52 protein-coding genes and 1 pseudogene (1 of these 53 running past the window's edge) are annotated in these 57,671 nt (G+C 55.3%); 36 read left to right on the top strand and 17 right to left on the bottom strand.

Translation table 11 applies throughout. The features are described from left to right. Together ACA373_RS16630 and mdtD are read left to right on the top strand one after the other, a co-directional pair. On the top strand, positions 1–208 hold a 208-nt coding region (locus ACA373_RS16630), incomplete at its 5' end, for a hypothetical protein (RefSeq protein WP_370734838.1). Between the two features lie 215 nt (positions 209–423). Beyond that, positions 424–1,827, top strand: a complete 1,404-nt coding sequence (gene mdtD / locus ACA373_RS16635; protein WP_370734839.1) for a multidrug transporter subunit MdtD — start codon at positions 424–426, stop codon at positions 1,825–1,827. On the opposite strand, the gene rbsR is transcribed toward mdtD, so the two are convergent. The 9 genes from rbsR to budA all read right to left on the bottom strand — a co-directional run bounded on the left by rbsR (position 1,824) and on the right by budA (position 11,080). Beyond that, positions 1,824–2,825: a ribose operon transcriptional repressor RbsR gene (gene rbsR / locus ACA373_RS16640; RefSeq protein WP_369895303.1), complete on the bottom strand. Its 1,002-nt coding sequence runs from the start codon at positions 2,823–2,825 to the stop codon at positions 1,824–1,826. The two genes, mdtD and rbsR, sit on opposite strands and share 4 nt — an antisense overlap. Before the next feature lie 3 nt (positions 2,826–2,828). After that, the gene (gene rbsK, locus ACA373_RS16645) at positions 2,829–3,758 is read right to left on the bottom strand and encodes a ribokinase (protein ID WP_253456907.1); all 930 of its coding nucleotides are present in this window, start codon (positions 3,756–3,758) and stop codon (positions 2,829–2,831) included. Positions 3,759–3,819: 61 nt separating this feature from the next. Next, the gene (gene rbsB / locus ACA373_RS16650) at positions 3,820–4,701 is read right to left on the bottom strand and encodes a ribose ABC transporter substrate-binding protein RbsB (protein ID WP_369895305.1); all 882 of its coding nucleotides are present in this window, start codon (positions 4,699–4,701) and stop codon (positions 3,820–3,822) included. 17 nt (positions 4,702–4,718) lie between these two features. After that, entirely contained in the window at positions 4,719–5,675 is a 957-nt protein-coding gene (gene rbsC / locus ACA373_RS16655) for a ribose ABC transporter permease (RefSeq protein WP_370734840.1), read from the bottom strand. Then, the gene (rbsA, locus tag ACA373_RS16660; RefSeq protein ID WP_370734841.1) at positions 5,672–7,183 is read right to left on the bottom strand and encodes a ribose ABC transporter ATP-binding protein RbsA; all 1,512 of its coding nucleotides are present in this window, start codon (positions 7,181–7,183) and stop codon (positions 5,672–5,674) included. The genes rbsC and rbsA overlap by 4 nt, the downstream gene beginning before the upstream one ends. Before the next feature lie 7 nt (positions 7,184–7,190). Then, positions 7,191–7,610 (bottom strand): D-ribose pyranase, encoded by a 420-nt coding sequence (gene rbsD / locus ACA373_RS16665; protein ID WP_125289156.1) that lies wholly within the window; start codon positions 7,608–7,610, stop codon positions 7,191–7,193. A gap of 202 nt (positions 7,611–7,812) precedes the next feature. Then, positions 7,813–8,586 carry a (S)-acetoin forming diacetyl reductase gene (locus ACA373_RS16670; RefSeq protein WP_370734842.1) on the bottom strand — a complete coding sequence of 258 codons (774 nt, stop codon included), beginning with the start codon at positions 8,584–8,586 and terminating at the stop codon, positions 7,813–7,815. Between the two features lie 16 nt (positions 8,587–8,602). Beyond that, positions 8,603–10,282, bottom strand: coding sequence for an acetolactate synthase AlsS (gene alsS / locus ACA373_RS16675; protein ID WP_253456890.1), 1,680 nt, complete (start codon positions 10,280–10,282; stop codon positions 8,603–8,605). A 15-nt stretch (positions 10,283–10,297) separates the two neighbouring features. After that, complete coding sequence (gene budA, locus ACA373_RS16680) at positions 10,298–11,080, bottom strand: acetolactate decarboxylase (RefSeq protein ID WP_301251604.1); 783 nt, start codon at positions 11,078–11,080, stop codon at positions 10,298–10,300. Positions 11,081–11,185: 105 nt separating this feature from the next. Between budA and ACA373_RS16685 the strand changes: the two genes are divergently transcribed. Continuing rightward, on the top strand, positions 11,186–12,061 hold the full coding sequence (locus tag ACA373_RS16685; protein ID WP_301730559.1) for a LysR family transcriptional regulator: 876 nt from the start codon (positions 11,186–11,188) through the stop codon (positions 12,059–12,061). A gap of 225 nt (positions 12,062–12,286) precedes the next feature. On the opposite strand, the gene ACA373_RS16690 is transcribed toward ACA373_RS16685, so the two are convergent. Continuing rightward, the gene (locus tag ACA373_RS16690) at positions 12,287–12,688 is read right to left on the bottom strand and encodes a YgiW/YdeI family stress tolerance OB fold protein (RefSeq protein WP_253456880.1); all 402 of its coding nucleotides are present in this window, start codon (positions 12,686–12,688) and stop codon (positions 12,287–12,289) included. A gap of 217 nt (positions 12,689–12,905) precedes the next feature. Here ACA373_RS16690 and qseB point away from each other — a divergent pair, with 217 nt between their 5' ends. Next, entirely contained in the window at positions 12,906–13,565 is a 660-nt protein-coding gene (gene qseB / locus ACA373_RS16695; protein ID WP_253456877.1) for a quorum sensing response regulator transcription factor QseB, read from the top strand. Beyond that, entirely contained in the window at positions 13,565–14,911 is a 1,347-nt protein-coding gene (gene qseC, locus ACA373_RS16700) for a quorum sensing histidine kinase QseC (protein ID WP_253456873.1), read from the top strand. Before qseB ends, qseC begins: the two co-directional genes overlap by 1 nt. Positions 14,912–15,191: 280 nt before the next feature. Here the strand turns inward: qseC and kup are convergent, their stop codons facing one another. Then, on the bottom strand, positions 15,192–17,060 hold the full coding sequence (gene kup, locus ACA373_RS16705) for a low affinity potassium transporter Kup (protein WP_253456870.1): 1,869 nt from the start codon (positions 17,058–17,060) through the stop codon (positions 15,192–15,194). Positions 17,061–17,313: 253 nt separating this feature from the next. On the opposite strand from kup, the gene ravA reads away from it, so the two are divergent. From ravA to ACA373_RS16785, 16 genes are all read left to right on the top strand, one after another. Continuing rightward, positions 17,314–18,810, top strand: a complete 1,497-nt coding sequence (ravA, locus tag ACA373_RS16710) for an ATPase RavA (protein WP_370734920.1) — start codon at positions 17,314–17,316, stop codon at positions 18,808–18,810. Next, positions 18,807–20,270: an ATPase RavA stimulator ViaA gene (viaA, locus tag ACA373_RS16715; RefSeq protein WP_369895313.1), complete on the top strand. Its 1,464-nt coding sequence runs from the start codon at positions 18,807–18,809 to the stop codon at positions 20,268–20,270. The genes ravA and viaA overlap by 4 nt, the downstream gene beginning before the upstream one ends. A gap of 85 nt (positions 20,271–20,355) precedes the next feature. Then, complete coding sequence (ovoA, locus tag ACA373_RS16720; RefSeq protein WP_370734843.1) at positions 20,356–22,494, top strand: 5-histidylcysteine sulfoxide synthase; 2,139 nt, start codon at positions 20,356–20,358, stop codon at positions 22,492–22,494. Between the two features lie 147 nt (positions 22,495–22,641). Beyond that, complete coding sequence (gene asnC / locus ACA373_RS16725) at positions 22,642–23,103, top strand: transcriptional regulator AsnC (protein ID WP_125289166.1); 462 nt, start codon at positions 22,642–22,644, stop codon at positions 23,101–23,103. 244 nt (positions 23,104–23,347) lie between these two features. After that, a complete protein-coding gene (gene mioC, locus ACA373_RS16730; protein ID WP_253456861.1) occupies positions 23,348–23,791 on the top strand; it encodes an FMN-binding protein MioC in 444 nt (147 codons plus the stop codon). 461 nt (positions 23,792–24,252) lie between these two features. Further along, positions 24,253–26,142, top strand: a complete 1,890-nt coding sequence (gene mnmG, locus ACA373_RS16735; RefSeq protein WP_253456858.1) for a tRNA uridine-5-carboxymethylaminomethyl(34) synthesis enzyme MnmG — start codon at positions 24,253–24,255, stop codon at positions 26,140–26,142. 50 nt (positions 26,143–26,192) lie between these two features. Then, a complete protein-coding gene (gene rsmG, locus ACA373_RS16740) occupies positions 26,193–26,834 on the top strand; it encodes a 16S rRNA (guanine(527)-N(7))-methyltransferase RsmG (RefSeq protein ID WP_301251599.1) in 642 nt (213 codons plus the stop codon). Positions 26,835–27,662: 828 nt separating this feature from the next. Continuing rightward, positions 27,663–28,043 (top strand): F0F1 ATP synthase subunit I, encoded by a 381-nt coding sequence (gene atpI / locus ACA373_RS16745; protein ID WP_125289170.1) that lies wholly within the window; start codon positions 27,663–27,665, stop codon positions 28,041–28,043. 8 nt (positions 28,044–28,051) lie between these two features. Continuing rightward, positions 28,052–28,867 carry a F0F1 ATP synthase subunit A gene (gene atpB, locus ACA373_RS16750; protein WP_125289171.1) on the top strand — a complete coding sequence of 272 codons (816 nt, stop codon included), beginning with the start codon at positions 28,052–28,054 and terminating at the stop codon, positions 28,865–28,867. A 50-nt stretch (positions 28,868–28,917) separates the two neighbouring features. Next, on the top strand, positions 28,918–29,157 hold the full coding sequence (atpE, locus tag ACA373_RS16755; RefSeq protein WP_003849523.1) for a F0F1 ATP synthase subunit C: 240 nt from the start codon (positions 28,918–28,920) through the stop codon (positions 29,155–29,157). Positions 29,158–29,254: 97 nt separating this feature from the next. Beyond that, positions 29,255–29,725, top strand: coding sequence for a F0F1 ATP synthase subunit B (gene atpF / locus ACA373_RS16760; protein ID WP_253456852.1), 471 nt, complete (start codon positions 29,255–29,257; stop codon positions 29,723–29,725). A gap of 14 nt (positions 29,726–29,739) precedes the next feature. After that, positions 29,740–30,273: a F0F1 ATP synthase subunit delta gene (gene atpH / locus ACA373_RS16765; protein ID WP_125289173.1), complete on the top strand. Its 534-nt coding sequence runs from the start codon at positions 29,740–29,742 to the stop codon at positions 30,271–30,273. Positions 30,274–30,287: 14 nt separating this feature from the next. Next, a complete protein-coding gene (atpA, locus tag ACA373_RS16770) occupies positions 30,288–31,829 on the top strand; it encodes a F0F1 ATP synthase subunit alpha (RefSeq protein WP_125289174.1) in 1,542 nt (513 codons plus the stop codon). A 54-nt stretch (positions 31,830–31,883) separates the two neighbouring features. Next, complete coding sequence (gene atpG, locus ACA373_RS16775; protein ID WP_253456849.1) at positions 31,884–32,753, top strand: F0F1 ATP synthase subunit gamma; 870 nt, start codon at positions 31,884–31,886, stop codon at positions 32,751–32,753. Between the two features lie 32 nt (positions 32,754–32,785). Then, on the top strand, positions 32,786–34,168 hold the full coding sequence (atpD, locus tag ACA373_RS16780; RefSeq protein ID WP_253456846.1) for a F0F1 ATP synthase subunit beta: 1,383 nt from the start codon (positions 32,786–32,788) through the stop codon (positions 34,166–34,168). Between the two features lie 24 nt (positions 34,169–34,192). Then, complete coding sequence (locus ACA373_RS16785) at positions 34,193–34,612, top strand: F0F1 ATP synthase subunit epsilon (protein ID WP_125289177.1); 420 nt, start codon at positions 34,193–34,195, stop codon at positions 34,610–34,612. A 142-nt stretch (positions 34,613–34,754) separates the two neighbouring features. On the opposite strand, the gene ACA373_RS16790 is transcribed toward ACA373_RS16785, so the two are convergent. Next, positions 34,755–35,201 carry a winged helix-turn-helix domain-containing protein gene (locus tag ACA373_RS16790; RefSeq protein ID WP_253456843.1) on the bottom strand — a complete coding sequence of 149 codons (447 nt, stop codon included), beginning with the start codon at positions 35,199–35,201 and terminating at the stop codon, positions 34,755–34,757. 580 nt (positions 35,202–35,781) lie between these two features. Between ACA373_RS16790 and ACA373_RS16795 the strand changes: the two genes are divergently transcribed. The 5 genes from ACA373_RS16795 (at position 35,782) to glmS (ending at position 42,345) form a co-directional block, all read left to right on the top strand. Further along, positions 35,782–37,875: a glycosyl hydrolase family 18 protein gene (locus ACA373_RS16795; protein ID WP_370734844.1), complete on the top strand. Its 2,094-nt coding sequence runs from the start codon at positions 35,782–35,784 to the stop codon at positions 37,873–37,875. 57 nt (positions 37,876–37,932) lie between these two features. After that, entirely contained in the window at positions 37,933–38,400 is a 468-nt protein-coding gene (locus ACA373_RS16800) for a lysozyme (protein WP_253456837.1), read from the top strand. A 65-nt stretch (positions 38,401–38,465) separates the two neighbouring features. After that, positions 38,466–38,777, top strand: coding sequence for a phage holin family protein (locus tag ACA373_RS16805; RefSeq protein ID WP_253456834.1), 312 nt, complete (start codon positions 38,466–38,468; stop codon positions 38,775–38,777). A 203-nt stretch (positions 38,778–38,980) separates the two neighbouring features. Beyond that, complete coding sequence (gene glmU, locus ACA373_RS16810; protein WP_370734845.1) at positions 38,981–40,351, top strand: bifunctional UDP-N-acetylglucosamine diphosphorylase/glucosamine-1-phosphate N-acetyltransferase GlmU; 1,371 nt, start codon at positions 38,981–38,983, stop codon at positions 40,349–40,351. A gap of 161 nt (positions 40,352–40,512) precedes the next feature. Further along, entirely contained in the window at positions 40,513–42,345 is a 1,833-nt protein-coding gene (gene glmS, locus ACA373_RS16815; protein WP_253456829.1) for a glutamine--fructose-6-phosphate transaminase (isomerizing), read from the top strand. Between the two features lie 129 nt (positions 42,346–42,474). On the opposite strand, the gene ACA373_RS16820 is transcribed toward glmS, so the two are convergent. Both ACA373_RS16820 and ACA373_RS16825 read right to left on the bottom strand, forming a co-directional pair. After that, entirely contained in the window at positions 42,475–42,942 is a 468-nt protein-coding gene (locus tag ACA373_RS16820; RefSeq protein WP_370734846.1) for a DUF943 family protein, read from the bottom strand. Then, positions 42,939–43,775 carry a YPO3983 family protein gene (locus tag ACA373_RS16825; RefSeq protein WP_370734847.1) on the bottom strand — a complete coding sequence of 279 codons (837 nt, stop codon included), beginning with the start codon at positions 43,773–43,775 and terminating at the stop codon, positions 42,939–42,941. The genes ACA373_RS16820 and ACA373_RS16825 overlap by 4 nt, the downstream gene beginning before the upstream one ends. A 186-nt stretch (positions 43,776–43,961) precedes the next feature. On the opposite strand from ACA373_RS16825, the pseudogene ACA373_RS16830 reads away from it, so the two are divergent. Further along, positions 43,962–44,205 (top strand): annotated as a pseudogene (locus ACA373_RS16830) (glutamine--fructose-6-phosphate aminotransferase); the annotation flags it as partial. Between the two features lie 45 nt (positions 44,206–44,250). Here the strand turns inward: ACA373_RS16830 and ACA373_RS16835 are convergent. After that, positions 44,251–44,676 (bottom strand): hypothetical protein, encoded by a 426-nt coding sequence (locus ACA373_RS16835; RefSeq protein ID WP_253456821.1) that lies wholly within the window; start codon positions 44,674–44,676, stop codon positions 44,251–44,253. Positions 44,677–45,096: 420 nt separating this feature from the next. Between ACA373_RS16835 and pstS the strand changes: the two genes are divergently transcribed. The 6 genes from pstS to ACA373_RS16865 all read left to right on the top strand — a co-directional run bounded on the left by pstS (position 45,097) and on the right by ACA373_RS16865 (position 50,933). Next, positions 45,097–46,137 (top strand): phosphate ABC transporter substrate-binding protein PstS, encoded by a 1,041-nt coding sequence (pstS, locus tag ACA373_RS16840; RefSeq protein ID WP_301251589.1) that lies wholly within the window; start codon positions 45,097–45,099, stop codon positions 46,135–46,137. A 69-nt stretch (positions 46,138–46,206) separates the two neighbouring features. Next, the gene (gene pstC / locus ACA373_RS16845; protein ID WP_253456815.1) at positions 46,207–47,169 is read left to right on the top strand and encodes a phosphate ABC transporter permease PstC; all 963 of its coding nucleotides are present in this window, start codon (positions 46,207–46,209) and stop codon (positions 47,167–47,169) included. After that, entirely contained in the window at positions 47,166–48,053 is an 888-nt protein-coding gene (gene pstA / locus ACA373_RS16850; protein WP_253456812.1) for a phosphate ABC transporter permease PstA, read from the top strand. The genes pstC and pstA overlap by 4 nt, the downstream gene beginning before the upstream one ends. A gap of 42 nt (positions 48,054–48,095) precedes the next feature. Beyond that, complete coding sequence (gene pstB, locus ACA373_RS16855) at positions 48,096–48,866, top strand: phosphate ABC transporter ATP-binding protein PstB (RefSeq protein ID WP_125289188.1); 771 nt, start codon at positions 48,096–48,098, stop codon at positions 48,864–48,866. Between the two features lie 17 nt (positions 48,867–48,883). Further along, entirely contained in the window at positions 48,884–49,615 is a 732-nt protein-coding gene (gene phoU, locus ACA373_RS16860; RefSeq protein ID WP_253456809.1) for a phosphate signaling complex protein PhoU, read from the top strand. Between the two features lie 91 nt (positions 49,616–49,706). Further along, positions 49,707–50,933, top strand: coding sequence for an MFS transporter (locus tag ACA373_RS16865; protein ID WP_301251615.1), 1,227 nt, complete (start codon positions 49,707–49,709; stop codon positions 50,931–50,933). A 34-nt stretch (positions 50,934–50,967) separates the two neighbouring features. Here the strand turns inward: ACA373_RS16865 and yieH are convergent, their stop codons facing one another. Then, positions 50,968–51,630: a 6-phosphogluconate phosphatase gene (yieH, locus tag ACA373_RS16870; RefSeq protein ID WP_253456803.1), complete on the bottom strand. Its 663-nt coding sequence runs from the start codon at positions 51,628–51,630 to the stop codon at positions 50,968–50,970. 207 nt (positions 51,631–51,837) lie between these two features. Here yieH and ACA373_RS16875 point away from each other — a divergent pair, with 207 nt between their 5' ends. Then, the gene (locus ACA373_RS16875; RefSeq protein WP_125289191.1) at positions 51,838–53,151 is read left to right on the top strand and encodes an NCS2 family permease; all 1,314 of its coding nucleotides are present in this window, start codon (positions 51,838–51,840) and stop codon (positions 53,149–53,151) included. 36 nt (positions 53,152–53,187) lie between these two features. On the opposite strand, the gene ACA373_RS16880 is transcribed toward ACA373_RS16875, so the two are convergent. Further along, complete coding sequence (locus ACA373_RS16880) at positions 53,188–53,919, bottom strand: 4'-phosphopantetheinyl transferase superfamily protein (RefSeq protein WP_253456800.1); 732 nt, start codon at positions 53,917–53,919, stop codon at positions 53,188–53,190. 409 nt (positions 53,920–54,328) lie between these two features. On the opposite strand from ACA373_RS16880, the gene ACA373_RS16885 reads away from it, so the two are divergent. Both ACA373_RS16885 and ACA373_RS16890 read left to right on the top strand, forming a co-directional pair. After that, on the top strand, positions 54,329–55,627 hold the full coding sequence (locus ACA373_RS16885) for an HlyD family secretion protein (protein ID WP_370734848.1): 1,299 nt from the start codon (positions 54,329–54,331) through the stop codon (positions 55,625–55,627). Further along, positions 55,608–57,671, top strand: the 5' portion of a protein-coding gene (locus tag ACA373_RS16890) for a peptidase domain-containing ABC transporter (protein WP_301730564.1). 33 nt of this gene lie beyond the right edge of the window; the window shows 2,064 of its 2,097 coding nt (coding positions 1–2,064); the start codon lies at positions 55,608–55,610; the stop codon falls past the right edge of the window. The genes ACA373_RS16885 and ACA373_RS16890 overlap by 20 nt, the downstream gene beginning before the upstream one ends.

Genomic DNA, 57,671 nt, shown 5'->3' on the forward strand with positions numbered 1-57,671 from the left:
CGAGTGCCCACACAGATTGTCTGATAAATTGTTAAAGAGCGTTGCGGCCAGTGCTTTCGCTTCCTGCCGCGAGGTGGCGTATATTACGCTTTCCTCCTTCAGAGTCAACCTCTTTTTCAGAAGTTTTTCTCCGGCGATTCAGCTTCCTGAACCTTCTGACCCGGTGACCGTCAGGCCGTTGTTCCGTGTCAGTGGAGGCGCATTATAGGGAGTTTCTGACGGCTGACAAGCGTTTCTGTAAAAAAAACTTCCGACCGTTTCTTTTTTCAACAAAGGAACAATAAACGTACTTTTTAAGGTTATTTAACCCGCAAATTGCCCCGAATTCTCTTTTATATCCATCACAATCACCGGCCTGCCGATGCTATTCTTTTTACTTCGCAGGATTTTCCTGTCGGTAATAACGACTGAGAAGGATGCCCAATGATAAAATCCGCGCTCAGTATGGCCGGACTTCCGTGGATTGCCGCCATGGCTTTCTTTATGCAGGCGCTTGATGCCACGATATTGAATACTGCACTTCCCGCCATCGCCTTAAGCCTTAACCGTTCGCCCCTCGCCATGCAATCTGCTGTTATCAGCTATACCCTGACCGTCGCTATGCTGATCCCGGTCAGCGGCTGGCTGGCGGATCGCTTTGGCACCCGGAAAGTTTTTATCGCTGCCGTTTCTTTATTTACGTTGGGTTCGCTGGCCTGTGCGCTTTCCGGCTCTTTAACTATGCTGGTTCTGTTCAGGATAGTGCAGGGGATTGGCGGCGCGATGATGATGCCCGTGGCCAGGCTGGCGCTGTTAAGAGCCTATCCGCGTAGCGAGCTGTTGCCCGTACTGAACTTTGTGACGATGCCAGGCCTGGTCGGTCCGGTGCTGGGCCCGCTGCTTGGCGGCGTACTGGTCACCTGGGCGAGCTGGCACTGGATCTTTCTGATTAATATTCCGGTAGGCGTTCTCGGTATCTTCTATGCCCGCAAATATATGCCGGACTTCACCACGCCGAAACGCCGCTTTGATTTTACCGGCTTTGTGCTCTTTGGGATTGGCCTGGTGATGCTCTCCAGCGGCATCGAGCTGTTCGGCGAAAAAATAGTCGCCAGCAGCATAGCGCTGGCGGTAACCAGCGGCGGCATTCTTCTGCTTCTTCTTTATATAGCTCATGCACGCCGTCATCCGACGCCGCTGATCCCGCTCCCCATGTTTAAGACGCGCACCTTCTCGGTCGGCATCTTAGGCAATATCGCTTCGCGCCTCGGTACAGGCTGTATTCCCTTCCTGATGCCGCTGATGCTCCAGGTTGGCTTTGGTTATAGCGCCATTCTGGCTGGCTGCATGATGGCGCCTACCGCTCTGGGTTCAATCCTGGCGAAATCAACGGTAACGCAGGTGCTGCGCTGGTTCGGCTATCGCAAAACGCTGACGGGGATCAGCGTCATTATTGGCGTGCTGATCGCCAGCTTCGCGCTACAGTCGCCTGCGGCCAGTCTGGCGCTCCTGCTGCTGCCGTTATTTGTGCTGGGAATGGCAATGTCTACCCAGTTTACCGCGATGAATACCATTACGCTGGCAGACCTTAACGACAGCAACGCCAGCAGCGGCAACAGTATGCTGGCCGTCACCCAACAATTGGCTATCAGCTTTGGCGTGGCGGTCAGCGCGGCGGTACTGCGTTTTTATAGCAATTTTGACGGCACCACTGTCGATCACTTCCACGCCACTTTCCTGACGATGGGCGTGGTAACGGTGTTTTCCGGCCTGGTCTTTATGCTGCTGAAGCCAGGCGACGGCCGGCATCTGATTGCCGACCGGGAAAAGCGGAAAAAACGCGCCTAGCGTTCCGCCACCGAACCGCGTTCGATCAGTTCCGGCGTCAGCACCAGCAGCTGCTGGCTGGCGTCGGGATCGGCAAAACGGTGGATCAACGTATCAATAGCCAGTTCGCCCAGTTCGTCTTTGGGCTGGTGAATGGTGGTTAACGGCGGCGTCATATAACGGGCAAGCTCGATATCGTCATAGCCGATCACCGCCATATCTTCAGGCACCGACAGTCCCGCCTGATAAAGAGAATGGTAAACGCCAACGGCCATCGCATCGTTACTGGTGAATACCGCCTGCGGTCGAGGGCTCAATGCCAGCAGCTGATTCATAGCGTGATAGCCGCCCTGAAATTCAAAGTCGCCGCTGACCACATACTCCTCAGGCACGGCTAATTCCGCCTGCTGCATAGCCTGATAAAAGCCGTTAAGCCGCAAACGCGCCGGCGTCTTGTCCTGCGGCCCGGCGATACAGGCAATGCGGGTATAGCCGCGCGAAATCAGAAAACGGGTCGCCAGTTCGCCGCCCAGCAGCGAGTTGTCCTGAATAATGTCGCTGCCGCCTTCAAAGGGCGACCAGTCCATCATCACGATAGGGATAGAAGGATAGCGATTAAGGATCTCGGGAGAGGGAAGATGACTTTCGGTGCACATGATCAGTAAACCGTCGACGCGCTTTTGCAGCAGCGTTTCCAGACTGCGGTTCATTCTGTCCTCGTCGCCTTCGGTGTTGCACAGCACCAGGCTGTAGCCGCGTTCATAACAGCTTCTTTCCACGCCGCGCACCACTTCCGAATAGAAGGGGTTGCTGCTGGCGGTAAGCAGCATCCCTATCGTGTGCGTCTGATTGAGTTTAAGGCTGCGCGCCAGCGCAGAAGGGGCGTAGTTCAGCGCAGTAATCGCCGCAGTAACCTTTTCCTTCACCGCCTCGCTGACGAAGCGGTTTTTGTTGATGACATGGGAAACCGTAGACGTCGATACGCCCGCCAGACGAGCGACATCTTTCATTGTGGGCACGGGCTACTCCTGCTGCTGTAAAAAGCGATCGGTCTCTTCACGCCACGGCACCGAAGGCTGCGCGCCGGATCGCGTGACGGCAATTGCCGCCGCCGCATGGGCAAAACGCACGGCCTGCGGTAACGGCTTGCCTTCCAGCAGCGCGGTCATCAGCGCGCCGTTAAAGGTATCGCCTGCGGCGATAGTATCGACGGCCTGCACCTTGAATCCTGAGATGCGCTCGCCTTTACCCGCTTCGCTTAGCCATACGCCACGGCTGCCCAACGTAATCAACACGCTGTGGATACCTTTATCGTGCAGCACCGATGCCGCGCGCGCCGCGTCTTCATCGGAGGCAACGGCCACGCCGGTGAGGATTTCCGCTTCGGTTTCGTTCGGCGTAATCATATCCACCAGCGCCAGCAGCTCGTCCGGGAGCGGCATGGCCGGCGCAGGATTGAGGATGACTTTGGTCTGATGCTGACGGGCGATTTTTGCGGCGGCCAGCACGCTTTCAAGCGGAGATTCCAGCTGCATCAGCAGGGCATCCGCGTTTTCAACGATCTTCCGCTGTTTTTCGACCAGAGCGGGCGACAGCGCGGCGTTCGCGCCAGCATGGATAGCAATGCTGTTTTCGCCCTCATCATTAACGAAGATCAGCGCCACGCCGGTAGATTCGCCAGCGATGACCTCCACCGGCGCAATATCGATATGGTCTTCCGCCAGCTGCTGACGGATACGCTGGCCGATATCGTCGTCGCCCACGCAGGCGATAAAAGCGATATCCGCACCGCTGCGTCCGGCCGCGACGGCCTGATTGGCGCCCTTGCCGCCGAAAGCGATCTGGTATTGCTTACCGATCACCGTTTCACCGGGACGGGGGAAGGAGGTCAGATTAAGAATATGGTCTGCGTTGATGCTGCCGAGCACGGCCAGCCTGCCGGTTTTATTCATGGGAGCGTCCAGAAAAAGGCGCCACCTGCAAGAGGTGGCGCGTGCCATGCTTTTCTTTGATTTATTTAGTGACCAGCTTCAGGTCAACGGGATTGATAGCCTGAACCTGCTGGCCCTTCAGCACTTTATCAGCGGTTTGCACGCCGATAACGCCGATTTGCTCCGGCTGCTGCGCCACGGTGGCAGCGAGTTTGCCGCCCTGCACGGCTTTTACGCCGTCCGCAGTGCCGTCGAAGCCGACTACTACCACATCAGATTTGCCCGCCGTTTGCAATGCGCGCATCGCACCTAATGCCATTTCATCGTTCTGCGCAAACACCGCCTGCACATCCGGATGGGCCGTCAGCAGGTTCTGCATCACGTTCAGGCCCTTGGTGCGGTCAAAATCTGCGGGCTGGCTGGCAAGGATAACAAATTTATGCGCATCGGCTGCCGTTTTGAAGCCTTCGCCACGTTCGCGAGCGGCGGACGTCCCGGCAATCCCGGCCAGCTCAATGATTTTAGCCTGGTCGCCGACGCGTTTCGCAATATAGTCGCCCGCCATTTTGCCGCCCAGGCGGTTGTCGGACGCGACGTGGCTGACGACTTTGCCCTGAGCAGCCACGCGATCCAGCGTGATCACCGGGATATTGGCCTGATTCGCCATTTTTACCGCGTTGCCTACCGCATCGGAATCGGTCGGGTTAATCAGCAGCAATTTTGTGCCGCGCACCGCAAGATCCTGCACGTTGGCCAGCTCTTTTGCCGGATTGTTCTGCGAATCCAGCACCACCAGGTTGTAGCCCAGCTTGTCCGCTTCTTTCTGGGCACCCTCTTTTAACGAAACGAAAAACGGGTTGTTCAGCGTGGAAACTACCAGCGCGAGCGTCTCTTTCGCCATCGCGTTGGCGCTGAGCGTTGCGCCGAGCAGCACGGCCAGCGCCGTCATTTTAGTCATTTTCATTTTCGATTCCTGTAGGGTTATTTTTTGTTATCCACCAGCACCGCCAGCAGGATCACGACTGCTTTAACGATCATCTGGTAATAGGAAGAAACGCCAAGCAGATTCAGGCCGTTATTAAGGAAGCCCAGGATCAGCGCGCCGACCAGCGTGCCCATGATGCGTCCTTTGCCGCCTGCCAGACTGGTGCCGCCCAGCACCACCGCCGCGATGGCGTCCAGCTCGTAGCCGGTGCCCGCCGTAGGCTGAGCGGAAGAGAGTCGCGCCACCTCAATGGTGCCCGCCAGCGCCGCCAACATGCCGCTCAGCGCATAGACCGTGATTTTGACGCGGCTGACGCTGATGCCGGAAAGGCGAGTAGCCGCTTCATTGCCGCCAAGCGCATAGATATAACGGCCCAGGCGAGTATGGTGCAGCATGTACCACGCCAGCAGGAAGGTCAGCACCATCAGCCAGACCGGCGTGGGAATACCCAGCGGCCGTCCGATACCAAACCAGCCAAACAGATCGGCATTATCGCTGAAGCCGGTATTCACCGGGCTGCCGTTGGTATAAACCATGGTCGCGCCGCGCAGCAGCAGCATCATGACCAGCGTGGCGATAAACGCCTGCACTTTGCCCTTTGCCACTATGGTGCCGGTTATCGCGCCAATCAGCGCCCCCAGCGCCAGCGAGGCCGCCACCGCGACCAGCGCGTTAACCTCTATACCAACCAGCGAAGCACCCACTGCGCCGGTCAGCGCCAGCAGCGACCCTACGGACAGATCGATGCCTGAAGTCAGGATCACCAGCGTCATGCCGACGGCCATAATGGCGTTGACGGAAGTCTGCTGCAGAATGTTGAACATATTGTTCAGGGTAAAGAAATTGGGGCTCTGACTGGCGACGACGGCAATCAGCACCACCAGCGCAATCAGCGATTTTTGTTCCAGCAGCCAGGCTTTGCCGCGGCTGGCCTGTAGGGTTTGAGTACTCATGGTGTGACCAACTCCGCGCTATGTTGCTTGCCGACCGCCGCCGCCATCAGGCGTTCCTGCGTGGCCTGTTCAATGGGGAAATCGCCGCTCAGGCGGCCTTCGTGCATGACCAGCACGCGATCGCTCATGCCCAGCACTTCCGGCATTTCTGAGGAAACAAGAATGATGCTCAGCCCCTCTTGTTTAAACTGATTGATTAACTGGTAGATCTCTTTCTTGGCGCCCACGTCCACGCCGCGCGTCGGCTCATCCAGAATCAGCACCTTAGGCCGCGTCATCAGCCCGCGCGCAATAGCGACTTTCTGCTGGTTGCCGCCGGATAAAAGCCCGATCGGCTGTATCATCGAGGGCGTTTTTACGTTGAACAGCTTGATAAAATCGCTGACCGCCAGCTGCTCTTCGGCATGTTTTAACCGCCCGCCGCCGTGGCTGAAGTAGTCGAGCGCGGTTAAAGACATGTTTTCTTTTACCGACATGCCGAGCACCAGCCCGTCGCGTTTGCGATCTTCAGAGATATAAACGATGCCGTTACGCAAGCCCTCTTCCGGCGTGCGCGTCGTTACCGTTTTACCGTCGAGCGTGACGCTGCCGCCGCTGCGTGGAAAAGCGCCGTACAGCACCTTCATCAGTTCGGTACGGCCCGCGCCCATCAGTCCCGCTACGCCCAGGATCTCGCCCTGACGCAGTGAAAAGCTGACGTCGTTTACGCCCGGCCCGCTAAGGTTTTTCACGGTTAAGCGCACGTCGCCCGGGGCTTTGTTCAGGCGCGGATACTGCTCTTCCAGCCTGCGGCCCACCATCATTTCAATCAGCGCTTCTTCGTTCAGCGTATCGACCGCTCTTTCGGCGATAAACTGCCCGTCGCGAAACACGGTGACGTCATCGCAGATTTCAAAAATCTCTTTCATGCGGTGCGAGATATAAACGATGCCGCAGCCCTGCGCTTTCAGCTCCCGGATAACGCGAAACAGCGAGGCCGTTTCGGTATCGGTCAGCGCATCGGTGGGTTCATCCATCACGATGACTTTTGACTCAAAGCTCAGCACCTTGGCGATTTCGACCATTTGCTGGTCGCCGATCGACAGGTCGCCGACCAGTTTATGGCTGTTGAAACGCAGGTTCAGCCGCTGTAACAGCTTGTCCGCTTCCGCATAAAGCTTTTTCCAGCGGATGCCGCCGAAAGCGTTAACGAATTCGCGGCCTAAAAAGATGTTCTCCGCCACGCTAAGCTGCGGGATCAGATTCAGCTCCTGATGAATGATGCCAATACCCGCTTCCTGCGACGCTTTCGGCCCGCTGAAGTTAACCTCTTCGCCCAGCCATTTAATGGAGCCGGCGTCGCGGGCATAGATGCCGGTCATCACTTTCATCATGGTAGATTTTCCGGCGCCGTTTTCGCCCACCAGCGCCATCACGCGGCCGGGGTAAACCGCCAGCGAAGCGCCGGACAGCGCTTTGACGCCGGGAAAGGCTTTTTCAATGCCCTGTAGTTGCAGTAAAGGTTGCATGACGGCCTCAGAAGGTCACGCCAGCGCCAAGGATAATGTTCGCGTAGGGCGAACACTCCCCGCTGCGAATAACCGCATGGCTGCGCTGTGTTAACTGTTTGAACTGTTGATGAGAAACGTACTGAACGGCGATAGTGTTTCCCTGGCGTTGTTGCAGTAAATCGAGCAGTGCGGAAAGTTCGTCGTGGAGCCGTGGATTATGAGATTTGATCTCTTCCGCGATGATGGCGCTCTCGACCTGCATCTCTTTCGTTACGGTTTCGACTACCTGCATAAAGCCGGGAATGCCCTGGGTCAGCGCCAGGTCGATGCGCTCCGGCCCTGAAGGGATGGGCAGGCCCGCATCGCCGATAGTGACGCTGTCGGTGTGGCCCAGGCGGGAAACCAGGGAAGAGATTGCAGAATTCAGTAAGGCGCCTTTTTTCATCTTTCACTCCAGAGCGAAACGTTTCGCTGATCGGGAGTGTAAAAAAACGGCGGCGGAAAACAATCGTCATGATGCGGAACTGTGATCGCCATCGAAACGTTTCGTTAACAAGCTTTGCGCAGGATATGCAACAGGAAAGGAGGAGCGATCGGTCATCAGAACGGTATGAAAAAAGACCGCCTCGTAAGGCGGTCGGCAGGGATTAGTTAAATACCATTCCACCATCGATCAGCAGCGACTGACCGGTCATGTAGTCGGAATCAGGCCCGGCGAGGAAAGAAACGCAGGCGGAGACATCTTCTGGTTCAGACAGGCGGCCCAGCGTAATACGTTTGGCAAACTCTGCCGTACCGTAGCCCAGCGGTTTACCTGCCGCTTCTGACACCTGACGATCTATCTCGTCCCACATAGGCGTTTTAACAATGCCCGGGCAGTAAGCGTTGACGGTAATGCCCAACGGAGCCAGATCGCGGGCGGCGGTTTGCGTCAGGCCGCGTACGGCGAACTTGCTGGAACTGTAGATCGCCAGCTCCGGGTTGCCGACATGGCCCGCCTGCGAACAGGCATTAATGATTTTGCCGCCGTGGCCTTCAGCTTTAAACGCCTGAATTGCCGCCTGCATTCCCCAAATCACGCCTTTTAAGTTGATATCGTAAACTTTATCCACCATTTCCGCCGTGATCTCTTCAATTGGCGTAGTTGGCGCAATCCCGGCGTTGTTGACGATGACGTCAAACCCGCCCAGCTCTTTACGAGCCTGTTCCACCGCAGCGATGACCTGGTCACGCTTTGAGACATCTACCGTTACCGCAATCGCTTTACCGCCTGCGCTGGCGATTTCGTCGGCCACCTGACGCGCGGTCTGGCTGTTATAGTCCGCGACCGCCACGGCAAAACCGTCTTTTGCCAGACGCAGCGCTATGGCTTTGCCGATCCCCTGGCCGCTACCCGTGACTAAGGCTACTTTCGTTTTCATATTATCTCCTTGAATACTAAAGAATCTGGCTCAGATGCAGCTGACCCATCAGCATTGGGTTATCGGCGTAATCCACCGGTACGGCGACCACCGCAGGCCCGTTGACATCCATTGCTTTACGCAGCGTCGGCTCCAGCTCAGCCGCGCTTTCCACCGCAAAGCCCGCTGCGCCGAACGCCTGCGCATAGGCTTTAAAATCAACCGGCCCGAATTTCACGCCGGAAACGCGCTGATATTTCTTCTCTTCCTGCATCGCCACCATGTTGTAGGCCTCATCGACCCAGATGATGTGCAGGATATTGGCTTTCAGCCTGACCGCCGTTTCCAGCTCCATGCTGGACTGCAAGAAGCCGCCGTCGCCGGAAACCGAGATCACTTTACGACTCGGATCCACCAGCCAGGCACCGATAGCCCATGGCAGCGCCACGCCCATGGTCTGCTGCCCATTGGAGATCATGATCTGGCGGGCGCGGAAGCTATAGAGATAGCGAGCGATCCAGATATGGAAGCTGCCCATATCCACGGTCAGCGTGACGTCGTTGTTAATGATGTCCTGCATGGCGCGCACGATCCGCAGCGGATGCAGCGCGAACTGGTTGAGATTTTTGCCCTGCATTGATAACAGCTGACGCTGCTGTTGCCGATCGTCCAGAATGGCTGCCGCTTCTGCGCTGAGCTGTAAAGGCGTATCAATGCGCTCGGCCAGCTTGTCGACGGTGGCGGCAATATCGCCAATCAGTTCCGCATCAGGCAGATAGCAGTTATCGGCATCGGAGGGCAGCACGTCGATATGTACCAGCGTGGCGCCGCCGCTGTTCCACATGGCCGGTTCGTACTCAACCGGACTGTAGCCGATAGTGATAATCAGGTCGGCCTCGCGCAGCAGACGGTCGCCCGCCTGGTTGTTAAACAGCCCAACGCGGCCCGCAAAACGTGAGAAGTGTTCCTGTCTGACCGCGCCGGCGGCCTGATAAGTGCTGGTAACCGGAATGCGGCTGCGCTCCAGCAGGCGATGGATCGCATCGCTGTTTGCCGGCTGGCTGGCCATCAGGCCCAGCAGCAGTACCGGGTTTTTTGCTTTGGCAATTTGCGCGGCAACGGCGGCAATGGCCGCATCCGGCGCAGGCCCCAGCAGCAGCTGGCCTTTGCTGGTCAGCAGCTGGCCGCGAGCGGGCTGGTCAACGATATCCTGCGGCAGGCTGACAAAGGCGCCGCCGCCGCGACCGTGCTCGGCATGACGGAAGGCGTTGGAGACCACTTCCGCCAGCGCGTTGGAGTCGGTGACCTCGACGGCATATTTGGTGACCGGACGAAACATCGACACGGTATCCATACTCTGATGCACCTGTTTGGCGCTGTCAGCCCGCTTCACCTGTCCACCCAGCGCCACCACCGGATCGCCTTCGCTGGTAGCGGTCGCCATGCCCGTGATCAGATTCGAGCAGCCCGGTCCGGAAGTCACCAGCGCCACGCCCGCGTTGCCGGTCAGGCGGCCCACGGCGGCAGCCATAAAGGCAGCGTTGGCTTCATGACGCACCGGAATGGTCTGGATAGTCGAGTCCACCAGCGAATCAAACATTTTGTCGATCTTCGCGCCAGGAATGCCGAAGACCTGTTTTACGCCCTGCGCCTCCAGCTGTGCCACGACCAAATCGGCGCCGTGCTGCCAGAGAGCGGTTTCGGTTGGGTTTTTCATCTTAATTCCTCAGGATTAGCTTTCAACGGAGCGAATGGCGGAATCCAGATTTTCCGGATTCAGATTGGCCTGCAGAAAATCACTGTCGCCCGGCAGATCGATGACCAGCTTGCTGATCTCTCCAAAGGTCAGCTCGCCCTCTTCCAGCTGGTAATCCAGCAGATGGCCGCCGCCCTGGCGATCGTCGGTAATGAAATGTTCGTGATAGCCCGCTACGTTGATGCCCTGCATATACTGCGGGGTACGGAAACCAATCAGCACGCCGTCGCGCTGGCTGAACCGGAAGGTAGGCTGCTGGCCAAGTACTTCCGGCATAGAACGATAGGGTCGATGCTGGCAAGGTACGGTACGCGTAGAGGCCGCAGAAAAATGGCCGTTGATCCGCAGCGCACAAAACTGATTGTCCGAAGTCACCTGGCTGTCGATCAGATCGTGAATAGCCTGACGGCTGGCCGGTGCAGAGAAACGATGGCGGTACTGAGGCTGGAAAAAGGTCATCACGGCAAAAGGCGTTTTCTGCTGCGGATCGGCTTCCCGTGCGCTGCCGTCGGAACGCAGCTGATAAACCTCGCTGTCGAAAGCGATCAGCTCACCATCGAGCTGGTTAAAGGTGCCTAAACCAAAATCGCCCTTCTTCAGCAGGTCGGCTACGGTAACGTTGCCTTCGTACACGCCGCTGAGCAACGCACTCATCAGAGAGGTTTGATAGATGACGCTTTCTGGTCTTTGCTGACGGAGCCCGCTGACGGTTGAAACCAGCTGTTGCTCACATAAACAGTCGGTTACAGAATGTTTCATAACTTGCCTCTATGCTAAAACAGTTCAGGATTACTAATTGAATGTTGACTCGATTCAGTTATGAATTCCAATATAGAAAGCCCATCACTTTGAGACGAATTAGATATGGAACTCCGCCATCTGCGTTATTTTGTCGCGGTCGCGCAAACGCGCCACTTTACGCGTGCCGCAGAAATGCTGGGGATCTCGCAGCCGCCGCTCAGCCAGCAAATTCTGCGTCTGGAACGGGAAATAGGTACGCCGCTGCTGAGGAGGCTGTCGCGCGGCGTGGAGCTGACGGAAGCGGGGGAAGCTTTTTATCAGGATGCCTGCCAGATCCTGGAGCTGACCGGGCATGCGCTGGAGAAAGCCAAAGGGATAGCCCGCGGCGTGACCGGCAAGCTTTCGCTGGGTGTCGCCAGCTCGGTCGCCTTTCATTCGGCGATTTTTGCGTTAATGAAGGATTTTCAGGCTCGCTATCCGTCAATGACGATACTGACACGTGAGCAAAATATGGCGTCGCTAATGCACGACTTGCAGGAGGGCTTGCTGGATGCCGCTTTCGTTCGCCTGCCCTGTGAGAGCAGCAAAGCGTTTAACCTGAAGGTAATAGCCAGCGAAAAGATGCTGGTGGCGCTGCCTGCCAGCCATGCGCTGGGCGCGCAGTCGAAAATTTCCCTGTCGCAGCTGGCTGATGACACGCTGATTATGTTTCCGCGCGAGGTTGCGCCAAGCCTGTATGAACTGGTGATCAGCGCCTGCCTGCGCGCCGGCTTTCAGCCGCATACCGGGCAGCAGTCACCGCAGATTTCTTCGTCCATCGGCATGGTGGCCGCGGGTTTCGGCTTCGCTATCGTGCCGGAATCGCTATGCTGCATCGCGCATCCCGGCGTGGTGTTTCGCCCTGTTGACGATGCGGCGTTAAATACTGATATTGCGCTGGCCTGGCGCCGTTTCGACCGCTCGCCTGCCGTTATGCACCTGTCCATGATGTCGACCTAGGCCATAGCGAGACCTGCTCAGCCATTGTGGGGCCAGACTGGCCGCCTCAGGGCTAACTTAGCCATTACGGGGTCAGCGTAGCGGTTACGGAAGCCGTTAGCCGCAACCGGGGCAAGCTGCTAAGAACGCGGCCGCCCCGGATCCAGACGCCGCCGAAGGTCGCTTACCCGTCGGTAGCGCAGTCGGGCTGCTGGCCTCACCTTCGGCCAGCCGATCGAGGCTGAATCAGTTCAGCTTGCGGATTTTCTTCACGTCAAGCTCGACGGAATTAAAGTCCTTATCCAGTTCGCCCTGGATTTCGACTTTGTCTTTTGGCGTGATGTTCTGGCCTTCCCAACGCTTATGATCGATATCCACTTTCATCGTGCCGGTTGCGTCACGAAAGATATAGTCATCATCGCTGACGCGCTTTTCAATGTTGCCGCGCATCGTCACCCAGGCGTCGTCCTTCATATCCTGCGCCTGTTTGACCGTGACCACGGTTTCATCCCCGCTGAAACCGCCTTTCTGCACGTTGGCGGTCGGCGCGGTCGGCGCACTTGGGTCGCTGAAGCCGCCGTTCTGAGCAGCGAATACCGGGCCGGAAACCAGAGCGGCAAGGGCAAATAAAGCAGCAGTTTTTTTCATCATAGTCACCTTTATTCCATGGAGTGAGGCAGCTTTCGCTGCGCGATTCGTCGTGTTCAGGGCTCAGTTAAACAAACTTTTCTTAACAGGATCTTAAGAGACATCATCAAATACGCGGTTTGCGAGCCGTACCGAAAAATAGCCTTTTTTCCCGATTTTTGCCTGTACAGCGCCCGTTCCCTTTCGTATAAAGCCGTTAATCACAGAGGAAGTCGCCATGAAAATTTTGGTCATTGAAGACGATCGCCTGATTGGCGACGGGATTAAAGCAGGTCTGAGCAAGCTGGGTTTCAGCGTCGACTGGTTTACCGAGGGCAAAACGGGGCAGGCGGCGCTTTCCGCTACCTCTTACGATGCGGTAGTGCTGGATTTAAGCCTGCCCGGCATCGACGGCCTGGATATTCTGCGCGGCTGGCGGCAGCAGGGTCGGGACGAGCCGGTACTGATCCTGACCGCGCGGGATGCCCTGGAGCAGCGGCTTGCCGGGCTGCAGCAGGGCGCCGACGACTACCTTTGCAAACCTTTCGCCCTCAGCGAAGTCGCCGCCCGGCTACAGGCATTAATTCGACGACGTCACGGTCAGCTACAGCCCGTGCTCCGCCACGGCGCGGTTGCGATGGCCTCCGGTTCGCATACGGCCACCCTGAACGACGAGCCGCTCCCCCTGAAGCCGCGCGAACTGGCCCTGCTGGAGCTGTTCTTGCTTAACCCTGGTCGCGTATTGACCCGCGCGCAGCTGGAGGAAAAATTGTATGGCTGGGATGACGACGTCTCCAGCAATGCCGTTGAAGTTCATATCCACCACCTGCGCAAAAAGCTGGGCAGCACGTTTATCCGTACCGTTCATGGCGTCGGCTATACGCTGGGAGATGCGTAATGCATCGACTAAGCCTGCGCCTGCGCCTAATGCTGGGTTTTCTGCTGCTGACGCTTATCTGCTGGGGTGCTGCCAGCATCGGCTCGTGGTGGCAGACGCGGCACAACATCAATCAGCTGTTTGATACCCAGCAGATGCTGTTTGCCAAACTGCTGGCGACCATGAATCCCGAGCAGCTGAGTCACGAACCGTTAACGCTGCCAAAAACTAAAAAGCTGCTGAAGCATCATCGCGGCGAACAGGAGGATGAGGCGCTGGCATTTGCCGTTTTCACTGCGGATGGCCGCATGGTGATGAACGATGGCGACAACGGCAAGGATTTTCTCTTTAGTCACAGGCGCGACGGTTTTACCGATGGCAAGCTCCGGGGTGATGACGATTTATGGCGTATGGTCTGGCTACCCACGCCGGACAAACAATATGTGGTGGTGGTAGGTCAGGAGTGGGAATACCGCGACGACATGACCCGCGATATCGTCCAGACCAACCTGATCCCCTGGCTGATCGCGTTGCCGATTATGCTGCTGCTGCTGCTGTGGCTGGTTACGCACGAGCTGGCGCCGTTAAAAAGAATTGCCCGCCAGCTGCGTCTGCGCACGCCTGATGACGGCACGCCGCTGGTGGAAAAGCGGGTGCCGAACGAGGTGAAGCCCTTGCTGACGGAGCTGAACGCGCTGTTCTCACGCGTCAGCGAAATGCTGCTGCGCGAACGGCGTTTTACTTCCGATGCCGCGCATGAGTTAAGAAGCCCGCTGGCCGCGCTCAAGGTTCAGGCGGAGGTCGCGCAGCTGGCTCACGATGACGAAACGGTGCGCCGCCACGCGCTGCAAAACCTGGATCTTGGTATCGATCGCGCGACTCGTCTGGTGGATCAGCTGCTTACGCTCTCAAGGCTGGACAGCAAAGCCGATCTGGCAACGGAAAGCCTGGATCTGCGTCAGCTGCTCCAGCAGGCCGTGATCGACCATTACTCACAGGCGCAGGCCGCCGGAATGGAGATAGCGCTGGAAGCACCGCCTTCGCCCGTTATCCGTAACGGTAACGCTTTGCTGCTGTCGCTAATGATGCGTAACCTGGTAGAAAACGCCCTGCGTTACGGCCAGTCAGGAAACCTGGTGCAGCTGAGCATTAATGAAAACGGCCTGGCCGTCACGGATAACGGGCCAGGCGTCAGCAAAGAAGATTTGTGCCGCCTGGGACAGCGTTTTTATCGGCCGCCGGGGCAGGAAAAATCGGGCAGCGGCCTTGGGCTGTCTATCGTTAACCGTATTGCCCGCCTGCATGGGATGCAGATGCGTTGCGCCAATCGTGACGGCGGCGGCTTTGCAGTTATGCTGACATGGTGACGTAGTGGCAAAATGACATGCTGGTATGTGGTGACACCCTGGCCCGGTTAGATGCCGACAGAACCCGCTAAGCCGCGCCGGAACACGCAGCTCAGTAAGCCGCCGGTTTAGAAATCCGACGTTTCTTTCAGGAGTCGGGATGAGGATATGCCTGGCGGTAAGCAAAACAAAAGGCCGACGATTGTCGGCCTTGCAGGGTCAGGTTTCGGCTTGGGTACCCGGTGCAATAACCCGGCTTGTCAGATTTCGACCTGGGTGCCCAGTACAGTAGCCCGGCTTGTCAGATTTCGACCTGGGTGCCCAGTTCAATAACCCGGTTTGGCGGGATCTCAAACTGGTCAGGCGCGCGCAGGGCGTTGCGCTGTAGCGCCATAAACAGCTTGCCGCGCAGACGCAAATACCATGGCCGCTTGCCGATAATCAGCGATTCATGCGACATAAAGAACGAGGTTTCCATCATCCGGCAGTTCAGGCCTTCCAGCCCGCAGCGGTGGAAAATCTCTTCCATATTAGGCGTTTCCCGCCAGCCGTAGCTCGCCACCACGCGCCAGAAAGTGGGGGAAAGCTGTTCAATAGACACGCGACGCACGTTATGGACGTAAGGCGCATCTTCCGTCCGCAGCGTCAGCAGCACAACACGTTCATGTAACACTTTGTTGTGCTTGAGATTATGCAGCATGGCAAAAGGAATAACGTTCAGCGCGCGCGACATATAGACGGCGGTGCCCGGCACGCGTACCGGTGGCGACTTCTCCAGCGAAACAATCATCGCTTCCAGCGAGTTGCCGTGTTCATGCATCCGGCGCAGCAGACGGAAACGCTCGCTTTTCCAGGTGGTCATAATCACAAACATCACCAGCGCCAGGCTTAACGGCAGCCAGCCGCCGGAGAACACTTTCACCAGGTTGGCCGAAAAGAGCGAAACGTCGATGCACAACATGCAAAGCAGGATAAACAGCACCAGATAGCGGTTCCAGTGCCAGTTTTTTATCGCCACGGTGGTGCAAAGGATGGAGGTCAGCACCATCGTACCGGTTACGGCGATACCGTAGGCGGCTGCCAGGTTGCTGGAGTGTTTAAAGCCGACAATCACGATCACCACGGAGAAAAAGAGTATCCAGTTAATGACCGGAATGTAGATTTGACCGGATTCCTCTTCAGAAGTATGCACGATGCGCATAGGCGGTAAATAGCCCAGACGAACCGCCTGGCGAGTCAGTGAGAAAACGCCGGAAATCACCGCCTGAGAAGCGATAACCGTCGCCAGCGTCGCCAGGATCAGCATAGGGATCAGCGCCCAGTCCGGCGCCAGCAGAAAGAACGGGTTCTTGATCGCTTCGGGATTTTTCAGCAGCAGCGCGCCCTGGCCGAAGTAGTTCAGCACCAGCGACGGCAGCACCGCCAGGAACCAGGCCAGACGGATCGGCAGCTTGCCGAAATGGCCCATATCCGCATACAGCGCTTCCACGCCGGTAATAGCCAGCACCACGGCGCCCAGCGCAAAAAACGAGACGGTTTTATATTCAAAAAAGAAGTGCATTGCCCAATAGGGGTTCAGCGCGTGCAGCACGTCGGGATTAGCCATAATGCCCCGAGCGCCCAGTATGGCCAGAATGATGAACCATGCCAGCATGACCGGCGCGAACAGTTTACCGACAATACCCGTGCCGTGTTTCTGGATCATAAACAGCAGCGTCAGCACCGCTATCGCCAGCGGCACAATCCAGGCATCAAGGTTAGGCGCGGCGATTTCCAGCCCTTCAATAGCGGAAAGTACCGAAACGGCCGGCGTGATCACCACTTCGCCATAGAAGAAACTGCCGCCAATCAGCCCCATAATGACCAAAACCGCCGTGGCTCTGGCACCGGTATGACGGCCCGCCAGGGACATCAGGGTCAGAATCCCCCCTTCGCCGGCGTTGTCAGCGCGCATCACGTAGCTGATATATTTTAACGAGACCACCAGCACTAATAGCCAGAAAATCAGCGAGAGGAAGCCGAATACCGCATCGCGCTCAACGCCGAAACCGAACTGGCCGGAGAGACACTCCCGCAGCGTATAGAGAGGGCTGGTGCCGATATCGCCATAGACGACGCCTATTGCCGCTAAGGTCACGGCGCCAAGGGACTGCTTTTTATCAGAACTCATAGGAAGATCTTTTGTTGGAGCTGATTGCTGAAACGCGCCCAGCTTATCAAGCCATCAAAAAACGCACAGTATGCACGAATCATTCTGAATGCCTATCCTTAATTGGAGTATGGAAAGCGACTTCAATGGCCTGTGTCACCCTTTGACAAGAAAAAAGCTGACGTATATCAACTCTTTCAAGCATCATAGCCAGTAGTGTTTGCGCTCGCCAGTCGCCCGCTGGCAAGAACGTAGAAAAGGATACTGTTTGATGATGTCCCAGCCTCACCTCCTGGCGGAAAGAATCGCACGCCTCAGCAACGCGTTAGAAAAGGGACTTTACGAACGCCATCACGCTATTCGCCTTTGCCTGCTGGCGGCATTAAGCGGCGAAAGCGTTTTTTTGCTTGGCCCGCCAGGTATTGCCAAAAGCCTGATAGCCCGTCGGCTGAAGTATGCCTTTCAGCATGCCCGCGCCTTTGAATATCTGATGACCCGCTTCTCCACCCCGGAAGAAGTTTTCGGGCCGCTTTCCATTCAGGCGCTGAAAGATGAAGGCCGCTATCAGCGCCTGATCAAAGGCTACCTGCCCGATGCCGAAATCGTCTTTCTGGATGAAATCTGGAAAGCCGGGCCGGCTATCCTCAATACGCTGCTGACCGCCATCAACGAGCGCCGCTTTCGCAACGGCGATTGTGAAGAAGCCATCCCGATGCGGCTGCTGGTGACCGCCTCCAACGAACTGCCCGAAGCCGACAGCGGGCTGGAAGCGCTGTATGACCGGATGCTGATCCGGCTGTGGCTTGATAACGTGCATGAAAAGCAGAACTTTCGCAGCATGTTGACCCATCAGCAGGATGAGAACAGCAATCCCGTCGCGGAGTCGCTCTGCATTACTGATGAAGAGTATAGCGAATGGCAAAAAGGCATTGCGCAGGTTGCGCTGCCGGAAGAGGTGTTTGAGCTGATTTTTATGCTGCGCCAGCAGCTGGAGAACCAGCCGGAAGCGCCTTATATTTCCGATCGCCGCTGGAAAAAAGCGATCCATCTTTTACAGGCCTGCGCTTTTTACAGCGGTCGTAAAGCGATCGCGCCGGTAGATCTGATTTTGCTGAAAGATTGTCTGTGGCACGACGTTGCCTCAATGGCGCTGCTGGATCGCGAGATAGACAACCTGATTACCCAGCAGGCCTGGCAGCAGCAGCCGATGCTGATCAAACTGCAGCAAATCGCCTCACGCCGGCTGAGCCTGCAGCAGGAAAAAAGCGTAGAGCAGGCGATAAGGCTGGAGAAGCACGGCGGCATATTCAGCCGTAAACCCCATTATGAGCTGCCCGAGGCGCTGTCCGCCGACACGCTGACGCTGATGCTGCAAAAGCCGCTGATGCTGCACGACATGCAGGTCAGCCATATCGTGATTGGCCGCGAACCGCTGTACCACTGGCTGCAAAAAGGCGGCGAAGTGCGCGGCAAGCTTAACGGTATTGGTTTTGCCCAGACGCTGGATCTGCATATCGACAGCGCCGACTGCCTGACAGTGCGCGATGTCAGCCTCCAGACTTCGCGGCTGATGCTGCCGGGCCAGCCGCTGGAACACGGGCTGCCGCAGGAGATTGTCGAGGCGCTTGATGAGGTAGAGGCACAGCTGCATGCCCAACGTACGTTGTTCAGTCAGCATCATCGCTGCCTGTTTATCAGCGACGACTGGCTGGCGAAGATCGAAGAGAGCCTGCAACAGGTCGCTGAGCAGCTGAAACAGGTGCGTCGTTGATATCGCTGGATACGCTCAGCGCCTTTCTGGCGGTCAGCGAAGGCGACCTGATTGAAGAGCTGGTGGTGACGCTGTTGGCCAGCCCGCAGCTCGCCCTTTTTTTTGAAAAATTTCCCGGCATGAAAAAGGCGCTGCTGCACGATTTGCCGCGCTGGAAATCGGAGCTCCTGGCGCAGCTGAAACAAACAGCGGTGCCGGAAGCGCTTGCCGGTGAATTTACGCTTTTCCAACAGTGCCAGCCGCTCGCCCATCAGGCATTTTGCCTGAAAATTCCGTCTATCCTGCTTTACCTGGATTCGCATCAGTCGCCGTTTAAAGACAAAGCCCGCGAGCTGGTGGCGCATAGCGTCGCGGGCCAGAGCATGAGCGAGCCGCAGCATACGCTGTTTTTACAGCGCTGGCGGCTGAGCCTGACGCTGCAAACCCTGGCGCTGAATCAGCAGCTGCTCGACAGCGAGCGGGAAAAGCTGCTGGCGGAGCTACAGCAAAGGCTGGCGATGAGCGGCCAGCTGGCGCCGGTGCTGTCGGATAACAGCGACGCCGCCGCCAGCCGCCTGTGGGATTTGAGTAAAAGCCCGCTACAGCGCGGCGATTATCAGCTGATGGTCGATTACGGCGATTTCCTGGCGCAGCAGCCGATGCTGCAAAAACTGGCGGAACAGCTGGGCCGCAGCCGCGAAGCCAAAGCGGTACTGAGCGAGCAGGCGCCGCTGGAGGCGTTCCACCAGCTGGTCAGGGAACCTGCCAGCGTGCCGGAAGAGGTCAACGGCATTCACCAAAGCGACGACGTGCTGCGCCTGCTGCCGCCGGAGCTGGCGGCGCTGGGCATCAGCGAGCTGGAACTGGAGTTCTATCGCAGGCTGGTGGAGAAACGGCTGCTGACCTATCGGCTGCAGGGCGAAGCCTGGCATGACAGGGTTTCGCAGCGCCCGGTCAGCCACCAGCAGCATGAAGAACAGCCGCGCGGGCCTTTTATCGTCTGCGTGGATACTTCCGGCTCGATGGGCGGCTTTAACGAACGCTGCGCCAAGGCCTTTTGCCTGGCCCTGTTGAAGGTGGCGCTGGCGGATAACCGTCGCTGCTACATAATGCTGTTCGCGCATGAAGTGGTGGGCTACGAGCTGACCGCAGACGACGGCATTGCTCAGGCGATCCGCTTTCTCAGCCAGCGCTTTCGCGGCGGCACCGATCTGGCAGCCTGTTTGCAGTCGGTGCTGGGCAGGCTCGCCACGCCGGAGTGGAACGATGCCGACGCCGTCATTATTTCCGATTTTATCGCCCAGCGGCTGCCGGAAGATCTGGTTAAAACCGTCAAAAAGCACCAGCTCCTCCAGCAGCAGCGCTTTCACGCCGTTGCGCTGTCCGATCATGGAAAACCGGGTATTATGCGCATTTTCGACCATATCTGGCGTTTTGATACCGGCCTGAAGAGCCGTCTGCTGCGCCGCTGGCAGCGCTGATTTTCCCTTTACCACTGCCCGACAATCCTCTCCTGCTATAGTCATAGCTACGCTTTATCCCGCCTACGGTTCTCAGGAGTATTACGTGGCACAACATCACCAGGCTTTTTCCCCAGAGTTACCTGCCCCAACTCAAACGTTGTTGCTTAGCGGCAGCGACGCAGAACAAAAACGACAGGAGCTTCTTGGCTATTTCCAACAAACGTGGGCGCTCTACGAGAGCCTGTTCGACTGCCTTGCCGATGAGCAGGCTTATTACACTAAGGCGATTTCGCTGCGCCATCCGCTGGTGTTCTATTTCGGCCATACCGCGACTTTCTATATTAATAAGCTGGTAGCGGCCGGCCTGCTCGACAACCGCGTGGACGACCATATCGAAGCGATGATGGCTATCGGCGTGGATGAGATGAGCTGGGACGATCTGGACGCAACCCACTACGCGTGGCCGACGCTTGCCGAGCTGCGCGACTATCGCGGCAAGGTGCGTCATCTTGTCGAAAGCGTCATTAAAGAGATGCCGTTGACGCTGCCGATCGGCTGGGACAGCCCGGCCTGGGTGATCCTGATGGGGATCGAGCATGAGCGGATCCATCTGGAAACCTCCAGCGTGCTGATCCGCCAGCTGCCGCTCGCCTGGGTTAAACCGCAGCCGTACTGGCCGGCCTGTCCCGACGCCCGTCACGATCGCCACGCCGTGCCGCAGAACAGACTGATAGCCGTTGCCGGCGCACGCGTCACGCAGGGGAAAACCGACGATACCTACGGCTGGGATAATGAATACGGCACGCTGTCCACCGAGGTGAAGCCTTTTGAAGCCAGCCAGATGCTGGCAAGCAACGCGGAGTTTTTTGCATTTATCACGGCAGGCGGCTATCGGGACGATCGCTGGTGGGATGAGGAAGGTCTGGGCTGGCGCAATTTCGCGCAGGCAACCATGCCGACTTTCTGGGTGGGATCGCCTGAGGAACCTGACCAGTTACGGCTGCGTTTGATGACTGAAGAAGTCGCGATGCCGTGGGACTGGCCGGTCGAAGTCAACCAGCTGGAGGCGGCCGCCTTTTGCCGCTGGAAAGCCGATAAAACCGGCCGTTCCGTTCAGCTCCCCAGCGAGGCCGAATGGCTGCTGCTGCGTGAGCAGGTTGAAGGCGATCGCTGGCTGCAGGCGCCGGGCAACCTGAATCTGGCCTGGTGGGCTTCTTCCTGTCCGGTCGATCGCTTTGCCCAAGGCGAATTCTTTGACGTGGTGGGGAACGTCTGGCAGTGGACGACCACGCCGATAAACGGGCTGGAAGGTTTTAAAGTCCATCCGCTTTATGACGACTTTTCGACGCCGACCTTCGACGGCAAACATGCGCTAATTAAAGGCGGCAGCTGGATTTCCACCGGCAACGAAGCGATTAAATCCTCCCGCTATGCGTTCCGCCGCCACTTTTTCCAGCACGCGGGCTTTCGCTACGTCGTGTCCAACCATCAGGAAAAGAAAATGCTGAATCCGTATGAAACCGACAGCATGGTGTCGCAATACCTGGACTTCCAGTACGGGCCGGGCTACTTCGGTACAGAAAACTATGCGAAGGCGCTGGTGGATATCGCCTGTCGCATGACCGACAAACGAGGCCGCGCGCTGGATATCGGCTGCGCCACCGGTCGCGCCAGCTTTGAGCTGGCCCGCTATTTTGAGCAAGTGGTGGGGATGGATTACTCCGCGCGCTTTATCGACGTGGCGCTCCAGCTGACCAGCGGCGAGGATTTCCGTTATGTGACCCAGGAAGAGGGCGACCTGGTGGAGTATCACCAGGTGCGGCTGAAAGATTTCGGCCTCGCCGCAGAGCAGGCCAGCCGCATTCAGTTTATGCAGGGCGACGCCTGCAACCTGAAGCCGCAAAAGGCGGGTTACGACCTGGTGCTGGCCGCTAACCTGATCGACAGGCTGCGTCAGCCGAAGCGCTTTTTGCAGGACGTCACGAGGATGATCAATACCGGCGGCGTATTGATGCTGTCGTCGCCGTACACCTGGCTGGAAGAGTACACGCCAAAAGAGAACTGGCTGGGCGGCATCCGCGAAAACGGCGAGGCGCTGACCACCTACCAGGCGTTGCAGCGTTTGCTGGCGGCAGATTTCGAAGAGATCGCCGCGCCGCAGGACGTGCCGTTTGTGATCCGCGAAACGGCGCGTAAATATCAGCATTCCGTCGCCCAGCTAACCGTCTGGCGCAAGCGCTAACATCAGATAACCCTCTGGCTATGACCAGGCGGTTGTGTTTTCCTTATAGCGGGTAACATAAGTTATCCGCTATTTTATTGCCTGCATTTTCACTTTCCTGCACATTATTCCCTGACAAATTATCAAATCCTTAATGACGGAGCCTGTATGCCCGATAATCTGCAACCCGACGATCTCGATCGCGGCATCCTCAATGCGCTGCTGGCCAACGCACGTACCGCCTATGCCGAGCTGGCCAAGCAGTTCAACGTCAGCCCCGGCACTATCCACGTCCGCGTAGAGAAGATGAAGCAGGCAGGCATCATTAAAGGTACGCGGGTGGAAATCGATCCTCGCCAGCTTGGCTATGACGTGTGCTGCTTTATTGGCATCATTTTAAAAAGCGCCAGAGACTATCCGGCCGCGCTGGCGAAGCTGGACGCGCTTGATGAAGTGGTGGAGGCCTGGTACACCACCGGGCACTACAGCATCTTTATTAAGGTGATGTGCCGATCCATCGACGCGCTGCAACAGGTGCTGATCAACAAGATCCAGACCATTGACGAGATCCAGTCCACCGAGACGTTAATTTCCCTGCAAAACCCGATCATGCGGACGATCAAGCCCTGATCTGTGCACAATATTATCCACAAAAGATCGGCGCCTCATTTTTGTTGAAATATCTCATATCAGGTCAGGAACGTTCCTGTCCGTCCGGCACGTGGCGCTCGCGGCGTGCTTTCACTTATTCGCCCGCAAAACAAAAGCGGCAGTTAAACCCGCTCATCTACATTTATTAACCTTACTTACCCACAGGTAGATCCCAGACTGATCACAGCGTACAATAGCCGCCTTTAGCAAACAGGGATCTCACATGGCGGACGTAACCTTAATCACTGGCAGCACCCTGGGCAGTGCGGAATATGTTGCCGAACTTCTGGCCGAGAAGCTGGAAGAAGCGGGCTTTTCTACCGAATTACTGCACGGGCCAGAGCTGAACGAGCTTTCGACAGCAGGAACGTGGCTGGTAGTGACCTCTACCCATGGAGCCGGCGATCTGCCCGATAACCTGCAGCCGCTGTTTGATGAAATAGAAGAGAAGCGTCCGGATCTGAGCCAGCTGCGCTACGGCGCCGTAGGTATCGGCAACCGTGAATACGATCTTTTCTGCGGTGCGATCGATAAAATGGACAAATTGTTGACGGCATGTGGTGCACAGCGCATCGGCGACCGTCTGGATATTGACGTGCTCGAACATGAGATCCCCGAAGATCCCGCTGAGGTGTGGATCGAGAGCTGGAAAACGCTGATCGGCTGACGATCGGGCGTCGGATCGCAGCAATTTGTGCGATCGACGCCTGAAAAACAGGCGAAGTTTTGTAAATTTCTCCCCGATTTGCCTATTTAAATAGCGATCAACTGTGGATAACTATGCTGATCCAGCGGTAATAACCGGTGGTTATCCAAAGAACAACCGTACGGTCGGATCGAGCCTGTGCATAACATGCCTTTTTGATCCCAGCTTATACGCCGCAGGATCACCGATCTTTCACAGCAAACGATCCCGCTTAAGCTGATGATCCAGGAAAGGAAAAAAGGCTTATCCACAGAGATCGTCGATCCTAATAGAAGATCCAGTAAAGAGATCTCTAAATAAAAAAGATCTTCTTTTTAATACGTGTCTGGCCCTGCGCTTTCACCTTCGGCCAAAGTTGAGTAGAATTCACGCCCCGGGCATCCCCCACTCTTTTAAATCGCACAACCGCGAGGTTCAGTACCATGTTTTATCCAGATCCTTTTGACGTCATCGTGATCGGTGGTGGTCATGCGGGCACGGAAGCCGCTATGGCGGCAGCCCGGATGGGTCAGCAAACCCTGCTTTTAACGCATAACATTGATACGCTTGGACAAATGTCCTGCAATCCGGCGATCGGTGGCATCGGAAAAGGACATCTGGTTAAAGAAGTGGACGCGCTGGGCGGCCTGATGGCACACGCTATTGACCAGGCCGGTATCCAGTTCAGGATACTAAACGCCAGCAAAGGACCCGCCGTCAGGGCTACCCGTGCTCAGGCGGATCGCGTGCTCTATCGTCAGGCCGTACGCACCGCGCTGGAGAACCAGCCGAACCTGATGATCTTCCAGCAGGCGGTTGACGATCTGATTGTGGAAAACGATCGCGTCGTTGGCGCTGTGACCCAGATGGGGCTCAAATTCCGCGCCAAAGCGGTTGTGCTGACCGTAGGTACCTTCCTGGACGGTAAGATCCACATCGGGCTGGATAACTACAGCGGCGGCCGTGCTGGCGATCCGCCTTCGATCCCATTGGCTCGTCGCCTGCGTGAACTGCCTTTGCGCGTCAGCCGTCTGAAAACCGGTACGCCACCGCGTATCGATGCGCGCACGATTGATTTCAGCGTGCTGGCTCCGCAGCATGGCGATACGCCGCTGCCGGTCTTCTCGTTTATGGGCAACGTGGCGCAGCACCCACAGCAGGTGCCTTGCTACATCACCTATACCAACGAGAAAACGCACGACGTCATCCGCAGCAACCTGGATCGCAGCCCAATGTACGCTGGCGTGATCGAAGGCGTTGGCCCACGCTACTGTCCTTCCATCGAAGACAAGGTGATGCGCTTTGCCGATCGCAACGCGCACCAGATCTTCCTGGAGCCGGAAGGGCTGACCAGCAATGAAATTTATCCAAACGGCATCTCCACCAGCCTGCCGTTTGATGTCCAGATGCAGATTGTTCGCTCTATGCAGGGCCTGGAAAACGCGAAGATCGTCCGTCCGGGCTATGCCATCGAATATGACTTCTTCGATCCACGCGATCTGAAGCCAACGCTGGAAAGCAAATTTATCGAAGGTCTGTTCTTTGCCGGTCAGATCAACGGCACGACAGGCTATGAAGAAGCCGCAGCGCAAGGTTTGCTGGCTGGGCTGAATGCCGGTCGCCTCTCTGCGGACAAAGAAACCTGGGCGCCGCGTCGCGATCAGGCCTATCTGGGCGTGCTGGTTGACGATCTCTGCACGCTGGGCACCAAAGAGCCGTACCGCATGTTCACCTCCAGGGCGGAATACCGTCTGATGCTGCGTGAAGACAACGCCGATCTGCGTCTGACCGCTGAAGGCCGCGAGCTGGGTCTGGTAGACGATGCCCGCTGGGCGCGCTTTAACGAGAAGCTGGAGAGCATTGAGCAGGAGCGTCAGCGTCTGCGCGACATCTGGGTGCATCCTAAATCTGAAGCCGTGGATGAAGTGAATGGCGTACTGAGCGCCGCGCTGACCAAAGAAGCCAACGGCGAAGATCTGCTGCGTCGTCCAGAGATGACCTATCAGCAGCTGATGACGCTCAGCACCTTTGCGCCCGCCTTAAGCGACGCTCAGGCCGCCGAGCAGGTTGAAATTCAGGTGAAATACGAAGGCTATATCGCCCGCCAGCAAGAAGAGATCGATCGCCAGCTGCGCAACGAGAACACGCTGCTGCCGGTGGAGCTGGATTACCGTCAGGTCAGCGGCCTCTCTAACGAGGCGATCGCCAAGCTGAACGATCACAAGCCGGGATCGATAGGTCAGGCTTCGCGTATTTCAGGGATCACGCCTGCGGCTATTTCCATTCTTCTGATCTACCTGAAAAAGCAGGGGCTGCTGCGCAAAAGCGCCTGATGCTTCGCGGGGCGGCTACGGTCGCCCCTTTAACTGATTTGGATGTAATCGTGATTAATAAACTTTCCGCGCTGCTGAAAGCCGCCAATATTTCCCTGACCGATCGACAAAAAGAGCAGCTGACAGGCTACGTTGAGCTGCTGCATAAATGGAACAAGGCTTATAACCTGACGTCGGTGCGTGACCCGCAGCAGATGCTGGTACGGCATATCATGGACAGCATCGTGGTTGAGCCTTATCTGGAAGGAAGCCGTTTTATCGATGTGGGCACGGGACCAGGGCTGCCGGGCGTACCGCTCGCTATCGTCCGTCCTGAAGCGCACTTCACGCTGCTGGACAGCCTGGGCAAGCGCATACGCTTTCTTAAGCAGGTACAGCATGAGCTGAAACTGGAAAATATCGATCCGGTACAGAGCAGGGTAGAGGTGTTTCCTGCCGAGCCGCCTTTTGATGGCGTGATCAGTCGGGCCTTCGCTTCTCTGAACGATATGCTGAGCTGGTGCCATCATCTGCCTGGCGAAAAAGGGCGATTTTATGCGCTGAAAGGCGTCGTGCCGCAGGATGAGATCGACGCGCTGCCGGCAGGTTTTACCCATCACAAGACGGTGAAGCTTCTCGTTCCTGAACTGGAAGGCGAACGTCACCTGGTGGTAATTAATCCGCAAAATCTGGCAGCAAGCAGCGCTGATTGAACGTGATTTGCCTGAAAATAACGCTGAAAAGCCGAATTTTTTACCGTATTATCGCCTGATTATTCAGCAAAGCGGCTGAACGGCACAGGCTTACCAAACCCGATTTTAGTTAAGTCAGCCCTGCAGGGCAGGGGAGAGGAAGGCGCAGGTAACGCGAAAGGTTAAAAAGCCCGACGAAAATTTAGCCTTTCGGGCGATACGCGGTGATTTTTTTTCAGGTGGGAATGTTTCAGTAAGGTTAAAATGACGCGCAGAAATTATCGTTCACACCTGGTTACATTTAACGTTAATTTCACAAAGTGTTATCAAGGATATTACCTCGTCGGGACGAGATCCGCCTTTTTCAGCGCGAAGTGAAAAATAATGTGGTGATATTTATTTTGCTTGCCTGGCGGATTAGCCTGAAATTTTGGCTGCAATGACTGTCAATTAACACTTTTAATCCGGCTGGCAGGCTGGTTTTACGGTAAAAAATAGTAAGTAGTTGAATGTTATTGATATAATTATATTTTTCTGAGCGATATTAAGAATATTCCTTAACGGAATGCGGATAAAATATTACTGAATTGTGATCTTTCGCACGCTTTATGAGCGATATTTGGCCTTTATCGTATGCATTTTCCGCCTGTCGGCCATTCCTGACAGTTTTGAAAAAGCGCGCCCGCGAAAGAAATTTAAATAATTGTTCACCATTTCGCTACTTATCCATTGAAATCGCAGGGGCGCGCCGTATAATTTGCTCGTTTTTTGCTGCTTGACTCAAAGCGGCAAAGGCAGTTTTATACGACACGCGACATACCCCCGACGGGGCAGGAGAGTTTCAGCGTCATGTCAGTGTCCCTTTACAGAGTGAAATTTGCCCGAACCGTGCTGCTTCTTCAGCTGGTGATTTTTGTCATAATCGGCGCGCTGTTCGCCCTGAAAGAGTTGACCTGGGGCCTGTCCGCGCTTGCGGGTGGACTGGCGGCCTGGCTACCGAACGTATTGTTTATGATTTTTGCCTGGCGTCATCAGGCAGGAGACCCGGTTAAAGGACGCGTGGCCTGGAGCTTCGCTCTGGGTGAAGTGCTGAAGGTTCTGGCAACCATTCTTCTGCTTGTCGTGGCGCTGGCGGTGTTTGGGGCGGCATTTACGCCGCTCGGACTGACCTGGTTATCGGTGCTGATTGTGCAAATCGTCGCACCGGCTGTAATTAACAACAAAGGGTAAGAGGCATCATGGCTGCAGGAGAAATCTCTACGCCGCAGGAATACATAGGTCACCACCTGAATAACCTTCAGCTGGACCTGCGTACCTTCGAGCTAGTGAATCCGCACGACGCACCGTCGTTCTGGGTATTAAATATTGACTCCATGTTTTTCTCTGTGGTGCTGGGACTGGTATTCCTGGTGCTGTTTCGCAAAGTTGCGAAATCAGCCACCAGCGGCGTTCCGGGAAAACTGCAGGCGGCGATTGAACTGGTTGTTGGCTTCGTCGACAACAACGTCCGCGACATGTACCACGGTAAAAGCAAAGTAATCGCACCGCTGGCTCTGACGATTTTCGTCTGGGTCTTCCTGATGAACTTCATGGACCTGCTGCCTATCGATCTGCTGCCGTATATCGGCGAGCACGTTCTGGGTCTGCCAGCGTTGCGTGTTGTGCCTTCAGCCGACGTGAACATCACGCTGTCTATGGCGCTGGGCGTATTTATTTTGATTCTGTTCTACAGCGTCAAGATGAAAGGCATTGGGGGCTTTACTAAAGAGCTGACATTGCAACCCTTCAATCATCCTGTCTTCATTCCGATCAACCTGATCCTTGAAGGCGTGAGCCTGCTGTCCAAACCGGTTTCTCTCGGTCTGCGACTGTTCGGCAACATGTATGCGGGTGAATTGATTTTTATCCTGATTGCCGGCCTGTTGCCGTGGTGGTCACAGTGGGTTCTGAGTGTGCCATGGGCCATTTTCCACATCCTGATCATTTCGTTACAGGCTTTCATTTTCATGGTACTGACGATTGTCTATCTGTCGATGGCATCTGAAGAACACTGATTTTTTTATCAACACTACTGCGTTTTAACTGAAACAAACTGGAGACTGTCATGGAAAACCTGAATATGGATCTGCTGTACATGGCTGCCGCTGTGATGATGGGCTTAGCGGCAATCGGTGCTGCGATCGGTATCGGCATCCTCGGAGGTAAATTCCTGGAAGGCGCCGCGCGTCAACCGGATCTGATCCCTCTGCTGCGTACGCAGTTCTTTGTTGTAATGGGTCTGGTGGATGCAATCCCAATGATCGCTGTTGGTCTGGGTCTGTATGTGATGTTCGCCGTCGCCTAACCCTGATGTTCATCGTTGGACGCGAGTTCGACGATGAACGGCTTCTGCCGGTCGTCAGACCGGAGAAAAAAGTTAACTTAACAAGAGGCATTGTGCAGTGAACTTAAACGCAACAATCCTCGGCCAGGCCATCGCGTTCATCCTGTTTGTAGTGTTCTGCATGAAGTACGTATGGCCGCCGCTGATGGCTGCTATCGAAAAGCGCCAGAAAGAAGTTGCTGACGGCCTTGCTTCCGCAGAACGTGCCAAAAAAGATTTGGATCTCGCGCAGGCTGATGCGTCCGACCAGCTGAAAAAAGCGAAAGAAGAAGCTCAGGTTATCATCGAACAGGCTAACAAACGTCGTTCGCAGATCCTGGACGAAGCGAAAGCCGAAGCTGAGCAGGAACGTAACAAGATCGTCACCCAGGCGCAGGCTGAAATTGACGCCGAACGCAAACGTGCACGTGAAGAGTTGCGTAAGCAGGTCGCGATGCTGGCTATCGCCGGCGCCGAGAAAATCATTGAACGTTCCGTGGATGAAGCTGCTAACAGCGACATCGTTGATAAACTGGTCGCTGAACTGTAAGGAGGAAGGGGCTGATGTCTGAATTTACTACTGTAGCTCGCCCCTACGCCAAAGCAGCTTTTGACTTTGCTGTTGAGCATCAGAATGTCGATCGCTGGCAGCAGATGCTGGCGTTCGCTACCGAAGTAGCCAGCAATGAACAAGTGGCAGAACTCCTTTCCGGCGCATTAGCGCCGGAAGCGTTGTCTGCACGGTTCATCGCTATCTGTGGTGATCAACTCGATGAGGCCGGCCAGAACCTGATTAAGGTCATGGCTGAGAACAAACGTTTACCAGCGCTTCCCGATGTACTGGCTCAGTTTATCCAGCTACGCGCCGCATACGATGCGACCGCGGACGTTGAGGTGATCTCTTCCACTACACTGAGTGACGAACAGCTGACCAAAATCAGCGCCGCTATGGAAAAACGTCTGTCACGCAAAGTTAAGCTGAATTGCAAAATTGATAAGTCTGTAATGGCAGGTGTAATCATCCGTGCGGGTGATATGGTCATTGATGGCAGCGTACGCGGCCGTCTTGAGCGCCTTGCAGACGACTTGCAGTCTTAAGGGGACTGGAGCATATGCAACTGAATTCCACCGAAATCAGCGAACTGATCAAGCAGCGCATTGCTCAGTTCAATGTCGTGAGCGAAGCTCACAATGAAGGTACTATCGTTTCCGTCAGCGACGGCATCATCCGCGTAAACGGCCTGGCCGATGTTATGCAGGGTGAGATGATCGCACTGCCGGGCAACCGCTTCGCTATCGCACTGAACCTGGAGCGCGACTCCGTAGGTGCCGTAGTAATGGGCCCATACGCTGACCTCGCCGAAGGCATGAAGGTTAAGTGTACCGGTCGTATCCTGGAAGTTCCGGTAGGCCGTGGCCTGCTGGGTCGTGTGGTGAACACCCTGGGTGCACCTATCGATGGCAAAGGCGCCATTGATAACGACGGCTTCTCGCCAATCGAAGTGATTGCGCCAGGCGTTATCGACCGTCAGTCGGTCGACCAGCCTGTACAGACTGGTTATAAGTCTGTGGATGCGATGATCCCAATCGGCCGTGGCCAGCGTGAGCTGATCATCGGCGACCGTCAGACCGGTAAAACCGCGATGGCGATCGATGCGATCATCAACCAGCGCGATTCCGGCATCAAGTGCGTGTACGTGGCTATCGGCCAGAAGGCTTCTACCATCGCTAACGTGGTACGTAAGCTGGAAGAACACAACGCGCTGGCTAACACTATCGTGGTTGTGGCTACCGCTTCCGAGTCTGCTGCGCTGCAGTACCTGGCACCGTATGCAGGTTGCGCCATGGGCGAATACTTCCGTGACCGCGGTGAAGACGCGCTGATCGTATATGATGACCTGTCCAAGCAGGCCGTTGCATACCGTCAGGTTTCTCTGCTGCTGCGCCGTCCACCAGGTCGTGAAGCTTTCCCTGGCGACGTGTTCTACCTCCACTCCCGTCTGCTGGAACGTGCTTCCCGCGTGAGCGCCGACTACGTTGAGCGCTTCACTAACGGTGCAGTAAAAGGTAAAACCGGTTCTCTGACCGCGCTGCCGATCATCGAAACTCAGGCTGGCGACGTTTCCGCGTTCGTTCCGACCAACGTAATCTCGATTACCGATGGTCAGATCTTCCTGGAAACTAACCTGTTCAACTCCGGTATTCGTCCGGCAGTTAACCCAGGGATCTCCGTATCCCGTGTGGGTGGCGCTGCGCAGACCAAGATCATCAAGAAACTGTCCGGTGGTATTCGTACCGCGCTGGCGCAGTATCGTGAACTGGCAGCGTTCTCTCAGTTCGCTTCCGATCTGGACGAAGCAACCCGTAAACAGCTGAGCCACGGTCAGAAAGTGACCGAGCTGCTGAAACAGAAACAGTATGCGCCGATGTCCGTAGCGCAGCAGGGTCTGGTGCTGTTTGCCGCCGAGCGTGGCTTCCTGAACGACGTTGAGCTGGCGAAAATCGGCAGCTTCGAAGCAGCGCTTCTGGCTTATGCAGATCGCGACCACAGCGAGCTGATGGCGGAAATCAACCAGGCTGGTAACTACAACAACGATATCGAAGCGAAGCTGAAAGCTCTGCTCGAAACGTTCAAGAAAACCCAGTCCTGGTAATGTCTGGCGGCTTGTCCCTTCCGGGGCAGGCCGCAAGGCTTTGAGGAGAAGCTTATGGCCGGCGCAAAAGAGATACGTAGTAAGATCGGAAGCGTTCAAAATACGCAAAAGATCACCAAAGCGATGGAAATGGTCGCCGCCTCCAAAATGCGTAAATCGCAGGAACGCATGGCGGCCAGCCGTCCTTATGCAGAGACCATGCGCAAAGTGATTGGTCACATTGCGTTAGGCAATCTGGAATACAAGCACCCTTACCTGGAGGAGCGCGACGTTAAGCGCGTCGGCTACCTGGTCGTGTCTACCGACCGCGGGCTTTGTGGTGGTTTGAACATTAACCTGTTCAAAAGAGTGCTGGCTGATATGAAAGGCTGGGCGGATAAAGGCGTCGAGAGCGATCTGGCGATTATCGGCTCTAAAGGTGTTTCATTTTTCGGCGCTGTCGGCGGCAACGTGGTTGCTCAGGTGACGGGCATGGGCGACAAGCCTTCCCTGTCCGATCTGATCGGCCCGGTAAAAGTCATGCTGCAGGCTTACGACGAAGGTCGTATCGACAAGCTCTATGTTGTCAGCAACAAATTTATCAACACCATGTCCCAGTCACCGCAAATCATCCAGCTGCTGCCGTTACCGCCAGCAGATCCGGAAGAAGGCGTAGTGAAGAAGAGTACCTGGGATTATCTGTATGAACCGGATCCGAAAGCGCTGCTGGACACGTTACTGCGTCGCTACGTCGAGTCTCAGGTTTACCAGGGTGTTGTAGAAAACCTGGCCAGCGAGCAGGCCGCGCGTATGGTGGCGATGAAAGCTGCGACCGACAACGGCGGAAACCTGATCAAAGAGCTGCAGTTGGTATACAACAAAGCTCGTCAGGCCAGCATCACCCAGGAACTTACCGAGATTGTCGGTGGAGCCTCCGCGGTTTAACCAGGTTTAATGAATTAGGTAGAGGATTCAAGATGGCTACTGGAAAAATTGTCCAGGTAATCGGCGCCGTTGTTGACGTCGAATTTCCTCAGGACGCAGTACCACAAGTGTACAGCGCGCTTGAGACTAAAAATGGTGATACCCGTCTGGTGCTGGAAGTACAGCAGCAGCTGGGTGGTGGCGTGGTTCGCGCCATCGCAATGGGTTCTTCCGACGGCCTGAAGCGCGGTCTGGAAGTCGCTGACCTTGCGCACCCAATCGAAGTACCGGTAGGTACCGCAACGCTTGGCCGTATCATGAACGTGCTGGGCGAGCCAATCGACATGAAAGGCGACATCGGCGAAGAAGAGCGTTGGGCGATCCACCGTTCTGCACCTTCATACGAAGACCAGTCCAACTCTCAGGAGCTGCTGGAAACCGGTATCAAGGTAATCGACCTGATGTGTCCGTTCGCGAAGGGCGGTAAAGTTGGTCTGTTCGGCGGCGCGGGTGTAGGTAAAACCGTAAACATGATGGAGCTGATCCGTAACATTGCGGCTGAGCACTCAGGTTTCTCCGTATTTGCCGGCGTGGGCGAGCGTACCCGTGAGGGTAACGACTTCTATCACGAGATGACCGACTCCAACGTTATCGACAAAGTATCTCTGGTCTACGGCCAGATGAACGAGCCACCAGGAAACCGTCTGCGCGTTGCCCTGACTGGCCTGACCATGGCGGAAAAATTCCGTGATGAAGGTCGTGACGTACTGCTGTTCATCGATAACATCTACCGTTACACCCTGGCCGGTACCGAAGTGTCCGCGCTGCTGGGTCGTATGCCATCAGCGGTAGGCTACCAGCCAACGCTGGCGGAAGAGATGGGCGTTCTGCAGGAACGTATCACCTCAACCAAAACCGGTTCTATCACCTCCGTACAGGCCGTTTACGTGCCTGCGGATGACTTGACTGACCCATCGCCAGCCACCACCTTTGCTCACTTAGACGCAACCGTGGTACTGAGCCGTCAGATCGCGTCTCTGGGTATCTACCCGGCGGTTGATCCACTGGATTCTACCAGCCGTCAGCTGGATCCGCTGGTTGTTGGTCAGGAACACTACGACGTGGCTCGTGGCGTGCAGTCTCTGCTGCAGCGTTACCAGGAACTGAAAGACATCATCGCTATCCTCGGGATGGACGAGCTGTCTGAAGACGACAAGCTGGTTGTTGCTCGCTCTCGTAAGATGCAGCGCTTCCTGTCTCAGCCGTTCTTTGTGGCAGAAGTCTTCACCGGTTCTCCGGGCAAGTATGTGTCGCTGAAAGATACCATCCGTGGCTTTAAAGGCATCATGGACGGTGAATTCGACCATCTGCCAGAGCAGGCTTTCTACATGGTTGGTTCCATCGAAGAAGCCGTGGAAAAAGCGAAGAAACTGTAATAACGGTTTCCCGGGAGGTTAATTATGGCTATGACTTTTCACCTGGACGTGGTCAGTGCAGAACAGCAGATGTTCTCCGGCACTGTGCAGCGTATTCAGGTGTCAGGTAGCGAAGGCGAGCTGGGGATCCACCCTGGCCACGCCCCGCTGCTGACCGCCATTAAACCTGGTATGGTTCGCATCGTTAAAGAACAGGGCGACGAAGAGTATATCTATCTCTCCGGCGGCATGTTGGAAGTACAGCCAGGCGCGGCTACCGTGCTGGCTGATACGGCGATCCGCGGCACCGACCTCGACGAGGCCCGCGCGATGGAAGCGAAACGCAAAGCCGAGGAGCACATGAGTGGCTCTCACGGCGATGTGGACTTTGCTGCCGCGTCGGCTGAACTGGCTAAAGCGATCGCCAAACTGCGCGTGATCGAGTTGACCAAAAAAGCGATGTAATTCAGGTTTAAGCAGAAAGGCCAGACAGGAAACTGCCTGGCCTTTTTTTATTGTCGAAGGGGCGGCACAGGGCGCGCTGCAGGAAATCCCGATCGGATAAAACACTATATTTAATGTTGTAATTAAACTGAGCGTTAAACGTTCAGCTACGCCAGAAGAAAAAGCAAAGCGTGCACAACGCCATAACGGTGGCGATGATAGTAAGCGCTGAACAGATAAGGCATTCCGTCTTGCTGCTGCCAGCGTCCGCCATCACAGGTTCCTGCACTGCTTTCTTTTTCTCCGGAATATAGATATAGCCTTTGCCCGGTATCGTTTTAATACAGTTTCTGAGGTTCACCGCAGCTAAATCGCGGCGTATTTTATAAACCAGCTGAGTCAGGTTGGCGTCATCGATAGTCGCAGCCCGGCTTTCCCAGATTGCCGTAATCAAATGGCTTTTTGTCAGCTCTTTTTCCGGGTTGCGAAGGAAATAGCTCAGCAATCGTTTCTCTTTTTCGCTGATGGTTAATGTAATGTTGCCATTGATCAGATGATTTCTCTCCTCTGAGAGATAAATATTGTTACCAAGATAAATTTCTTCGTTCATGACTGTGACCTGTTAAGTGGGGAAACCAGTAATAGATTAAAAAAAACAGCGATGGTTAAAGGCTTTGTATAGCCTCTGCAAATCCTTATTAATGTTTGCTTTAATATTCTTTTTATTTTTTAGCAGATATCGCTCTGCTTAACTGCTTCGCTCTGTTGGTGGCAGGAATATACCAGCAGAAAAGATAAAGACGGGTTGTAATTATTAGCACAGGCATTGCAGAAAGTGCACGCCAGAAGGCGGTAATCCGCGCCGGTCAAGGGTCTGTAGCGGTTTTGCCGCGCGCAATGTTAAGCGAGGTTCTAATTATTGTTTATCCGTCATTGATAAAAGAGAACAGAGTCTTGTTATTCGAAGGTCGTTTATCCGGTCTGGGGTTATTTATCCTGCCTGTCCCCAGACTCCCGCACGCAGTCTGGCCGATAGCTGGCTTATTAATGTTATTTCGGGGCGGGCAGGAGTGAGCTGATAATTATTCTTTATTTGTAACTGGTATGCTTTTCCGTATCGGGTAAAAGTTTGTCGGCCAGCTTAATCGATGGCGCTGAGTACACTAACTTTTATCATATAAGGATTTGCAATGAGCAAGTTGATTCAACAAGACATTCTTACAGAACAGTCTTATGCCGCAGATGGATTTAACCCGGTAACGAACACTTCAGAATTTAGTTACACTTCAGGTCGCGTAGCAAAACGTGTATACAACAAATATAACACCGCCAATAAACCTAAACTCTTTGGCTATTACACTGACTGGGCGCATTACGATCAGCGTCAGGTTGATAATAATGGCAATATTCTTAAAGCAAATCGCGGCCGTGGGATTGATATCACTAAGTTAGACCCAACCGCCTACGATAAAATCATTTTTGGTTTTACCGGTATCGTCGGTGATAAAGGCGCTAATAAAGAAAAAATCGATCAGGCTGCGGCCTGGACCGGCAAGAAAACCAACGAAATGACCATCCTGGATCCGTGGGCCGATTGTCAGTCTTATATCAACTGCGGCTTCAGCGGCTGGAAAGCATTTGGTTTTGGCCCGGGCACTACCTATCCGTCTGATGGCGAAGGCGATTGCTTCTATCAGGATCACCCTAACCTGCAGGGCGTGCTGGGCGCGATGCGTAAGTTGCAGATAGATGCGAAAGCTCAGGGTCACGATCTGGCGCTTTCCTTCAGCCTCGGCGGCTGGACGATGAGCGAAGCCTTCCACGAGCTGGCGAAAAGCCAGAGCGCGATTGATACGCTGGTAGCCAGCATTATCTGGTTCTTCGACCGCTTCCCGATGTTTTCTGAAATCGATATCGACTGGGAATATCCAAATGCTGCAGGCGCGGGTAACCCACACGGCCCGGAAGATGGTGAGAACTACGTGGCGCTGATCTCCAGCCTGCGTAAGGCGCTTGATGCTAACAGCATGAAACACGTGAAAATCAGTATCGCGTCTTCCGCTAACGTGGATGTGTTGCAGCATTCTAATATCAAAGGCCTGCTGGAAGTGGGTTTGTACGGCATCAACCTGATGACCTATGACTTCTTCGGTACGCCGTGGGCGGACGGCCTGGCCCATCACGCCAACCTGTATAAAACCAAAAACAGCACCTACAGTCTGGAAGAAGCGGTTGAGTATCTGCTGAACCTGGGTGTGGATCCTGAAGCCATCAACATCGGTTATGCAGGCTATTCACGTAGCGCCAAGGGCGGCAACATTGAATCCTTCTCTCCGCTGAAGGGTTCTTACGATGGTAGCGGTACTACCGTGGGGACTTTTGAGTCCGGCTGTGTTGAATACTATGACATTATCAACAACTACCTGGATCTGGAAAACCAGTCTGGCCGTAACGGTTACAACGTGTATACCGATGACGAAGCCTGCGCAGATTATCTGTACAGCCCGACGTCTAAAGTTTTCCACTCTATCGATACGCCACGTACCGTACGTGAAAAAGCGCGTTATGTGATCGAAAAAGGCCTGGGTGGTCTGTTCACCTGGACTATCGATAACGATAACGGCCTGCTGGTTAACGCCGGTCGTGAAGGTATGGGCTGCCCGATTGTGCAGCAGAACATCGATATGTCACCTTTCTACTTTAAAGGGATCAATATCAACGGTGAAAACCCGATTAACCCGGTAGACCCGGTAGACCCGGTAGACCCAATTGACCCAGTCGACCCGGTTGACCCAATCGATCCCGTTGACCCGGAAGATAACACCGCGCCAACTGCTGTTATCACTATGAAAGCGCTGGGCGGCAGCACGCTGGTCTTCTCTGCGGATAAATCCGTTAAAGCCGCCAGCTACAAATGGTCAGGCAGCGGTAACGTGCAGATCGTTTCTCCGCAGGCCAGCGAAACGAAAGTTGCGCTGCCGGCTGTTACCTCTGAAAAGGTGGTAGAGCTGCTGCTGACCGTCACCGCGGCCAATAGCAAAACCGATATGGCCTCTTACAAAGTGGTTATCGTGCCTGCATCCGAAGTTACTCCGGATGAGCCAGTGGTGCCGGATGTGCCTGCTGAATATCCCCTGTGGAGTGCAACCGCAGTCTACGTGGAAGGCAGTAAAGTGACGCATAAAGGCGTTAACTTTATCGGTAAATTCTGGTCACAGGGTTCTGAACCTGGTCTGGAAGAAACTACCGGCCAGTTCGGTAAACCATGGGATTACCTTCGTTAATTTGAAATAAATAATGCTCCTTCGGGAGCATTATTTCCCGTCTGCCAGAGTGAAAAAATGAATATTTCAGAGAGGGGCATTGATTTTATCAAGGCTCAGGAAAAACTTCGTTTAACCGCAGAGAAGAATGACGCGGGCATCTGGACGCTGGGCTATGGCCATGCGGAAAGCGTCCGTGAAGGCGACAGCGTTACGCCTGAACAGGCGGAGGTGCTGCTTGTCAGCGACCTGAACAAATGCGCCGAACTCTTGCGGCAGAAAGTTGAAGTGCCCGTCACGCAGGATCAGTTTGACGCGCTCTGCTCCATTCTGCACAGCGTCGGCGCCGGGCAGCAGGGCGTAAAAGCTGGCCTGATCGAGCTAAAAAGCGGTCAGCCTTCCACGCTGCTGATGTTTTTAAACCAGGGCTGCTATGCCGCCGCCGCCGAACAGTTCGGCTCGTGGATTTACGCCGGAAATGGCGTGGTTAAAACGTTAATTACTCGCAGGGAACGCGAAAAAAATCTTTTTCTTCGCCATAAATAGCCATGGTCTTTGCCGATCGCTATTTATCTTTCTGAGGTATTACCGTGTTATATAATGATGAAACTATGTTGCTGATGAAGTTTTTAAGTGAACATCATCTTTTGGATGCCATGATAGTTGCCAGCGCCGGAGGAGTGGTTAATTACTTTATCCACGGCGAGCTGATAAAAGAAAATAAAGGGAAACTGAGCTTTTTCCTGAAACACATATTTATTTCAATGTTTACTGGCTTTGTGGTTGGCTTACTCTGTATTGATTTCAACATGACTACGTCCCAAACGCTTCTTTTCTCTGCTATCGCCGGCACCAGCGGCAGCGAAGTCGTGGTTGTGCTGCAGCAAAAAATCTCTGAATGGTTAAAGAGCAAAACCGTTTGATCGACAGCGGTGGAAAGTCATAGACGACTCTATTTTGGTGGTATCATGCTCCGGCTGAGGGACGCATACCGGCTTTTCCCGGCGTGGTGCCCTTGTTCGGCCCGGCGGAAAGTATTTTTGAAGGGTAAAAGAAGTAGTATTTTTCCCGCAATCCAGCTTTACTTTTCGCCAGGAAAGCGATTTCAACATCAAGCAGGATGTCTATGTCAAACAGCGCGCTGAGCGTGGTGATCCTTGCCGCAGGCAAGGGAACCCGTATGTACTCCGATCTTCCCAAAGTTCTTCATCTTTTGGCCGGTAAGCCAATGGTACAACACGTCATTGACGCCGCGCAGGGCGTGGGCGCTGACAAAGTCCATCTGGTTTACGGACACGGCGGCAAACGCTTACAGTCTACCTTGCAGGATCCCTCGCTGAACTGGGTATTGCAGGCCGAGCAGCTGGGCACCGGTCACGCTATGCAGCAGGCCGCGCCCTGGTTTGCCGATGACGAAGATATCCTGATGCTGTACGGCGACGTGCCGTTGATTTCTACCGAAACGCTACAGCGACTGCGCCAGGCAAAACCGCAGGGCGGCATCGCGCTGCTAACGGTCATCCTTGATAATCCCACCGGCTATGGTCGCATCCTCCGTGAGCAGGGCCAGGTCGTGGGCATCGTAGAGCAGAAAGACGCCACGCCGGAACAGCTGGCGATCCGCGAAATCAATACCGGTATTCTGCTGGCCAACGGCGGCGACCTGAAGCGCTGGCTGAGCAAGCTCACCAATGACAACGCTCAGGGCGAATATTACATCACGGATATTATCGCGCTGGCTCATCAGGAAGGCCGGGTGACGGAAACGACGCAGCCTTTGCACAGTTCGGAAACCGACGGCGTTAACAACCGGCTACAGCTGGCAACGCTGGAACGCGTCTGGCAGGCACAGCAGGCGGAAAAACTGCTGCTGGCGGGCGTGATGCTGAAAGATCCGGCGCGTTTCGACCTGCGGGGCGAGCTTAAACATGGCCGCGACGTAGAAATAGACACCAACGTGATTATCGAAGGTAAGGTGCAGCTCGGTAACCGCGTGAAAATCGGCAGCGGCTGCGTGCTGAAAAACTGCGTGATTGGCGACGACTGCGAAATCAGTCCTTACAGCGTGCTGGAAAACGCCGAGCTGGCGGCAGACTGCACCGTCGGCCCGTTCGCCCGGCTTCGTCCCGGCAGCTCGCTTGCCGCTGGCGCGCACGTCGGCAACTTTGTCGAAATGAAAAAGGCGACGCTGGGCAAAGGCTCTAAAGCCGGTCACCTGAGCTACCTGGGCGATGCTTCGATCGGCGCTAACGTCAATATCGGCGCGGGCACCATTACCTGTAATTACGATGGCGTGAACAAATCGCTGACGATCATCGGCGACGATGTCTTTGTCGGCTCCGATACCCAGCTGGTGGCGCCGGTATCGGTAGCGGCGGGCACGACCATCGCCGCAGGCACCACGGTGATGAAAGATATCTCCGCGCCAGGTTTGGCCTACAATCGTAAAGAACAGAATCTGAAAACCGACTGGCAGCGTCCGGCGAAGAAAAAATAATTTTACGGGCGGCGAAGATCGCCCGATTGCAGTAAGGGGTGCATGGCACCCATATAACTCTAATCCCCACTCTCTACAAGGCTCGGGGAACCGGAACATACCGGAACAAACAGGCAGAAGACAAAGTTAATGGCAAACGCCATGACGTCAGGAAAACTACTATGTGTGGAATTGTTGGTGCAGTAGCGCAACGTGATATCGCAGAAATCCTGTTAGAAGGGTTACGCCGCCTGGAATATCGGGGCTATGACTCCGCGGGTCTGGCCGTCGTTACCGCCGAAGGGCAGATCACGCGCCTTCGTCGTTTAGGCAAGGTGCAAAAACTGGCGGAAGCGGCGGAAACCACGCCGCTGGCTGGCGGCACCGGTATCGCGCACACGCGCTGGGCAACCCACGGCGAGCCGTCGGAGGCCAATGCGCATCCTCATATCTCAGAACATATCGTTATCGTGCATAACGGCATTATCGAAAACCACGAGCCGCTGCGTGAGCGGTTAAAAGAGCTGGGCTATCGCTTTGCGTCCGAAACGGATACGGAAGTAGTCGCGCACCTGGTGCACTGGGAGCAGAAGCAGAGCGGCGGCACGCTGCGTGAAGTGGTACAGCGCGTGATCCCGCAGCTGCGCGGCGCTTACGGCATGGTCATTATGGACAGCCGCGATCCGTCCGTGCTGGTGGCCGCCCGTTCCGGCAGCCCGCTGGTGATTGGCCGTGGCGTGGGTGAAAACTTTATCGCTTCCGATCAGCTGGCGCTGCTGCCGGTGACGCGTCGCTTTATGTACCTGGAAGAAGGCGATATCGCAGAGGTTAGCCGTCGCGACGTGGTTATCTTCGATCGCCTGGGCGAGCGCGTGGAGCGTGCCGAAATCGAATCCAACGTGCAGTACGACGCGGGCGACAAAGGCCTGTATCGTCACTATATGCAGAAAGAGATTTACGAACAGCCGATGGCGATCAAAAACACCCTGACCGGGCGTTTCAGCCATGGCGAAGTGGATCTCTCCGAGCTGGGGCCAAACGCCAACGCGCTGCTGGCGCAGGTTGAGCATATTCAAATCGTGGCCTGCGGCACCTCGTACAACTCCGGCATGGTGTCCCGCTACTGGTTTGAAGCGCTGGCTAACGTGCCGTGCGACGTGGAGATCGCTTCTGAATTCCGCTATCGCAAATCGGCGGTGCGCAAAAACAGCCTGATGATCACGCTGTCGCAGTCCGGTGAAACGGCGGACACGCTGGCGGCGCTGCGCCTGTCGAAAGAGCTGGGCTATCTCGGCTCGCTGGCGATCTGCAACGTGGCCGGCTCTTCGCTGGTGCGTGAATCCGATCTGGCGCTGATGACCAAAGCCGGGACGGAAATCGGCGTGGCCTCGACCAAAGCCTTCACCACGCAGCTGACCGTGCTGCTGATGCTGGTGGCGAAAATCGGCCGGCTGAAGGGCATGGACGCGCAGATCGAGCACGATATCGTGCACGGTTTGCAGGCGCTGCCGAGCCGTATCGAACAGATGCTGTCGCAGGACAAGCAGATTGAAGCGCTGGCGGAAGAGTTCTCCGATAAGCATCACGCGCTGTTCCTGGGCCGTGGCGACCAGTATCCAATAGCGATGGAAGGCGCGCTGAAGCTGAAGGAGATCTCCTATATCCACGCCGAAGCCTATGCGGCGGGCGAGCTGAAGCACGGGCCGCTGGCGCTGATCGATGCCGATATGCCGGTGATTGTGGTGGCGCCAAACAACGAGCTGCTGGAAAAACTGAAGTCGAACATCGAAGAGGTGCGCGCGCGCGGCGGCCTGCTGTACGTGTTCGCCGATCGGGATGCGGGTTTTGCCGACAGCGAAGGGATGCGTATTATCCCGCTGCCGCACGTGGAAGAGATTATCGCGCCAATCTTCTACACCGTGCCGCTACAGCTGCTCTCTTACCACGTCGCGCTGATTAAAGGCACCGACGTTGACCAGCCGCGCAATCTGGCGAAATCGGTCACGGTGGAGTAACCGACTACCGCGCCGATCCTGCAGAGGATCGGCGCGTTATCTTTTGCTCTAACGCCTGGAAGTTATCAGGGGGATTCAAGCCGGTAGAAAGGATTGTTTTGTCGCTGCTTCTCTGCGAAAGACGCAATCCTAATCGGAACCGACTTTTATAATGTCGCCATTCTGGCCTAAGCGATAATTATCGCCATCGTATGCTGTGAAAGTCGTACCAAAATTCCTGCTTTTATCCACGGAAAAAACAGCATCCTTTTCGATGCAATTTATTTTTATTTTCATATCATCAAAACAAAGCCTGTCATATTTTCCTTCTTCTTTATAACCCTCACCGAAATTCCAAAAAATAACAGTAAAATAGCCAGAGGATGAGGGGTTAGGAATGTTATACTTTTCTTTCAGTGTATCTTTATTTTTTAGCCACCAGTTTATTTTCCCCATATCGGTCTGCGGGAAATTCCTGACTAAAACATAGCTATGATTACCATTATCATGAACTGCGATAACTTCCACCGGACGCAGTGATAGCCAAAGCCAGTAACCAGGCAATACGCAGACAGCCAGAGCGAGCAAGGCAATAAGACTCCTTTTCTTTACTCTCATTTGCGATCTCCAGTAATTTCTATGACGGCTTCCATGTTGGTCATAAAAGGCTTAAAACCAAACTGGTTGTATCGCTGCAACACAAACCAGATACGAAAGAAGCGGAACAGGTTGAAGCTGAATTTTGATATATCGTCAACATCCAGGCCAAAGTGATCCTGGATTCTGTAATGCACCACCGCCCGATAACTACCATCATCAACCTGTAGCGATTTGATAGTGATGTGTGTTGCCCAGGTGTCGTGGACAGTTATGCCCATACCATTAAAACTATCCTGAATGCGGTCGAATTTGGGGAGTTTTCCTTCAAGAATAGCTTTTCGCAACTCCTCTTTATCTTTTGCCGGATAACATTTATTTTTCCAGTCAATATATTTTTCAATAGCCTCACCTAACCGTAAGCGAATGCTGTTTGGTGTGTTATCGGACAAAATATGCTCCTTCAGCGCCCTGTTCAGGCTCACACTGCTGAAAGGTGAACCTTTGCCGTGTTGCATGTGGGTAATCATCTCTTCGGCCAAATGGCGGTAAGGCCCATATACCGAGAACAAGGGGGAACGCTCCCGAAACTCATCAAACAGGATCGCCGCGCACTGCTGGCGGGTAATTTTCTCGCCAGCTCCACGGGAGCCGTAAAACATAGACTGTGGCTGATTAAACGGGGTGATTTTCGTCAGGGTATAAGGATTGGCTTTGGCAGACACATCTACCAGCCCGTAATAGGATTTTAACCGTGCTTCGGTCAGATCGCCGCAGCGCATATCACTGGCGCTGTAATCGTCCATCCGCTTTTGGGTTTTGAATAGAGTGCAGGGGAATTGCAGTCCGGCCATCGTGGCACACTCCTTGTGTTAGCGTCCGTTGCATTCTTTACAGGGGATAATACGCGGTGAAAAGCCAGAGAATAAACGCTGTGCGGCTTCCCTGTCTGAATTCGGATTTTTGGCCGTTTCGGGCAGAGAAAATAGCGGATGTTCTAATCTACTCTTTGTCCGTTGACGGCACATGCTTCAGCCGGGAAGCTGAAGTGGAACATTGAAAAGGGGCGCGCGCGGCGGCCTGCTGTACGTGTTCGCCGATCGGGATGCGGGCTTTGCCAACAGCGAAGGGATGCGTATTATCCCGCTGCCGCACGTGGAAGAGATTATCGCGCCAATCTTCTACACCGTGCCGCTACAGCTGCTCTCTTACCACGTCGCGCTGATTAAAGGCACCGACGTTGACCAGCCGCGCAATCTGGCGAAATCGGTCACGGTAGAGTAACCGACTACCGCGCCGATCCTGCAGAGGATCGGCGCGTTTTTAAAGCTATTTCACTTTGTTGTTAACCTCATCCAGCGTCCTTTTCAGATCGCTGATTTGATCCTTAAGGCTCTGCACGGTGGCTTGCGTTTCCCTGTTTGCCCGGTCTTTTTCCTCTACGCTTTTTTTCAGCTCCTGGAGCTGTTTATCCAGTTTCTTCGTTTCTTCCTGCTGCTCAAGCTTTTCAAGCCTCTCCTGCTGCTGCGTTACCTTCTCCTGCAACGTCTTGTTAGCGTCAATAAGAGCTTTTATGTCACCAATCTGAAAAGAGCGGGAAAAACCTTTACTGTAATCGGAATAGGCAACCAGGTTATCTCTGTCTGACAGGTAACCATCGCCTGATAATAATGGTGGTTGCTCATTTGCCTGCGCCAGCCCAGCTGTGGCGGCCAGCAGCAGGCTGCCAATAATCACTTTTGCTGTGTATTTCATAAAAATTTCCCTTAATAACGTATTTCATTCCATAAACGAGAGCGAAAATTAATCGTCCTCCATCGCGTTTTCGGCTTTGATATTAGCCCACTCAGGGCCGCTAAATATTGGATAAAAAATGAATTTTATGCAGAGAAAAGTCAGCGCAACGAATGGACGGCGCTTCCGGAAGATACACGACGTCGATTCGGAAGCCGGGTCACGCAACTGCCGCGCGCGTTGCTGGCGTAGCGAAGTAACAACAGGGCGATTGCAAAGGCGATCAACTCTTTTCTGGAATGTCTGTATAAAAGATGTTCGTCACAAAACTGTCATATTGTGTACATTTTACTGTCATCAAACTGTCCTATTTTGCCTCCAGCAGCAATCATTAATCATACTAAAACAGTATAAAGACTGACTTTATCCCCTGGAGGGAATATGACACTGATGCAAAAAAACCTGGCTCGTTTGGTGGCTGTTACGCTGTCGCTGAGCGCGGTTTCCGCTTTTGCCGCCGACAACCTGACGGGCGCGGGCGGGACTTTCCCGGCGCCGGTCTATAACAAATGGGCGGCCGAGTACAACAAAGCAACAGGCGCGCAGATTAACTACCAGGGGATCGGTTCTTCCGGCGGCGTAAAACAGATTATTGCTAAGACCGTCGACTTCGGCGCGTCCGACGCGCCGATGAAAGAAGAAGATTTGCAGAAAAACGGCCTGTTCCAGTTTCCAACCGTGATTGGCGGCGTGGTGCTGGCGGTGAACATTCCCGGCGTAAAATCCGGCGAACTGACGCTGGATGGCAAAACCGTTGGCGATATCTACCTCGGTAACGTAAAGAAATGGAACGATCCGGCCATCACTAAGCTGAACCCTGGCGTCAAACTGCCGGATGCCAATATCAACGTGGTGCGCCGCGCTGACGGTTCCGGCACCTCCTTTGTATTCACCAGCTATCTGGCGAAGGTGAACAGCGACTGGAACAGCAAAGTTGGCAAAGGCAACACCGTTAACTGGCCAACCGGCCTGGGCGGCAAAGGCAACGACGGCGTAGCCGCTTTCGTGCAGCGTCTGCCTGGCTCGATTGGCTATGTGGAATACGCCTACGCCAAACAAAACAACCTGGCCTATACCAAGCTGCTGGATGCCGACGGCAAAGCCGTTGCGCCAGGCGAACAGAGCTTCAGCGACGCGGCGAAAGGCGCGGACTGGAGCAAATCCTTCGCGCAGGATCTGACCTACCAGAAAGGCGATAACGCCTGGCCAATCACCTCCACCACTTTTATTTTGATGCACAAAGATCAGGCCAACGCGGAGAAGGGCGCAGCCGTACTGAAGTTCTTTGACTGGGCCTATAAAAACGGCGCCCAGGTCACCACCAGCCTGGACTATGCCGCGCTGCCGGACTCCGTCGTAGAGCAGATCCGCGCCGCATGGAAAACCAATATTAAAGACAGCTCGGGCAAAGCGCTGTACTAAGCTGACTAAACGGCTATAAGTTTCGGGCGGCCGCTGTGCCGCCCAAAAACGTTCACTATCGGGAATTTTATGGCTACATCCAGGCCGACATTCAAGGCTCCCGGCAAGCAGGGTGACCTCATTTTTGGCGCGCTGGTCAAGCTGGCCGCGCTGATTGTCTTACTGCTGCTCGGCGGCATTATTGTCTCGCTCATCGTCTCTTCCTGGCCCAGCATTCAGAAATTTGGCCTCTCCTTTCTGTGGACCAAAACCTGGGATGCGCCTAATGAACAGTTCGGCGCGCTGGTGCCGATTTACGGCACGCTGGTGACCTCTGCTATCGCGCTGGTTATCGCCGTGCCGGTCAGCTTTGGCATCGCGCTGTTTCTCACCGAACTGGCACCAAACTGGCTGCGTCGTCCTTTAGGCGTGGCGATCGAGCTGCTGGCCGCCATCCCCAGCATCGTTTACGGCATGTGGGGGCTGTTTATCTTCGCTCCGCTGTTTGCCACTTATTTTCAGACGCCGCTGGGCGAGCTGATGGCCAACGTGCCTATTGTCGGCTCGCTGTTCTCCGGCCCGGCTTTTGGCATCGGCATTCTGGCTGCCGGGATTATCCTGGCGATCATGATCATTCCTTATATCGCCTCGGTGATGCGTGACGTTTTCGAGCAGACCCCGGTGATGATGAAAGAGTCCGCTTACGGCATCGGCTGCACCACCTGGGAAGTGATCTGGCGCATCGTGCTGCCGTTTACCAAAAACGGCGTGATCGGCGGCATTATGCTGGGGCTGGGGCGCGCGCTGGGCGAAACCATGGCGGTGACCTTTATTATCGGTAATACCTACCAGCTGGACAGCGCTTCGCTGTTTATGCCGGGCAACAGCATCACCTCCGCGCTGGCAAACGAATTCGCCGAAGCGGAATCGGGCGTGCATACCGCCGCGCTGATGGAGCTGGGGCTGATCCTGTTTGTGATCACCTTTATCGTGCTGGCCTGTTCAAAGCTGATGATTATCCGCCTGGCGAAAAGTGAAGGAGCACGCTCATGAGCATGATAGCCATGCAGTCCCGCGCGGAGCTGGAAGCCTCCCGCCGTAAAATGCAGGCGTGGCGGCGGATGAAAAACCGCATCGCGCTGACCCTTTCCCTGCTGACGATGGCGTTTGGCCTGTTCTGGCTGATTTGGATCCTTTGGGCGACCATCGCGCGCGGCGTGGACGGCATGACGCTGGCGCTGTTTACGGAAAACACGCCGCCGCCCAATACGGCCGGCGGCGGTCTGGCTAACGCCATTATGGGCAGCGGCCTGCTGATTTTCTGGTCGACCATCGTGGGGACGCCGCTGGGCATCATGGCCGGTATCTATCTGGCGGAATATGGCCGTAAAGGCTGGCTGGCGGAAACGATCCGCTTTATCAACGATATCCTGCTTTCCGCTCCCTCCATCGTGGTCGGCCTGTTCGTCTACACGCTGGTGGTAGCGCAGATGCAGCACTTTTCTGGCCTGGCGGGCGCGGTGGCGCTGGCACTGTTGCAGATCCCCGTGGTTATTCGCACCACGGAAAATATGCTGAAGCTGGTGCCGGACAGCCTGCGCGAAGCGGCATACGCGCTGGGTACGCCGAAATGGAAAATGATTTCGGCCATTACGCTGAAGGCTTCGATATCGGGCATTCTTACCGGCATCCTGCTGGCGATAGCGCGTATCGCCGGGGAAACGGCGCCGCTGCTGTTTACCTCGCTCTCCAACCAGTTCTGGAGCACCGATATGCTGCAGCCGCTGGCTAACCTGCCGGTGACGATTTTTAAATTCGCCATGAGCCCGTTTGCCGAATGGCAAAGCCTGGCCTGGGCAGGCGTGCTGCTGATTACCGTCTGCGTGCTGATTTTAAATATTCTGGCGCGCGTGATTTTTGCCAAAAGCAAACACTGATCTAACGCGCGGCTGCGGCGGCGCGTATAAGCGAGAAAAAGAATGGCTGACAACACTTCCGGCAATATGATCCAGGTTCGTGATTTGAACTTTTACTATGGAAAATTTCATGCGCTGAAGAATATCAATCTGGATATTGCTAAAAACCAGGTCACCGCTTTTATCGGCCCGTCGGGCTGCGGTAAATCGACGCTGCTGCGCACGTTTAACAAGATGTTTTCGCTCTATCCGGAACAGCGCGCGGAAGGCGAGATCCTGCTGGATGGCGAAAACATCCTGACCGCCAGCCAGGATATCGCCCTGCTGCGCGCGCGCGTCGGCATGGTGTTCCAGAAACCAACGCCGTTCCCGATGTCGATTTACGATAACATCGCTTTCGGCGTGCGCCTGTTCGAAAAACTTTCCCGTGCCGAAATGGATGAGCGCGTACAATGGGCGCTGACCAAAGCAGCGCTGTGGACGGAAACCAAAGACAAGCTGCAGCAGAGCGGCTACAGCCTTTCCGGCGGCCAGCAGCAGCGCCTTTGCATCGCTCGCGGCATTGCTATTCGGCCGGAGGTGCTGCTGCTGGACGAGCCGTGCTCCGCGCTGGATCCTATTTCCACTGGCCGTATCGAAGAGCTGATCACCGAGCTGAAGCAGGATTACACCGTGGTAATCGTCACGCATAACATGCAGCAGGCCGCGCGCTGTTCCGACCATACGGCCTTTATGTATCTGGGCGAGCTGATTGAGTTCAGCGATACGGATACGCTGTTTACCAAACCGCACCAAAAACAAACCGAAGACTATATCACTGGCCGCTATGGTTAAGTTGACTGGAGAAACGCATGGATAATCTCAATCTGAATAAACATATCTCCGGGCAGTTCAACGCCGAGCTGGAGCACATCCGCACCCAGGTGATGACGATGGGCGGCATGGTGGAAAAACAGCTGACGGACGCCATCGTCGCGATGCACAACCAGGATGCCGAGCTGGCGCAGCGGGTGATCGATGGCGACCAGAAGGTCAACATGATGGAGGTGTCGATTGACGAGGCGTGCGTGCGCATTATCGCCAAGCGCCAGCCGACCGCCAGCGACCTGCGTCTGGTGATGGCGATCATCAAAACCATTTCCGAGCTGGAGCGCATTGGCGACGTGGCGGAAAAAATCAGCCGCACGGCGCTGGAAAAATTTGGCCAGCAGCACCAGTCGCTGCTGGTAAATCTGGAATCGCTGGGCTATCACACCATTCAGATGCTGCACGACGTGCTGGATGCTTTTGCGCGCATGGATCTCAATGCGGCTATTGAAATCTATCGGGAAGATAAAAAGGTCGACCAGGAATATGAGGGCATCGTGCGTCAGCTGATGACCTATATGATGGAAGATCCGCGCACCATTCCCAGCGTGCTGACCGCGCTGTTCTGCGCGCGCGCTATCGAGCGTATTGGCGATCGCTGCCAGAATATCTGTGAAATCATCTTCTATTTCGTGAAAGGTCAGGACTTCCGTCACGTTGGCGGCGACAAGCTGGACGAGCTGCTCACCGGCGAAAGTGACGACAAGCCGGTCTGACCATCGCGCTGCCGGTCTGACGCTTTAAGTTGGTCTGGCGGCGCTCGTAATTTATACTTGCCGCACTTCACACCGGCAAGGAACTCCCGTGATGCAACAAAAAAAAGGCGTAACGCCAGGCAAAGCGATGCTGGCGGCGATCAGCGGCTACGCAATGGACGGCTTCGATCTGCTGATCCTCGGGTTTATGCTGCCCGCCATCAGCCTTTCTCTGGCGCTCGATCCCTCGCAGGCAGGCTCGCTGGTCACCTGGACGCTGATTGGCGCGGTGATCGGCGGCGTCGTGTTCGGCCATCTCAGCGACAAGCTGGGCCGGATCCGCGTGCTGACCTTTACCATCCTGATGTTTTCCGTGTTTACCGGGCTTTGCGCCTTTGCGCAGGGCTACTGGGATCTGCTGGCGTACCGCACGCTGGCGGGCGTGGGGCTGGGCGGCGAGTTTGGCATCGGCATGGCGCTGATTGCCGAAGCCTGGCCCGCCAACAAGCGTAACCGCGCTTCCGCCTGGGTCGGCATCGGCTGGCAGCTTGGCGTGCTGCTGGCCGCTTTTATTACCCCGCTGCTGTTAACCTACATCGGCTGGCGCGGCATGTTCCTGGTCGGGCTGCTGCCTGCCGCCGCATCATTTTTTATCCGGCGCGGCCTGGGCGAGCCGGAAGGCTTTACGCGGCATGTGGATGTCCATCAGGGCTTATCGTTCGCCGCCAGGCTGAAGCTGCTGTGTAAAGATGCCGCCACGACTAAGGCCAGCCTGGGGATTTTTATCCTGTGCTCGGTACAGAACTTTGGCTACTACGGCTTGATGATTTGGATGCCGGCTTACCTTTCCAGCCGCTTTGGCTTCTCGCTGACCAAATCGGGGCTGTGGACGGCGGTCACGGTCGTGGGCATGACGTTGGGTATCTGGCTGTTCGGCATGCTGGCCGATCGCTTTGCCCGCTGGAAGATTTTCCTGCTTTATCAGGCTGGTGCGGTCGTGATGGTGGTGGCATACGCCCAGCTACGCGATCCGATGATGATGCTGTTTGCGGGCGCCGTGATGGGGATGTTCGTCAACGGCATGATCGGCGGCTACGGCGCGCTGATCTCAGACACCTATCCCGTGCAGGTCAGAGCTACGGCGCAAAACGTCTTATTTAACCTGGGCCGCGGCGTCGGCGGTTTTGGCCCGCTGGTTATCGGACTGCTGGCGATGCAGTTCTCCTTTACGGCAGCGATTACGCTGCTGGCGCTGATTTACCTGCTGGATATCTTCGCCACGCTGTTTTTACTGCCGAAAAAGCAGGGCAGCGAAGATACGCTGGGCGCGATCGGCTAAACGGTGTCCGCGCCGCCTGGCGCGGAGTGCCTGCTCAGCGCGTCAGTTGCCAGCCTTTTTGCCGCCACAGCTCCGGCAGCTGCGCCATATCGTCAAAAGGCGTCACCAGCGGATGATCCAGCGGCCTGTTGTGGGCGTCCGCGCAGTAATAGAACACCGGGATACCCGCCGCGATGCCTGCTTTGGCGCCCGCTTCGGAATCATCCACCAGGATGCACTGCGCCAGCGGGATCGCCATCTGTTCCGCCGCGTATGCCATCAGCGCGGGATCGGGCTTCCAGCGTGAAATCGTATAGCCGCTGTACAACCGGTCATCAAAATAGTCGAGCATCCCGGTTAATCCCAGCGAATGCTGCATTTTCGGCACGGTGCCGTTCGATACCACGCACATCGGCACGCTAATCTGCGCCAGCAGGGCTTTCGCGCCCGCAATCGGCTGTAGCTGTTGCTCAAAAAGGCGCGCCACTTCCTGACGGTAAGCCGGCTCCAGCTCCGTGACATCGGCGCTGAGATGATGTTCAGCGGTCACGTCGGCAATAATGTCATAGAGCTTTACGCCCTTATATTTTTCAAACATCTCCTGCAGCGACAGCTCGACGCCGTAGCGCGCAAACGTATTGACATAGGCCTGGGTACAAAGCAGCTCGCTGTCCACCAGCGTGCCGTCGCAATCAAAAAAGATACAGCTAACAGACATCGGTTCATCCTTAACGAAGGGGCGTGCTTTTACTTTACGCGTGGAAAGGTAAAACGCGACCGGAAAAGATGAATTTTACGTTAACGGCGCTGAAGTCAGGGCTAACAAGGCGCAATCGGTTGCGAAAAAACTCTGGCGCCGTCTGGCAAATTAAAATTTATCGTTTAGGATAGCCGACGATAACTTTTCTCCGTTTTGGAATCTTATATGAACAACTCAGGTCTACTGCAGCGGATCTTCAAACTACAGGAACACGGCACGACGGTGCGTACGGAAGTGATTGCCGGTTTTACCACCTTCCTGACCATGGTCTATATCGTGTTCGTGAATCCGCAGATCCTCGGCGTGGCGGGCATGAATACCCAGGCGGTATTCGTGACGACCTGCCTGATCGCCGCCGGAGGCAGTATTCTGATGGGGCTGGTCGCCAACCTGCCGGTAGCGCTTGCGCCCGCAATGGGCCTGAACGCCTTTTTTGCTTTCGTGGTCGTCGGCGCGATGGGCGTCTCCTGGCAGACCGGCATGGGCGCCATCTTCTGGGGCGCCGTAGGGCTGCTGTTGCTGACCCTTTTCCGCATTCGCTACTGGATGATTTCCAATATCCCGGTCAGCCTGCGCGTGGGTATTACTGCCGGTATTGGCCTGTTTATCGCGATGATCGGCCTGAAAAACGCCGGGATCGTGGTGCCCAATAAAGAAACGCTGGTGGCGGTAGGCGATCTGACCTCCCACAGCGTCCTGCTGGGCGCGCTGGGCTTCTTTATTATTGCCGTGCTGGCTTCCCGCAATATTCATATTGCAGTGCTGGTTTCCATTGTGGTGACTACGCTGATCGGCCTGGCGCTGGGCGACGTGAAGTATGGCGGCGTGTTCTCTATGCCTACGGGCATTACGTCCATTCTGGGCGAAGTCGATCTGAAAGGGTCGCTGAACGTCGGCATGGCGGGGATCATCTTCTCCTTTATGCTGGTAAACCTGTTTGACTCTTCTGGCACGCTGATTGGCGTAACGGATAAAGCGGGCCTGACCGATGAAAAAGGCACGTTTCCGCGCATGAAGCAGGCGCTTTACGTCGACAGCATCAGTTCGGTAGCGGGCGCTTACATCGGTACTTCTTCCGTTACCGCCTATATCGAAAGCTCCTCCGGCGTTTCTATTGGCGGACGCACGGGCCTGGTGGCCGTGGTGACGGGCGTGCTGTTTCTACTGGTGATGTTCCTGTCGCCGCTGGCGGGCATGGTGCCGGCTTACGCTGCCGCAGGCGCACTGATCTACGTAGGCGTGCTGATGACCTCCAGCCTGGCGCGCGTCAAGTGGGACGACCTGACCGAAGCGGTGCCGGCCTTTGTTACCACCGTGATGATGCCGTTCAGTTTTTCTATTACCGAAGGGATTGCGCTGGGCTTTATTTCTTACTGCGTGATGAAGCTGGGCACGGGCCGCTGGCGTGAAATTTCGCCGTGCGTCATCGTCGTGGCGATCCTGTTTGTGTTAAAAATTGTCTTTATCGACGCGCACTAATCTGAACGGGCCGCTGGCCCGTTTTTTTTCGCCGCGCTAAAGCGCGATTGCTTTTTCCGGCGGCAGGCTCACCAGCCGCAGCGCGCGCGGCCCCATCTTCTGTCCCGTGGCAGGAATATCCTGCAGGCCTTTCCAGCGCGCGTTGTCCACTTCCCACAGCGAGAGCCGCTCACAGCCCGATGAATGGGCGCAAGACCAGATAATCAGCGGCTCAACGTCGGAAAAGGCTTCTGTCTGCGGCTGCAACAGCGAGCGTAGCCGCCCGGACGCGGGATGCAGCCTCAGCGAATCTTTTTCCGGGTTATCGGACAGCTTTAGTATGCTTTGCCGCATCGTCCAGAGCTGGGTGGCCGCCTCATCGGGATCGGTCTGGGCCAGTATCCAGGCTTTTTCGGCCGGAGAAATTTCACGTGAATATCGCTCCAGCGTCTGGCGGCTGTGGGCGCGGACGATTTCCATATCCAGCCCGACGCTGCCGTCTTCTCCGGCCAGCAGTACACCAACGATATTGCCTGCGTAGGCGATGCTGAAATCGGGCAGCTGCGCATCGGCAAAGTGGGGACGTCCGTTTGGTGAGAGCCGGATTTCAGGCAGCGGCGAAATGCCATAAAGGCGCAGCAGCATTTCCGCCAGCAGCATACGGGCCACCAGAAAGCGCGTCCGCCGTCTTTCCGGTAGGTTACTGGCGCTTTCTGTTATCTGTTGAGAAAGCTGGTGTACCGGGACGCGGGTATCCGTCAGGATCCAGCGTGCGAAATGGCTGGCCATCTGTCGCTCCGTGAAAATGGGTGAAAACGCGTTATTATTGTAAGAATTTTCTTAGCGCGTGACACGTAACTTTCCCGTTTTACCTCTAAATTAGGATTAATATTAACGAATGCGCGTGTGGTTCTCATCGTCAATATTCTTTTTACATGGCTTTTTAATATCTTCATTGTCTTATTTAAGTTTAATAATTTCCTGTAATGCCAATATATAATTGCTAAAGGGAGTGCAGAAGAATTCCAATAAATTAGTGTAGTAGAATTAAATATTGTTGTTATTTTCAATTTTAAATTGAAGTTGATTGTCGTACGGGAAATAGTGTACTTTCCTCTGCCAGGCACGGAAGGCCGGATTTTATTCACTTCATCAGTAAGTGCTAATAAATCTTTTATAATCAAACGCTAAGAATGTTATGGAAAACAAACCTTTATTTCGCATGGAAGCGGTGCAGCATCTGAAGACGAAATGGCTGGGTAAGGCGTTGTTAACCTCCGGCTATCCCGCCTGGGCCGTCGCTCTGGCGTCAATGCTGTTCTTTATTTTGCTGCTGATGTTTATTCTTTACGGCACCTTTACCCGCCGAATTAACGTCAACGGCGAGGTGATCTCGTTGCCGCACGCCATCACCATCCTTGCACCACAGCAGGGGTTTATTACCAAAACCTGGGCTGAAACCGGGCAGCGCGTAAAAAAGGGCGCTCGGCTTTATCAAATCGACGTCAGCCGGATTACCTTGACCGGCAACGTCAGCGTCCGTTCGATCGCTGCGATTAATCAACAGATTGCGCTATCGGAAACGATTATCGCCCGGCTTCAGAAAAACAAAGCGGCCACGCTGAAGAATTTGCAGCATCAGCTGGCGCAGTACCAGGCGGCGCATCAAAAATCGCAGACGCTGATTTTTGAAGCCGGAAACGGCCTGAGCGAAATGCGGAAAAGCATGACGAGTTACGGTGATTACTTACGTAAGGGTTTGATTAACAAAGAGCAGTTTGCCAATCAGCGCTATCTTTTTTATCAGCAGCAGAATGCCTGGCAGAGCCTGAATACGCAGGTTATTCAGGAAGCTTTGCAGATTAGCAGCCTGGAGAGCGAGCTGCTGACCAGGGGGATCGAATATGACAACCAGATTTCGCAATATCAGGCGCAGCGCAGCGATCTGATGCGCCAGCTGGCGGAGGTGGACGCCAGCGGCACGCTGTTTATTACCGCGCCGAGCGACGGCAAAATTGAAAATATGAGCGTGACGGAAGGGCAAATGGTCAGCCCTGGCGACAGCCTGGCCCAGCTGACGCCCGCCAGCAGCAACCGTTATTACCTGATGCTGTGGCTGCCCAACACCAGCATGCCCTATGTCCATCCTGGCGACGCCATCAACCTGCGTTATGAAGCGTTCCCCTTCGAGAAATATGGCCAGTTTCCGGGCCGCATCCTGTCCATTTCCAACGTGCCGGCTTCCTATCAGGAAATGGGCAAGTACAACACGCTTCCGCGCACCGACGGCGTCATCGAACCCTATTACAAGGTAATCGTGTCGCTTGAAGAGAGCCGCTTCAGCTATCAGGGCAAGCCCCTGGCGCTCTCCAGCGGCATGAAAGCGCAGGCCACGCTGTTTCTGGAAAAACGGCCTCTCTGGCAGTGGATGCTGTCGCCTTACTATGACCTCAAAAAAAGCATTAGCGGGCCTGTAAATGAACGATCCTCTGTTTGACACTCTCCTGCGTCGGCTGAATTTCAGCTTTCGGCGCAAAGTGCCGGTCGTGTTGCAAACCGAAGCGGCAGAATGCGGCCTGGCCTGTCTGGTCATGGCCTGCCGCTATCACGGCATGGATATTGACCTGTTTAATTTGCGCAGCCGATTTGGCATCTCTTCACATGGCGCTACGCTGGCCGTGCTGATCGACATCGGCAGGCAGCTGAAGCTGAAAACGCGACCGCTGGCGCTGGATCTGGACGAGCTGAAACAGCTGAAAACGCCCTGTCTGCTGCACTGGGATATGAGCCACTTCGTGGTGCTGGTTGCCGTTAAAGGCTCGCGCTTTATCCTGCACGATCCGGCCTTTGGCCGGCGTGTTGTCGGGCTGGCGGAAATGTCCCAGCACTTTTCCGGCGTGGCGCTGGAAGTTTGGCCAGACAGCGAGTTCTCCCGCATTAAACAACGCAGCAGCCTGAGCTTTACCACGATGATGAAAAACGTCAGCGGGCTGCCGGGCTTCCTGGCCAAAATCTTCTGCCTTTCGCTGGTGATAGAAGCGGTTAACCTGCTGATGCCGGTAGGCACGCAGCTGGTGATGGATCATGTGATTATCGCGGAAGACCACGATTTGCTGTCGCTGATCTGTATCGGGCTACTGGGCTTTATCCTGTTCCGCGCCTTCGTCAGTATGCTGCGCGCCTGGACATCGCTGGTGATGGGATCGCTGATCGACGTACAGTGGAAAGCGGGCATGTTCGATCATTTGCTTAATCTGCCGCTCAACTATTTTGAGAAGCGCAAGCTTGGCGATATTCAGTCCCGCTTTGGCTCGCTGGACGTGATCCGCAACACGTTAACCAGCAGCCTGGTGAACGGCATTATCGACTCGCTGATGTCGATTGGCGTGTTTATCATGATGTTCCTGTACGGCGGCTGGCTGGTATGGGTCGTGCTGGGCTTTACGGCGCTGTATATGCTGCTGCGCCTGGCGACCTGGCAGCGCTATCGGCAGGCGCAGGAAGAGCAGATTGTGAAAGGCGCGCGGGCCAGCTCGCATTTTATGGAAAGCCTTTACGGCATCGGCACGTTAAAAGCGCTGGGCATAACCGCCAAGCGAGCGCAGTTCTGGCTGAATCTGAATATCGACACCACCAACGCTAATATTCGCCTGACCCGACTCGATCTGCTGTTTGGCGGCGTAAACACGTTTATCAGCACCATCGACCAGGTAGTGATCCTGTGGCTTGGCGCCTCGATGGTGATCGATGGTCAAATGACGCTGGGTATGTTTGTCGCCTTTAACGCCTATCGCGGCCAGTTTTCCGACCGGGCCGCCAGCCTGATCAATATGGTGCTACAGCTGAAAATGCTGACGCTGCACAGCGACAGGGTAGCGGACATCGTCTTTACCGACGCGGAAGAAAGCCAGCCGGGCCGGGCGCTGGTCGCCTCGGGCGAACCGGCCAGCTTTGAGGCGCGCGGCGTCACCTATCAGTATGACAAACTGTCGAAACCGATTTTCAGCGGGCTGAATATCATCGTCGAGGCCGGCGAGAGCGTGGCGATTGTCGGGCCTTCCGGCATTGGCAAAACCACGCTGATGAAGGTCATGTCCGGCCTGCTGGCGCCTGCCGAGGGCGAAATCCTGATCAACGGCCTGAATATCAACAATATCGGGCTGAATAACTATCGGGAATGTATCGCCTGCGTATTGCAGGAAGACAAGCTGTTTGCCGGATCCATCGCTGAGAACATCGCCAGCTTTGACGGCGAGAAGGATATGGAGCGTATTATCCGCTGCGCCATGGACTGCAATATTCATGAGGAAATTAGCGCGATGCCGATGGGCTACGAGACGCTGATTAGCGAGCTGGGCGGCAGCCTGTCGGGCGGACAGAAGCAGCGCTTGCTGATTGCCCGAGCCTTATATCGACGGCCCAACATCCTGTTTCTGGATGAGGCGACCAGCCATCTGGATCTGGCTAACGAGGCGCATATCAATGCTTCCGTGGCGGCGCTGAAAATCACCCGGATCTTTATCGCGCACCGGCCTTCGACT

The organism is Erwinia sp. STN24 (assembly GCF_041320675.1).
In the GTDB taxonomy this organism is placed as follows: Bacteria; Pseudomonadota; Gammaproteobacteria; order Enterobacterales; family Enterobacteriaceae; genus Erwinia; species Erwinia aeris.

Excerpts from the sequence above, each read along its gene's own strand:
- mdtD (WP_370734839.1), top strand. The coding sequence starts at position 424 with ATGATAAAATCCGCGCTCAGTATGGCCGGACTTCCGTGGATTGCCGCC.
- rbsK (WP_253456907.1), bottom strand. The coding sequence starts at position 3,758 with ATGAATAAAACCGGCAGGCTGGCCGTGCTCGGCAGCATCAACGCAGAC.
- rbsB (WP_369895305.1), bottom strand. The coding sequence starts at position 4,701 with ATGAAAATGACTAAAATGACGGCGCTGGCCGTGCTGCTCGGCGCAACG.
- rbsC (WP_370734840.1), bottom strand. The coding sequence starts at position 5,675 with ATGAGTACTCAAACCCTACAGGCCAGCCGCGGCAAAGCCTGGCTGCTG.
- rbsA (WP_370734841.1), bottom strand. The coding sequence starts at position 7,183 with ATGCAACCTTTACTGCAACTACAGGGCATTGAAAAAGCCTTTCCCGGC.
- rbsD (WP_125289156.1), bottom strand. The coding sequence starts at position 7,610 with ATGAAAAAAGGCGCCTTACTGAATTCTGCAATCTCTTCCCTGGTTTCC.
- ACA373_RS16670 (WP_370734842.1), bottom strand. The coding sequence starts at position 8,586 with ATGAAAACGAAAGTAGCCTTAGTCACGGGTAGCGGCCAGGGGATCGGC.
- alsS (WP_253456890.1), bottom strand. The coding sequence starts at position 10,282 with ATGAAAAACCCAACCGAAACCGCTCTCTGGCAGCACGGCGCCGATTTG.
- budA (WP_301251604.1), bottom strand. The coding sequence starts at position 11,080 with ATGAAACATTCTGTAACCGACTGTTTATGTGAGCAACAGCTGGTTTCA.
- ACA373_RS16685 (WP_301730559.1), top strand. The coding sequence starts at position 11,186 with ATGGAACTCCGCCATCTGCGTTATTTTGTCGCGGTCGCGCAAACGCGC.
- ACA373_RS16690 (WP_253456880.1), bottom strand. The coding sequence starts at position 12,688 with ATGAAAAAAACTGCTGCTTTATTTGCCCTTGCCGCTCTGGTTTCCGGC.
- qseB (WP_253456877.1), top strand. The coding sequence starts at position 12,906 with ATGAAAATTTTGGTCATTGAAGACGATCGCCTGATTGGCGACGGGATT.
- qseC (WP_253456873.1), top strand. The coding sequence starts at position 13,565 with ATGCATCGACTAAGCCTGCGCCTGCGCCTAATGCTGGGTTTTCTGCTG.
- kup (WP_253456870.1), bottom strand. The coding sequence starts at position 17,060 with ATGAGTTCTGATAAAAAGCAGTCCCTTGGCGCCGTGACCTTAGCGGCA.
- ravA (WP_370734920.1), top strand. The coding sequence starts at position 17,314 with ATGTCCCAGCCTCACCTCCTGGCGGAAAGAATCGCACGCCTCAGCAAC.
- asnC (WP_125289166.1), top strand. The coding sequence starts at position 22,642 with ATGCCCGATAATCTGCAACCCGACGATCTCGATCGCGGCATCCTCAAT.
- mioC (WP_253456861.1), top strand. The coding sequence starts at position 23,348 with ATGGCGGACGTAACCTTAATCACTGGCAGCACCCTGGGCAGTGCGGAA.
- mnmG (WP_253456858.1), top strand. The coding sequence starts at position 24,253 with ATGTTTTATCCAGATCCTTTTGACGTCATCGTGATCGGTGGTGGTCAT.
- atpI (WP_125289170.1), top strand. The coding sequence starts at position 27,663 with ATGTCAGTGTCCCTTTACAGAGTGAAATTTGCCCGAACCGTGCTGCTT.
- atpB (WP_125289171.1), top strand. The coding sequence starts at position 28,052 with ATGGCTGCAGGAGAAATCTCTACGCCGCAGGAATACATAGGTCACCAC.
- atpE (WP_003849523.1), top strand. The coding sequence starts at position 28,918 with ATGGAAAACCTGAATATGGATCTGCTGTACATGGCTGCCGCTGTGATG.
- atpH (WP_125289173.1), top strand. The coding sequence starts at position 29,740 with ATGTCTGAATTTACTACTGTAGCTCGCCCCTACGCCAAAGCAGCTTTT.
- atpA (WP_125289174.1), top strand. The coding sequence starts at position 30,288 with ATGCAACTGAATTCCACCGAAATCAGCGAACTGATCAAGCAGCGCATT.
- atpG (WP_253456849.1), top strand. The coding sequence starts at position 31,884 with ATGGCCGGCGCAAAAGAGATACGTAGTAAGATCGGAAGCGTTCAAAAT.
- atpD (WP_253456846.1), top strand. The coding sequence starts at position 32,786 with ATGGCTACTGGAAAAATTGTCCAGGTAATCGGCGCCGTTGTTGACGTC.
- ACA373_RS16785 (WP_125289177.1), top strand. The coding sequence starts at position 34,193 with ATGGCTATGACTTTTCACCTGGACGTGGTCAGTGCAGAACAGCAGATG.
- ACA373_RS16790 (WP_253456843.1), bottom strand. The coding sequence starts at position 35,201 with ATGAACGAAGAAATTTATCTTGGTAACAATATTTATCTCTCAGAGGAG.
- ACA373_RS16795 (WP_370734844.1), top strand. The coding sequence starts at position 35,782 with ATGAGCAAGTTGATTCAACAAGACATTCTTACAGAACAGTCTTATGCC.
- ACA373_RS16800 (WP_253456837.1), top strand. The coding sequence starts at position 37,933 with ATGAATATTTCAGAGAGGGGCATTGATTTTATCAAGGCTCAGGAAAAA.
- ACA373_RS16805 (WP_253456834.1), top strand. The coding sequence starts at position 38,466 with ATGTTGCTGATGAAGTTTTTAAGTGAACATCATCTTTTGGATGCCATG.
- glmU (WP_370734845.1), top strand. The coding sequence starts at position 38,981 with ATGTCAAACAGCGCGCTGAGCGTGGTGATCCTTGCCGCAGGCAAGGGA.
- glmS (WP_253456829.1), top strand. The coding sequence starts at position 40,513 with ATGTGTGGAATTGTTGGTGCAGTAGCGCAACGTGATATCGCAGAAATC.
- ACA373_RS16820 (WP_370734846.1), bottom strand. The coding sequence starts at position 42,942 with ATGAGAGTAAAGAAAAGGAGTCTTATTGCCTTGCTCGCTCTGGCTGTC.
- ACA373_RS16825 (WP_370734847.1), bottom strand. The coding sequence starts at position 43,775 with ATGGCCGGACTGCAATTCCCCTGCACTCTATTCAAAACCCAAAAGCGG.
- ACA373_RS16835 (WP_253456821.1), bottom strand. The coding sequence starts at position 44,676 with ATGAAATACACAGCAAAAGTGATTATTGGCAGCCTGCTGCTGGCCGCC.
- pstS (WP_301251589.1), top strand. The coding sequence starts at position 45,097 with ATGACACTGATGCAAAAAAACCTGGCTCGTTTGGTGGCTGTTACGCTG.
- pstC (WP_253456815.1), top strand. The coding sequence starts at position 46,207 with ATGGCTACATCCAGGCCGACATTCAAGGCTCCCGGCAAGCAGGGTGAC.
- pstA (WP_253456812.1), top strand. The coding sequence starts at position 47,166 with ATGAGCATGATAGCCATGCAGTCCCGCGCGGAGCTGGAAGCCTCCCGC.
- pstB (WP_125289188.1), top strand. The coding sequence starts at position 48,096 with ATGGCTGACAACACTTCCGGCAATATGATCCAGGTTCGTGATTTGAAC.
- phoU (WP_253456809.1), top strand. The coding sequence starts at position 48,884 with ATGGATAATCTCAATCTGAATAAACATATCTCCGGGCAGTTCAACGCC.
- ACA373_RS16865 (WP_301251615.1), top strand. The coding sequence starts at position 49,707 with ATGCAACAAAAAAAAGGCGTAACGCCAGGCAAAGCGATGCTGGCGGCG.
- yieH (WP_253456803.1), bottom strand. The coding sequence starts at position 51,630 with ATGTCTGTTAGCTGTATCTTTTTTGATTGCGACGGCACGCTGGTGGAC.
- ACA373_RS16875 (WP_125289191.1), top strand. The coding sequence starts at position 51,838 with ATGAACAACTCAGGTCTACTGCAGCGGATCTTCAAACTACAGGAACAC.
- ACA373_RS16880 (WP_253456800.1), bottom strand. The coding sequence starts at position 53,919 with ATGGCCAGCCATTTCGCACGCTGGATCCTGACGGATACCCGCGTCCCG.
- ACA373_RS16885 (WP_370734848.1), top strand. The coding sequence starts at position 54,329 with ATGGAAAACAAACCTTTATTTCGCATGGAAGCGGTGCAGCATCTGAAG.